A 57,671-nucleotide genomic window follows, 5' to 3' on the forward strand; every position below is an offset into this window, starting at 1 on the left:
CGCCAGGGAGGTGCTCGCCGAGCAGCATCCCCGGTTGTGGGAGCGGCTGCCACCGATGGCGCAGGACCTGCTGGTCAAGCACGTGCAGGCCGGTTCGCCCCGGCTGGTCGGCCAGGTGATGGCCGAACTGCGGGACAACATCGACGATCTCCTCGACGTCCGACAACTGAGCGTGCAGCGTCTGACCCGGGACAAGGCCCTGCTCGTGAAGCTGATCCGCGAGACGTCCCGCCCGGAATTGGCGTTCATCGCTCGATCGGGTATCTATTTCGGGTTTTTCCTCGGGATCGTTCAGTCGATCGTGTGGGCCTTGACGAAGAATCCTCTCGTCATGCCGATCTTCGGCGCCTGCATCGGGCTGTTCACCGACTGGCTCGCCATAAAACTGATCTTCGTTCCCCGCGACCCGATCCGGCTGCCGGGCGGATTCCTGTGGCAGGGCAAGTTCCAGCGCAGAAGGGCGGAGGTCGCCCGCGAGTACGGCGAGATGATCGCCAACGAACTGCTCACCGTCGACAACCTGCTGGACGCGATCCTGCGCGGCCCGAAGTCCGACCGCCTCGTGGCGATGGTGCGCAGGCTGGTGGCCGACACCGTCGACGAGCAGGTGAGTTCCGCGCGTCCGCTGGTACGCGCCACCATCGGGCAGCCCCGGCTCGACGCGATCAAGGACGCGGCTGCGCGCAGGGCGCTCGACCGGCTCCCTGGCACCCTCGCCCCGGCGCGGGGCTACCTGGCTCGGGCGATGGACGTCGCGACGGTCGTGGAGCAGCGGATGATGCGCATGACCTCCGTGGAGTACGAGGGACTGCTGCGGCCCGCGTTCCGGCAGGACGAGTGGAAACTCGTCGCCGTCGGCGGCGTCATCGGGTTCGTGGTGGGCGAGCTCCAGGTCCTGCTGATGCTGCACTGACCGGCTCGGGCTCCACCGCGCCGCTGTCGGTCACTCCGCTCGCCCTGCCCCGGACCAGCTCCACGAGCCTGCAACCGAGATAGATGGTGAACGAGATGGCGGTGACGAAGAAACTGACCGGCGCACCGGGCGCCAGCGACAGCACGATGCCGCCCAGCGCGGCGGTTTCGGCGAACATGACGGCGAGCACGGTGGCCCGCAGGGGGCTCGCCGTCACGCGCGCGGCGGCGGCGGCCGGGGTGACCATCAACGCCACGACGAGCAGGGCGCCCACGATCTGCACACCCAGCGCGGTGGCCACGCCGATCAGCACCGCGAACAGCGGCGCCAGCAGGCGGACCGGAACCCCCCGCGCGGCGGCCACGGCGGGATCGACGCTGGCGAACAGCAACGGCCGGTAGATCAACGCGAGCACCAGCAGCACCACGCCCGCGGCCACCAGCAGTGCGGTCAGATCCGTCGGCTCGATCGCCACGATCTGGCCGACCAGGATGCCGAACTTGTTGGAGGTGCGGCCCGGGTAGTACCAGAGCAGCAACACCCCGAGGCCCAGTCCGAACGCGAGGATCACGCCGATCACCGAGTCGCGGTCCGACTCGCGGCCACCGAGCAGGCCGAGCAGCAACGCGGCCACCACGGCGCCCACCAGCGCCCCGTAGCTCACACCGATCCCGAGCAGCAGCGCGGCGGCGGCACCGGTGAAGGCCAGCTCGGCGGTGCCGTGGACGGCGAACGACATGCGCCGCATGACGATCAGCGGCCCCAGCGTTCCCGCCACGAGGCCCAGCACGGCGGCCGCCAGCAGGGCCGTCTGCACGAAGTCGAAGCCGAGCAGCTCCATCGTGAGGTCGAAGTCGAACAACTGGTCCATGGGCAAGCCTTCGGAATCGGTGGTGGAAGCGTTCGGGGCCGCGCAAGCTCAGTGGTGAACCTCGTCCTCGCACAACGCACTCTGTGCGCCCGCGACGTGGATCTGGCCTCCCACCCGCAGGACCTCCACCCTCGACCGGTACAGCTCGGACAACGTCTCCGACGTCATCACCTCGTCGGGCGGGCCAATCCGGAACTGGCCATCCACGAGATAGAGCACCCGGTCCACGGCCGACAGGATCGGGTTGATCTCGTGGGTGACGAACAGGACGGCCGTGTTCGTCGCCCGCCTGCGCTCGTCGATGAGCCCCGCCACGATCCGCTGGTGGGTGAGGTCGAGCGAGGCGAGCGGTTCGTCGCAGAGCAGTACAGCGGGCTCACCGATGAGGGCCTGCGCCACCCGCAGCCGCTGCTGCTCGCCCCCGGAGAGCCTGCCGACGGGCGAATCGGCGTAGTCGGTGGCGCCGACGGCCTCGATCGCCGAGTCGATCAACCGCCCGCGACGCCGCAGGCCCCGCAGGCCGAACCCCCAGCTGTGCCCGTCGAGCCCGAGGCCCACGAGATCCCGGCCGCGCAGGGTCAGCCCGTCGTCCATCGCGCGCTGCTGCGGCACGTATCCGACCCGGTCATTGCCACGCCCCGGCGGGCGGCCCGCCACGGTGACCGTGCCCGCGCTCAGCGGCTGGAGTCCCAGCAGCACCCGCAGCAGGCTGGTCTTGCCCGACCCGTTGGGGCCGAGCACGGCCAGAAACTCACCGGGCGCGACGTCGAGATCGAGCCCCGACCACAGGGTGCGCTCGCCGAACCGCAGGGCCCCGCCCCTGACCTCGACGGCCGCACCGCGCGGGTCCGTCATGTCCACTCGGGTCATTCGCTCACTCGTCCAGGGCCTTCTCCAGCGCGTCGACCTGACGGCTCATCCAGGCAATGTAGTCGGTCTGTTCGTCGGGCAGTGTCTCGGTGACGTCGACGATCGGAGTGCCTGCCTCCCGTGCCGCGGCGATCACCTTCTCGGTGGCCGGTGTGGCCGTCTGCGTGTTGCGGACCACCGCGTCGACCTCACCGCCCACCAGCTCCAGCATCCGCTGCTGCGCGGCCACCGGCACGTCGGTCTCGTTCTCAACGGCGGCGGCGAACTCGCGGGGTGTCGCGTCGTCGACTCCTGCGGCCAGCAGCAGGTAGTGCGCGATGGGCTCGGTCGCGGCGACCCGCGTTCCCTCGTGGTCCGCCGCGAGGCTCTCGACCCGGTGGTGCAACTCGTCGACGCGCTCGGTGAACGCGGCCGCGTTGTCCTCGAACGTCGCGCGCTGTTCCGGACGCAGTTCGCCGAGATCGGCCGCCACCTGGTCCGCGACGGCGGCGACCACGGGCAGGTCGTACCAGACGTGCTCGTTGCCGTGGGCGTGGTCGTGGGCATGCCCGTGGCCCTCGTGGCCACCGTGGCCATCACCCTCGTGGCCCTCGCCGTGACCGTCGCCCTCGTCGCCGTGACCGTGCTCCCCGTGCTCGTCCGCGGACTCCTCCGCGTGGTCCCCGGCAGAGCCGCTGTCGGCACCGTCGGCCCCGTCCGCGCTGTCCACCGCCACGACGGCCGGAGCCTCGGCGTTCTCGGCGAGCTGGACGAAGAAGTCGTCGTAACCGCCCCCGTTGTAGACGAGCAGGTCGGCCGAGCGCACCTCGGCGGCGTCGACGGCTCCGGCCTGGTAAGAGTGCGGGTCGGCCGACGGGTCGTCGATGAGCGCGGTCGCCTCCACCTGGTCTCCCCCGACCGCGGACACGACGCCAGCCCACACGTTCGTGGAAGCGACCACCTGCACGCGGCCGTCCGCGTCCGACGAGTCGCCCGAACCGGCGGAGTCACCACCGCAGGCGGACGCGGTCACGGCCAGCGCGGCCGAGACCGAGACACCGGCCAGCACACGGCCCCGACGGGAGGTTGTGATCGACGATCGCACTCCGAGCCACCTCAGCATTTGGAAATGATTGTCGATATCACTGTACCTCATCGAGCGACTGTTAACCCACCGGTCGGGTGATCAGTGCAGCTACGGACCGCAACCATGTGACGCACGCTGGAGGCTGCTTCTGCTGCGGCTTCTGAACCGTTACGGTTTGTTCATGAACCGGCCGATGCGAACCAGGCGGGGAGCGACACTCGCGTCGCTCGCCGCCGAACTGGGCGTGTCCAGGACGACGGTGTCCAATGCGTACAACCGGCCGGACCAGCTCTCCCCCGAACTGCGGCAGCGCGTCCTCGACACCGCGCGCAGGCTCGGCTACCCCGGGCCCGACCCCGTCGCCCGGTCCCTGCGGACCCGCAAGGCGGGCGCGGTCGGGCTGCTGCTCACCGAGAACCTCTCCTACGCCTTCCGCGACCCCGCGGCCGTGGGCGTACTCGAAGGGCTCGCGCTCGCCTGCGAAGACGAGGGAGTCGGACTCCATCTCGTGCCCGCCAGCCCGGGCAGCGAGGAGGTCGCCGCCGTCCACCGCGCCGGTGTCGACGGCTTCGTCGTCTACTCGGTGCCCGACGACGACCCGCACCTCGCGGCCGTGCTGTCCCGCCCCGTTCCCACCGTGGTCGTCGACCAGCCACAACTCGACGGTGTCGATCGGGTCGGCCCCGACGACGAGACCGCCATCGTGCAGGTCGCCAACCACGTCGTGGGCCTCGGCCACCGGCAGGTCGGTGTGCTGTGCATGCGGCTGGGACGCGACCGCAACGACGGCTTCGTTCCCCTCGACCGGCAGCAGGAGGCGCACTACCACGTCCAGCGCACCCGGCTCGCCGCGCTCGCGAGGACCTTCGAGGCCGCGGGTGTCGCCTGGAACACGATTCCCGTCGTCGAGCGCTTCGATCACACCGTGGACGACGGCGCGACGGCCGCCCGGCAGCTGCTCGACGCCCACCCGCGCGTCACGGCCCTCATCTGCACCTCCGACATCCTCGCCCTCGGCGCTCTCGCCGAAGCGGGGCGGCGGGGGCTGCGCGTGCCGGCCGACCTGACGATCACCGGTTTCGACGGTATCGCCGAGGCGTCCCGCGCCGGGCTGACGACCGTCCACCAGCCCGTCCTGGAGAAGGGCAAGGCCGCGGGCAAACTGTTACTCGGTGCCGCGGACCGGGTCGCCCCGAAGGTGATCACGTTGCCCACCGAGCTCCGGGTCGGCACGACGTCGGCTCCGCCGCGCACCGCGGAGGAGCGCTGGTTCGGCCCGTGACCGTCCCGACGGCCTTCCCACCCGGCAGGAACGAAAGGCAGCCATGACCGCGATCGACGAACTGCTCCAGCGCAACGACCAGCTCGGTGCCGTCACACCCGGGGACCGGTCCTCCCCGAGGCCCTCCCTCCAGGTGGCCATCCTGACCTGCATGGACGCGCGGATCCGGGTGTTCGAGGTCTTCGGGCTGCGCCAGGGCGAGTCGCACGTGCTGCGCAACGCGGGCGGCGTCGTGACCGACGACATGATCCGCTCGCTGGCGCTGAGCCAGCGCAAGCTCGGCACCCGTGAGGTGCTGGTCGTGCAGCACACCGACTGCGGGCTGAACGCGGTCACCGAGGACGGGTTCAAGGACGAGCTGGAGGAGGCCAGCGGGATGCGGCCCCCGTGGGCGGTGGAGGCGTTCCGCGACATCGACGCCAACGTCCGGCAGTCGGTCAAGCGGGTGCGGACCAACCCCTACCTGCTGCACACCGACGCCGTGCGCGGATTCGTGTACGACGTCCACACCGGGGAGCTTCGGGAGGTTTCCTGATCGGGACGGGTTAGCCTCTCCGGCGATGCCCCAGAACGCTTCGATGTCCCCGGAAGTCGCGACAGCTCTCGACGCCACCACGCTGCTCGGCTGGTTCGACCGCCATGCCCGGGACCTGCCGTGGCGCGATCCCGAACGCACCCCGTGGGGGGTGCTGGTCAGCGAGATCATGTTGCAGCAGACCCCGGTGGCCAGGGTGCTGCCGGTGTGGCGGGAGTGGCTCGACCGCTGGCCCACGCCGCAGGACCTCGCGGCCGAGAGCCAGGGCGAGATCGTGCGCGCCTGGGGCAAGCTGGGCTACCCCCGGCGTGCGCTGCGGCTGCACGCCGCGGCCCGCGCGATCACGGAGCACCACGGCGGCGAGGTGCCGTCGGACGTCGAGACCCTGCTGGCGCTGCCGGGTATCGGCGCCTACACGGCGCGCGCGGTCGCCGCCTTCGCGTACGGCAGGCGCACACCGGTGGTGGACACCAACGTTCGTAGGGTGGTCGCGAGGGCGGTTCACGGCGCCGGTGACGCCGGTCCGCCGTCCACCCGGCGCGATCTCGACGACGTCGACGCACTGCTTCCGGAGGGCCCCGACGAGGCCCGCGCGGCACGGTTCTCGGCGGCGCTGATGGAGCTCGGTGCGTTGATCTGCACGGCGCGCTCGCCGCGGTGCGCCGACTGCCCTTTCTCCGCTTCCTGCGCATGGCAGAAGGCGGGCCGACCTGCGTATTCGGGGCCGGCCAAACCCACACAGCGCTACGGCGGCACCGATCGGCACGTGCGCGGTCTGCTGCTCGACGTGCTGCGCGCGACGACCGAGCCGGTGACGAAGGAACAGCTCGATGTGGCGTGGCCGAAAGCGGGTCAACGCGACGCCTGTCTGGACTCGCTGCTGACCGACGGGCTGGTGGAACAGACGGGAGACGGGCGTTTCGCGCTGCCGGGTGAGCATTGACACAAAAGGTGGGTTAGTTGGCAAGATCTTCACCACGTCGTTGCGAGGGAGAGATCATCATGGCCGACACACCCGCCATCAACCGCCGCACGCTGTTGCTCGGCGGCGGACTCGCCGTCAGTGCCGTCGGGGCCGCGCTCACCCTGCCCGCCCAGGCCACGGCAGCACCCCGCCCACAGGCTCCTCCGCTGGTCTACGGCACCGGCTACTGGGGCGCCAGGCCGCCGAGCGCGCCCATCACGATGCTGAACCACGCGCCGACCTACATCGTCGTGCACCACACGGTCAACCCGGGCAACACCACCGACTACTCACTCGAACGTGCCTTCGCCATCTCCCGCAGCATCCAGAACTTCCACATGGACTCCAACGGCTGGATCGACAGCGGCCAGCAGTTCACCATCAGCCGCGGTGGCCACATGACCGAAGGCAGGCACCGCAGTTACGAGGCGGTCGCCGGTGGCACCCAGCACGTCATGGGAGCCAACGTCGGCAACCACAACAGCGAGGTCATCGGCATCGAGAACGAGGGCCTCTACACGGACGTCGACGTCACCCCGGCGCTGTGGGACTCGCTCGTCGAACTCGTCGCCTTCATCGCGTCGCAGTACGGCATCAGCCCTGACCTGATCAGGGGCCACCGCGACTTCAACGCCACCGCCTGCCCCGGCGACGTGCTGTACGCGAGGCTGCCCGAGCTGCGGGATGCGGTGGCGGCCAGGCTCGGCGTCGCGACCGCCCGCCGGACCGAGCCGTCGCTGCTGCTGCGCCCCGGCGACCGGGGCGAGAACGTGCGGATCGCGCAGACCCGGCTGCGGGCACACGGTTACGCGGTGCCCACCGACGGCGAGTTCGACGAGCGGACGCGCGACGCCGTGGCGGAGTTCGCGGCGAGCCACGGGCTCGACAAGCCCACGTGCCTGGCAAGCGCCATGGCCGACGAACGCGGGTTCATCGGGCCCGACGTATGGAACCTGCTCGCGCCGCAGTGAAGCCGCGCCGATGTGCTCGGGCGTGCTCAGCGTCCGAGCACATCGGACAGAAACGCCTCCACCGCGCCCCGGTAGGTCTCGGGCCGGTCGTCGTGGACGACGTGGCCGGCGCCCCGCACCACCACGTGCCGCCCCTGCGGGACACGCCGGGCCAGCTCCGCCTGCTGCCCCTCGGGCATCGCCGTGTGCTCGGCCTCCACCACCAGCAGCGGGCAGCGCACCCGCTCGGCGTGGTCCCAGTAGGAGCGCTCACCCCACTCGCCCGCGATCGCGTACAGATCGTCGAGATCGGCGATGAGGTGGTAGCCGTCGTCGCGCTCCTCGACGCACTCGACGAAGTAGTCGCCGACGTCACCGAAGAAATCCCGGACGTGCGCCAGCGAGCGGAACGGCACGGGCCACGACGCGAAGTGGCCCCGCCACGGCCGCACGGTCCTGCCGCGCTGGTCGGGTGCCATGTCCTCGACCACCACCGCGGTCACCAGCTCGGGCGAGCGCGCGGCCGTCACCCAGGCGTGCAGTCCGCCCATCGAGTGCCCGATCAGCACGGCGGGCCCCTCGTCCAGCGTGCGGACGAGCGCGGCGACGTCGTCGGCGAACTCCTCGGTGGTCGCCGGGCCACGGCGCGGCGCCCGGCCGTGGCCCCGCGCGTCGAGCCCCACGACGTGACCGTACGCGGTGAGCCACCGCGCCGTCCGCCACCACGTCGTCGCGCGTCCCATCAGCCCGTGCAGCAGCACGACCGGACGCCCGGTCCCGCCGAAGTCGACCACACCGGCGCCCGGCGGACCCGAATCGGGCATTAGGCTTTCCTCCATGATCGACCGCCACCGGTGGGCGGTCTCGCTGTGCGGACTCGCCTGCATCGCGACCGCCTGCACCGCCCCGGAGCCCCCCGACGACACCGGCCCCGTCCGTACGGGAGACCGCCACGGGTCCGAGGGAATCGGCGATCCGTATTACCCCCGTGCTGGCAACGGCGGCTACGACGTCGAAGACTACGCGGTCACCGTGCGCTACGACCCGGAGCGGGACCGGCTCACCGGGGACACCACCGTCACCGCGACCGCCACGCGTGAGCTGACCCGGTTCAACCTGGACCTGCGCGGCTTCGCCGTGTCGTCGGTGGAGGTCGGCGGTGAACCGGCCGATTTCACGCGGGAGGGCGACGCGGAGCTGGTCATCACACCGGCCGACCCGCTCGCGGAGGGCGAGACGATCGAGACGCGCGTGCGCTACGACGGCGAACCGATCGCGGCGGACGCGGGGCAACTGGGCGGAAACGGCTGGTACCGCACGGACTCCGGCGGCGCCTTCGTCCTCGGCGAACCGGAATCGGCGTCGTACTGGTTCCCCGTGAACGAACACCCCAGGGACAAGGCCACGTTCAACCTCACCGCCTCAGTACCCGAAGGCTGGACGGCCGTCAGCATCGGCACCGGCGGCGAGCCGACCACCCGCGACGGCTGGACCACGAGCACCTGGACCGAACCCGACCCCGTCGCCAGCTACCTCACGGTGTTCGCCGTGGACCGGTTCACCGTCGAGACCGGCGAGCTGCCCGACGGCACCCCCGTCCGCAACGCCTTCGCCCCCGGAGCCGACGACGCGCGCGACGACGCCGCCAGGGTGCCGGAGATCGTCGACTTCCTGAGCGAGCACTTCGGGGACTATCCCGCGAGCACGGCGGGCGGCATCTACCTCGACCACGCGACCGGTTTCGCCCTGGAGACCCAGGGCACGCCCACCTACCCGGCGGGGCCCACGACCGACCTGGTCGTCCACGAACTCGCCCACCAGTGGTACGGCAATTCGGTGTCGGTGCATTCGTGGGCCGACATCTGCCTCAACGAGTGCTTCGCCAGCTACGCCACGTGGCTGTGGGCCGAGCGGCAGGGCGCCGACCTCGACGCCTTCTACCGGGACAGCATCGAGTCGAGCCGCGACAACTCGGCCTTCTGGCAGGCCGAGCTCTACGACATGGGCGCGGGCAACGAGTTCGGAGCCGTCTACAGCAAGGGTCCCCTGGCGCTGCACGCGCTGCGGTTGCGGATCGGCGACGAGGCGTTCGCCCGGGTCCTGCGCGAGTGGCCCGCCGAACACGCGGGCGGCAACGCGGCCTGGGAGGAGTTCGAACGCTTCACCGAGAAGATCGCGGGCGAGGACCTCGACGACTTCTTCTCGGCCTGGTTCCGCGAGTCCGGCCTGCCCGCCGACGAGCACCTCCATCCGAGGCCGCCCGGGGGTTGAGGCGGCACCGGCGGCCACAGCACCGCTACCGTGGCGGTATGGCTGTTGTGAAGATCAACGCGATCTCCGTGCCCGAGGGCGCGGGTCCGGAACTCGAGAAGCGTTTCGCCGCCCGGCTGCACGCCGTCGACGACCAGCCGGGTTTCCTCGGCTTCGAACTGCTGCGCCCGGTCTCCGGCGACGACCGCTACTTCGTGTACACGAAGTGGGAGTCCGAGGAGCACTACCAGGCATGGGCCGACGGCCCGGCGAGGCAGGCGCACTCGGGTGAGCGCGCCAAGCCGGTGGCCAGCGGCGCGAGCCTGCTGGAGTTCGAGGTCGTCCAGAGCACCGAACCCCGCTCGTAGTGCGGGACGAGTACCGGCGCGCGGCCGAGGTACTCCACTCGGCCGACGCGCTGCTGGTGTGTGCGGGTGCGGGCATGGGCGTGGACTCCGGGCTGCCCGACTTCCGCGGCGACGAGGGCTTCTGGCGTGCCTACCCGCCGTACGCCCGGCTGGGGTTGCGATTCGTCGAGCTGGCCGACCCGGACCACTTCGCGGACGACCCGGAGCTGGCCTGGGGTTTCTACGGCCACCGGCTCGCGCTGTACCGGACCACGCGCCCGCACGCCGGATTCGACATCCTCCGCGCGTGGGGCGAGACCAAGCCGGGCGGCGTCGCCGTGTTCACGTCGAACGTCGACGGCCAGTTTCAGCGCGCCGGGTTCGCTGACGTGGCAGAGGTCCACGGCTCGATCCACCACCTCCAGTGTCTCGCCCACTGCGGCGCGGGGGTCTGGCCTGCCGACGACGTCGTCGTGGACGTGGACACCACCACCATGCGGGCACGCCCGCCGCTGCCGTCGTGCCCGCACTGCGGCGGCCTCGCCCGACCGAACATTCTGATGTTCGGCGACGGTGACTGGCTCGGCGACCGCTCACAGGCCCAGCTCGACGCCTACACCGCCTGGCGGCGCGCGGCGCGGTCACTGGCCGTCGTGGAACTCGGGGCCGGGCTCGCCGTTCCCACCGTCCGCAGGCAGGCCGAGCTGGCCAGCGCGGCCGGGGGCACGCTCGTGCGGATCAACCCGCGAGAACCGCAGGTGCGCCACGGCCGGGGCGTGTCGCTTCCCGTCGGCGCGCTGGAGGCGCTCACGGCGCTCGACGCCCTGCTGAACTCCTGAGTCACTCCGGCAGACGCAGGTGCGCGACCACCGCACGGTGATCGCTTCCCTCGACCACGGGCGCGTCGAAGTGCAACACGGCCGCCTCGTCCGCCACGAGCACGTGATCGATCGGCACCGGCGGGCCGATCCTGCGCCGGGGCCACGTCGGCGTCAGCGCGGCACCGCGCTGTTCCGCGGCGTCGACGTAGCCGGTCTCCAGCAACGCCCGCAACGCCGCGTGGTCGAGAGTCGCGTTGAAGTCACCCGCCAGCACCCGCACGACGTCACCGGAGCCGGGTGCGGGCAGGGCCGCGAGGTCCGAGCGCCACCCGTCGGCATCGGTGACCGGGGGCACCGGATGGACGGCGACCACGTCCACCGGCGTGCTGTCGGGCAGCATGACGCGGGCACTGGGCTGGGAGAACGTCGACGGCCCCGTGGCCTCCAGTTCCTCCATCGGATACCGGGACAGGATCGCCGAGCCCACCCCGGCACCGGCGGGATAGGCGATCTCGTACGGCAACAGGCTCCGCAGGCCGGCCTCCCGGAGTGCGGTCCGTGCCGGGCCGTCGAGTTCGAGCAGCGAGAGGACGTCGACGCGGTGTGTCCGCACCAGGTCGACGACCGCCTGCGGATTCGCCTTCCCGAAGTACAGGTTCAGCGCCGCCACGCGCACCTCGGGGCCGGTCACGGCCGGCTGGGTGTCCGGGACGACACGAGGCACCAGCGGCGCCGCGAGCAGCAGCGCCAGTACCACCGAGACGCCACCCCGCCACCACCGCCTGCGCACCAGCAACGCCAACGCCCACAACGCCGCCGCGAGCGCCACGTAGGGCGTCAGAGCCAACGCGGCGGCCGTGACGCGACCGCCGTCGTGGCCGAACACCTCCGACACGACCAGGCGAAGCGCGGCGAAGACACCGAGTACGCCCCACACCACGACCGAGCCCGCGAACCACCACCCGCGACGCGCGCGTCGGGGCCCACCGCCCGGGGCACTCTCCACCGCCACCACACGAGCAGCCTGCCAGACGGCCGGACGGCGCCCGGATCGGTACTCCCTCGCCCACCGCGCAACCGCGCGACACGACGGGGACTGCGGACACGGCTACGCAGCCTGCGGACACGGCTACGCAGGCTGCGGACACGGCGCGACGACGGCGGGCCCCCCCGCGCTGATCGCACGAGGGCCCGCCGTCACGGTTCTTCTGTTGTGGTTACTCCTGCTCCGGCTCGCCGGACTCCTCGCTGCCCGCCGCGGCGATGCTCACCGGCGGCGCGTCGGGGACGTCCAGCGGCTTGGCCTCGCCGCGGAAGGTGAACCGGGCCTGGTCGTCGTTCACGTCGCCGACCTCCCAGTTCTCCACGTCCACGATGATGATCTGGCCGGGCTGAACCTCGCCGAACAGGATCTTCTCGGACAGCTGGTCCTCGATCTCCCGCTGGATGGTGCGACGCAGCGGCCGGGCACCGAGCACCGGGTCGAAGCCGCGCTTGGCCAGCAGAGCCTTGGCCCTGTCGGTGAGCTCCAGGGCCATGTCCTTGCCCCTGAGCGCCTCCTCGACCCGCGAGGACATCAGGTCCACCATCTCGATGATCTGATTCTGCGTGAGCTGGTGGAAGACGATGATGTCGTCGATCCGGTTGAGGAACTCGGGCCGGAAGTGCTTCTTCATCTCCTCGTTGACCTTTTGCTTCATCTTGTCGTAGCGGGTTTCCTCGTCGGAACCCGAAGAGAAGCCGAGGCTCACGGACTTGGAGATGTCCTGCGTGCCCAGGTTCGAGGTGAAGATCAGCACCGTGTTCTTGAAGTCGACCGTGCGACCCTGACCGTCGGTGAGCCGACCGTCCTCAAGGACCTGCAACAGCGTGTTGTAGATCTCCTGGTGGGCCTTCTCGATCTCGTCGAAGAGCACCACGGAGAACGGCTTGCGGCGCACCTTCTCGGTGAGCTGACCGCCCTCCTCGTAGCCGACGTAGCCCGGAGGGGCACCGAACAGCCGCGAGGCGGTGTAGCGGTCGTGGAACTCACCCATGTCGATCTGGATGAGCGCGTCGTCCTCACCGAACAGGAAGTTCGCCAGCGCCTTCGACAGCTCCGTCTTCCCGACACCGGACGGACCGGCGAAGATGAACGAGCCCGACGGGCGCTTCGGGTCCTTCAGGCCCGCCCGCGTACGGCGGATGGCCTGCGACACGGCCTTGACCGCGTCCTCCTGGCCGATGATCCGCTTGTGCAGCTCGTCCTCCATGCGGAGCAGCCGGGTGGTCTCCTCCTCGGTGAGCTTGAACACCGGGATACCGGTCCAGTTGGCGAGGACCTCGGCGATCTGCTCGTCGTCGACCTCCGCGACGACGTCCAGGTCACCGTCCTTCCACTGCTTCTCGCGCTCGGACTTCTGGCCGAGGAGGGTCTTCTCCTCGTCGCGCAGCCGTGCGGCCCGCTCGAAGTCCTGGGCGTCGATGGCCGACTCCTTCTCCCGGCGCACGTCGGCGATCTTCTCGTCGAACTCACGCAGGTCCGGCGGCGCGGTCATCCGGCGGATGCGCATGCGCGCACCGGCCTCGTCGATGAGGTCGATCGCCTTGTCCGGCAGGTACCGGTCGTTGATGTAGCGGTCGGCCAGCGTCGCGGCGGCCACCAGTGCCGAGTCGGTGATCGACACGCGGTGGTGGGCCTCGTAGCGGTCGCGCAGACCCTTGAGGATCTCGATGGTGTGCTCCAGCGACGGCTCGCCGACCTGGATCGGCTGGAACCGGCGCTCCAGCGCGGCGTCCTTCTCGATGTACTTGCGGTACTCCTCGAGCGTGGTCGCGCCGATGGTCTGCAGCTCACCCCGGGCCAGCATCGGCTTGAGGATGCTCGCCGCGTCGATCGCACCCTCGGCGGCACCCGCGCCGACGAGCGTGTGCAGCTCGTCGATGAACAGGATGATGTCGCCGCGAGTCTTGATCTCCTTGAGGACCTTCTTCAGCCGCTCCTCGAAGTCACCGCGATAGCGGGACCCGGCCACCAGCGACCCGAGGTCGAGGGTGTAGAGCTGCTTGTCCTTCAACGTCTCGGGCACCTCGCCCTTGACGATGTTCTGGGCCAGCCCCTCGACGACGGCGGTCTTGCCGACGCCGGGCTCACCGATCAGGACAGGGTTGTTCTTGGTGCGGCGGGACAGCACCTGCATGACCCGCTCGATCTCCTTGCTGCGCCCGATGACCGGGTCGAGCTTGCCCTCACGCGCCGAGGCGGTGAGGTTGCGCCCGAACTGGTCGAGCACGAGCGACGACGACGGGGTGCCCTCGCCACGGCCCGCACCGGCCTCCGCAGGCTCCTTGCCCTGGTAACCGGACAGCAACTGCAGCACCTGCTGCCGCACCCGGTTCAGGTCGGCGCCCAGCTTGACCAGCACCTGCGCGGCCACGCCCTCGCCCTCGCGGATCAGGCCCAGCAGGATGTGCTCGGTACCGATGTAGTTGTGCCCGAGCTGCAGCGCCTCGCGCAGCGACAGCTCCAACACCTTTTTGGCACGCGGCGTGAAGGGGATGTGCCCGCTGGGGGCCTGCTGGCCCTGGCCGATGATCTCCTCGACCTGCTGGCGGACACCCTCCAGCGCGATACCCAACGACTCGAGCGCCTTGGCGGCGACACCCTCACCCTCGTGGATCAAACCCAGGAGGATGTGCTCGGTGCCGATGTAGTTGTGGTTGAGCATCCGGGCCTCTTCTTGGGCCAGGACAACCACCCGCCTCGCGCGGTCGGTGAACCTTTCGAACATTCCCACTCCCTCGACTGCTGCGCCGGCGGCCCGATCTCGGTCCGGCTCGCTGGCCGGTGAGCTCGGCACCGTGTGACCACTGTAGTAGCCGAGCGCGTGTGTCGGCGTACCACTGGTGCGGATCGATGCCGTGGGGTGGAGCTCCACGGACCCGCTGGCACACGCGAGAGACGCGCTCACAGTCGACTCATTGCTGGCTGCTGACGTACGGAACAACGAACGGACCCGTGGCGGAATTCCGGTGAGCCGCCCTGTCCGCTCACCGCGAACAGGCGACTGCCAGGGCTCGCCCGTCCGGACGGTACCGCTGGGACCGCGGGGTCCGCAGGGGCCGCAGGGGCCGCAGGGTCGACGGCAGGTGTCTCGCGTCTTCCGGAAACCACGCGGGCTCCCCCCATCGGAGTAGCGGCGCCGAACACGTCATCACGGACGGCGTTCAGCGTGATACTCACCACAGCAGCACAACTGGCCGTGGGGCCCTGGATACGAGAGCCACCGCGTCACACGTCTGCCACGGCCGGGTCACGGCCGGCGAGCCCCAGTACCCGCGCGAGCGGCGGCGCGCCGACCTCCACAGCAACCTCGGGACCGAACACTCGATTCGCCCTGCCCTGTGGGCCGAGTACGCGCAGCGCACCCGCAACGGCGTCGACCGCGACCGGTTCACCGCGGTAGTCGAGCCCGGCGGCGACGGCCAGGTCCCACCCGTGGAGGACGAACTCGCACAGCGCCATCGCGCCGATCATGCGCGCGGGAAGTTCCTGCTGCTCGAACATGCGCGTGCCCACCCACGCTCCGGGCTCGGCCAGGACCGCCGCCAGCCTGCTCGCCTCCGTGAGCACCCGCTCCCGCGGGTCGGCGCCCGTCGGGACAGCCCACGATTCGGCGAGTTCCGACCCGCTCGCGGCGGCGCGCAGGCGCGGCAACCAGTGGCAGAGGTGCCCCAGCAACGCGGCCACGTCGAAGTCTTCACACGGGGTCGGCGCCCGGAGCGCATCAGCGGGCAGAGCGACGACGACGTCCGAGAACGCCGCCACGGCCGGACGGACGGCGGCGCTGGACTCCGGAAGGTCGATCATGGGTCTATTCCACTGCCCGCGGCAGGCTGCTGTCTTGCAGAAACGCGACAGCCCGGCCGTAGGCTCGCCACCATGGCACGCGCGCTGCAGGGGGTTCTCCACCGAAACGCCGCCGCGTCGAAGTTCACTCTCACCCAGCACGCACCCGCGCCCGCACTGCGAGAGCAGCTGGAGTACCACTGGATCGTGCGCTGGGGCCTGCCCGGTGCCACCGTCCACGAGCAGCGCGTCCTACCGAACCTGTCCACGCACGTCGTGTTCGGGACCGAGGCGGCAGGGGTCTGGGGGCCGGCCCGCTCGCTGTTCTCCATCACCCTGCGCGGGAGCGGGATGGCACTCGGTGCGCGCGTGCGGCCAGGCTGTTGCGCCGCGCTGCTCGGCAAGCCCGCCACGGCATTCGCCGGACACTCCGTCCCGCTGGTCGACGCACTCGGCCCTTCGGCAACACCCGCGACCACCGCCGCGAACGGGTCGGTGCCCGACGCGGAACTGGTGGGGCTGGTCAACGACGTGCTCGCCGCCGGTGCCCGACCGCTGTCCGCCGCCGAGCGGAACGCGCGCGACGCCGTGCGTCTTCTCGCGCACGATCCGAGCATCACCCGTGTCGGCCAGCTCGCAGCCGGAACGGGAATGACGGTGCGAACACTGCAGCGGTTGTTCGCCGCCCACGTCGGAACGAGCCCGAAGTGGGCCGTCCGCATCCATCGGTTGCACGACGCCGCCGCGCGACTGGCCTCCGATTTCGTACCCAGCCAGGCCGGACTCGCCGCCGAACTCGGCTACAGCGACCAGGCGCATTTCGTCCGGGATTTCACCACGGTGGTCGGCACGCCACCGGCGTCGTACGCACGGCAACAGAAAGTAACCGAACAGGTGCGGAACTGAATACGGCCTCCCGGGTGTGTCACCCGAGAGGCCGTAGTTCATGATGTCGTTCAGTTCCGCCTGTGGTAAGCATCGACGACCTCGGACGGGATGCGTCCACGATCCGAGACCTCGTAACCGTTCTTGCGCGCCCAGGCGCGAATTGCCTGGTTCTGCTCCCTGTCCACGCTGGCGGAGCGTGCGTTCGCTTTCGCGGCGCCCTTGCTGGACGGCCGCTTACGGCCACCGGCCCTGCGAGCGTGCTCGACGTACTGGGCGAGGGCGTCACGCAATTCTTCCGCATTTTCGGAGGAGAGATCGATCTCGTAGCTCACTCCGTCAAGACCGAACTCGACCGTCTCTTCCGCCTCCGACCCGTCCAGATCGTCCACGAGTGAGACGAGGACCTTCTGCGCCATCTTATTCCTCCTGCTGAAGCCATGCCGAGATCACGTGGTGTCCACGCCCGAGCCAGAAGTCTTGACCGAGCTTATTGTTACCCGCTCGCGCACAATAACGCAAATCAACTTCGTCGATTGTCTCGGGCACCCGACTCGTCGTTGACTCCGTCTTATGGGCCTTATGCGAGGCAACACAATCTCAGGCTCGCGCGTGTCGACCCGGCCCGGTGTTCCTCTCGAAAACCAGCCGCAACCCCAGCAAGGTGAGATGGGGCACGTGCTCACCGATGGTTTCCGACTCCTCCAGCACCAGCGGAGCGAGACCCCCGGTGGCGATCACATGGACCGGCGCTCCCGACGCCGCCGTCAACTCCCGTGAGATGCGTCTGACCAGCCCGTCGACCTGCCCGGCGAAACCGTACAGAATCCCCGATTGCAGGCACTCGACGGTGTTCTTGCCGATCACCGACCTGGGCGGGACGAGTTCCACCGTCCGGAGTGCGGCGGCTCGCGCGGCGAGGGCATCCACCGAAATGTCGATTCCCGGCGCGAACGCACCACCCAGGAACTCGCCCCTGGCCGAAATGGCGTCCACGTTGGTGGAGGTGCCGAAGTCGACCACGACGCAGGCCGTGTTGTGCAGGTGGTGGGCCGCGAGGGTGTTCACGAGCCGGTCGCCGCCCACTTCCTTCGGGTTGTCCACCAGCAGTGGAACCCCGGTACGCACTCCCGGCTCCACGATGACTTTCGGGGTGTCGGGATAGTAGCGGTCGAGCATCACCCGCAGTTCCCGCAGCACCGCGGGCACCGTGGACAGCGCGCTGATTCCGGTGACCTCGTCCGCGTGCTCACCGAGCAACCCGCGCATGGTCAGCGCGAGCTCGTCGGCCGTCATGTGCGGGTCCGTCCGCATCCGCCAGTCGCGCACCAGCCTGGCCTCGTCACCGCGACCGGCGTGCAGGCCGAGAACGATGTTCGAGTTCCCGACGTCGACGGTGAGCAGCACCTAGTTCTCCGCCTGCAACAGCGCGTCGAGGCGGGCCGCGTCGACGGTCTCCGCCCGCGCGGGCAGCGTGGTGCGCCGGGGGACCTCGACGCCGACGGCGGTGGCACCGCTGGCGAGCCCGTGGCCCTCGGGCACCTCGGCGGGATCGCCACCCCGGGTGACGATGCGGTTGTCGCTGTCCACGAACACGATGCTCGGCACGTAGGACGCCGCCTCCGCGGAGTCCATCTGCCCGTAGGCGATGAGGATGACGATGTCGCCGGGATGGACGAGATGGGCGGCTGCCCCGTTGATACCGATGACGCCGCTGTCGCGCTCGCCCTCGATCACGTAGGTCTCCAACCGGGCTCCGTTGGTGACGTCGACGATCGTCACCAGCTCGCCGGGCAGCAGGTCGGCCGCGTCCAGCAGCGTGCGGTCCACGGTCACCGAGCCGACGTAGTGCAGGTCGGCCTGTGTCACCGTCGCCCGGTGGATCTTCGACTTCAGCATGGTTCGGTACATCGCGGGACTCCCTCTCCTACCCCTGGGTCCTCACTGCTCGATGCCGTGTTGGGCCGCCGCGCCCACCAGCACTCCGACGTTGTCGATGAGCCGGGTGGTTCCGAGTTTCGCCGCGACGAGCAACCGGGCCTCGCCGTCGGTGGGGGGCGGTCCGAACTCGGGATCACGCAGTTCGAGGTACTCCACGGCCACCTCCGGCCTGGCGGCCAGCGTGGCGCGCGCGGCGTCGAGCACCGCCGCCGCACCGTGGCCGCCCGCATGGGCACCCGCGGTCAGAGCCGCCGACAGCACCACCGCCTGCTCACGCTGCTCGGCCGTCAGGTAGGCGTTGCGGGACGACAGCGCGAGGCCGTCCGGTTCCCTGAGCGTGGGAACGCCGAGCACCCGCACGTCCAGATCGAGGTCCCGCACCATGCGCCGCAGCAGGACGAGCTGCTGGTAGTCCTTCTCCCCGAACAGCGCGTGGTGCGGACGGACCAAGTTGAACAGCTTCGCGACGACGGTCAGCACGCCCGCGAAGTGGCCGGGGCGGGCGGCGCCCTCCAGCTCGTCCCCGAGTGGCCCGGGATGCACGGTCACGGCCGCGCCGGGCGCGTAGAGCGCCTCGGCGGACGGGGTGAACGCGATGTCGACACCCATCTCCTCCAGCACCGCGAGATCGTCGTCGAGCGGACGGGGATAGGCGTCGAAGTCCTCGTCGCGCCCGAACTGGAGCGGGTTCACGAAGACGGAGGCCACCACCACCGTGTTGGGCAGGCGCTTGGCCCGGCGCAACAGTTCGCGGTGACCGGCGTGCAGCGCGCCCATCGTCGGCACGAGCGCCACGTTGCGGCCCACGGCCCGCAGGGCGGCGCAGACCTGACGGAGGTCGGACGGCGCCCGGTAGGTGTTCAGCTGCCCCCGGCTGAACTTCGGTGTGGTCTTCGGTGTCACTGGCCCTCACGTCCGTCGTCGAGCAGTTCGGTGATCGCGGCGGCGTCGTCCTGCCCGAGCAGCCCGGCCCGGTGCGCCCGCGTGGCCGTGCGGCCAGCCAGCGCGGTGTAGGCGGGCAAGAGCTCGGGCGCGCGCTCGGCGAGCACCCGCAGATGCGTGTCGACGGTGCCCGTGTCGCCGCGCGCGACCGGACCGGTGAGCGCCCGGTCGCCGTGCCGCAGCGCGTTGTCCAGCGCGGCGGACAGCAGCGGGGCGAGCAACCGTTCCGGTTCGCCGACGCCACCACGGCGCAACAATTCCACACAGTCGGCGACCAACGTCGCGAGGTGGTTCGCACCGTGCGACAGCGCGGCGTGGTAGAGCGGGCGGGCGGCGGCGGGCAGCCGCACCGGCTCCGCCCCCATCTCCACGGTCAGCGCCTCGCCCACGTTCCACGCGGCGTCGTCGCCGTCGGCGGCGGTCACGCCGACGGTGCACGAGTCGAGGCGCTGGAGGTCCTCGGGCGCTCCCGTGAACGTCATCACCGGATGCAGCGCCAGGGGCAAAGCGCCCGCGTCGACAGCGGGACGCAACACGTCGATGCCGTGCGCGCCGCACGTGTGCACCACGATCTGGCCCTGGCGGAAGGCACCGGCTCGGGCGAGGCCAGCCACCATCGGAGCGAGGACGTCGTCCGGCAACGCGAGCAGCACCAGATCGGCGCTGGACACCACCTCGTCGGGCGGTCGCAGCGGCACCCCGGGCAGCAGCCGCTCCGCGCGGCGTACCGATGCGTCGGACACCCCGGACGCGGCCACGACGGTGTGCCCGGCGCGCGCCAGCGCCGCACCCAGCACACTGCCGACGCGGCCCGCCGACACCACACCGACGGCGAGTCTTGCGGGGCGGTTCACCGCCTGCCCCACTGGACGTTCATCGCACGACACTCCCGGACTCGTTCCAGTCCCGCTCGGTCGGCGCGGGTACCGGACGACGGCGCGAGACTAGTCCGGCGCGAACCACCGCGCGCCCGCGAGGTGATGAGCTTCACCCGTCGGTGCGGCGCGTGGCCAGCCGAACCGCCTCGCGCCGGGTGTGCCGCAACACGGCCAGCAACTCGGCCTGCCTGCCCTCGGGCGCGGCGTCGCCCGCCCAGCGGCGCGCGAACGCCAGCTCCGTGACGGCGGCCTGGTAGGCGGCCACGGCTCGGCCCGCGGCCCGGCCCGACTCCGCACGTGCCTGCCTGCGCCAGCGCGCCCGTTCCCGCAGCTCGCTCAGCAGGGGCACCTCGGACGGCGCGATCCAGCCCGCCTCGGCCATGCCGGGCAACGCGGCGGCGATGATGCGCTGCTCCCTGCGGCGCTGCCACAGCATCACCAGCACCACCGACACGAAGATCGGCATCATGATGAGGAAGTAGACGTCGAGGAACACGTCGGCGCCGCCCAGCGTGGCCGACGCGTTCCACAGCGCGTGCAGCAGGACGGCACCCACGTAGGCCGCCAGCGGGATCGCGATCTTCGCCGACCGGCGACGCGACCGCACCACCAGCCCGACACCGAGTCCGATCACGACAGAGAAGAGCGGATGCGCGAACGGGGACAGGACACCACGGAGGAGGAACGCCGCAAGGACCCCCGCGGACGACAGTCCATCGCCCAGTCCGTGTTCGACGAAGGCGCGGCCGAAGTAGTAGATGTTCTCCGTGAAGGCGAACCCCGCCGCGCTGAACCCGGCGTACACGATGCCGTCGACGACCCCGTCGAACTCGTGCGAGCGCCGCCACATGAGCGCCACCACGGGAACGGCCTTGGCCGCCTCCTCCACCAAGGGCGCCGACACGATCGCGCTCACCGTGCCACCGCTACCGGTGCCCAGCAGCAGGTCACCCACGGCCTCGGCGGTGTCGTTCACCAGCAACGCCGTCAGCGTGGCGACACAGGCGCCCCACCCGAAGGTGAACAGCAGCAGCCTCGCGGGCTCGGGCTCCCAGCGGTCGATCCACAGAAACGCCGCCACCACGACCAGCACCGGCAGTACCGCGGCGACCACCCCGATGAGCACGGCGAGCACGCCGACGCGCACGGTGGCCAGGCCCAGCACCAGCAGGCCGCACACGGCGAGACCGACGATCCCCGCCACCGGAAGCAGCACGGAGACCCGGCGCGGCGGGTGACGGCGAAGGTGGGCGGGTGACGGCGTGGGCTCGTCGGTGCGGGCCGACCCGGAATCACCGGGCGATCCGGGCTGGTCTGCGGTGGCTCCCCTCACGCGGGCACTCTAGCGACCCGCGCGGGGAGCTGGTCGTGGCAGTCAGTCCGCGGCGCGGCGGCGACGGCGCGGCGAGGCACCGCTCGCGCCGTACGCGGCGAGCAGGTCGCTGACGGACCGACCCTCCGCGTGCGACCCGGCGGGCTCCGCGTCGTCGAACTCCGGCTCCGGTGCCCTGCGCCTGCCCGCCCCCGGTTCGGCATCGCCCTCCGACGAGGTGCCCAGCCAGGAGGGCTGCTCGTCGTCGGCCCGGTAGCGCCTGCCCCGGCCGGACTGCGGTGTGGTCTCCGGCGCCGTGGTCGAGCCGTTCGCCCTCGACGCGGGCTCGTCGGCGGGCTCGGCACGCCGCCTGCGGCCACCGGAGGGCCGGGCGTCCCGGATCTCCGGTGGCAGAGTCGGGTTGGGTTCCGGTGCGACCGGCTCGGCCGGTTGGGCACGCGACACCACCGGAGCACCGGCCACCGTGGCCTCCGAACCGGACCCCGTGGATTCGGTGGCCCCTGCCGCCGCCGAGGGCTCGGCCGGCTGGGGCTGGGCCTGCTGGGCCGGTTTCGGGGCCTCGGCCGGTGGAGGCCGCCGGGTGACCGGCGCGCGCACCTCGGTGGGAGGTTGCGCATCCGCCGTCCTCGGCGGCACGGGACGGGCGGGCGGGCCGCCACGGCGCGGCGGGATGGGCGGCGTCACGGCGGTCCTGCCCTCCACCGGCGACTGTGTTCGGGTCGGGGCCTCCTCGACGGCGGGCTGCGGTCGACGAACAGCCGCGGGCCCCGAAGGGGCCGAGCCGCCCGCGGCAGCAGCGTCCACCGGGGCGACCGCGGGCCGGGAACGCTCGACGGGACGCTCGGCGGCCGGTTCCGGCGCGCGGCGCGGCGCGTACTGCGCGGGCGGTGGCGTGCCGGGAGGACCGGCGACGGGCCGCTGGTTGGAGCGCGACCGTTCGGACCTGGCACGGTTCGCGGCCTCGCTGGCACGCGCCATCGCCGCGCCCGGCTTCGGCTGCACCCGCCGCGTCGGGGGATCGACCGGCTGCTGGTTGGGCCTGCTGTCCTCGGCGGGACGCGACGGCCTCGGCACGAAGCGCGTGCGCGGCGGGCCCGGCTCCCGACGGCGGGGCTGCTCCGCCCTCGCGACCATCGGCTCGTCGGGCTCGGCGGGCTCGGGCGCGGGTTCCGCGTCCCGGTCGCGGACGCGGCCGATCAACTCGGTCGGCTGGTCCACGACCTCCGCGTCCGCTCCGACCGTGAGCTGGGCGGGCCGCCCGTTGCCCGGTTCCCCCGCCGCGACGAGCTTGGGTTCCTCGCCGAGCTTGCGCATGCGGGTCGACTGCGCCGTCAGCGCCACCCGCTCCCACAGCACCTCACCGCCGAAGAGGTTCTGGAGGTTCTCGCGCAGGGTGCGCATCTCCTCTCGCAACGCCTCCAACTCGTCGCGGCTCTCCGACTCGACCCGCCTGCGCGTCTCCGACTCGATCTCCAGCTCGTGCTCACGCCGCGCGGAGATCTCCTTCTGCAGTTCGAGTTCGTAGATCTGCTGGGCCTTCGAGGCGGATTTCTCGCTCGTCGCCGCCTGCCTGCGGTACTGGGCCGCCATCAGCGCGCCGATCAACGCGGCCCACAGCGCGGCGACGACCGCCAGCCTGATCCACCGCAGATCGTCGGTCAGTACCAGGGCGACGGTGGCGCCGAGGGCGAGCAGGAAGCCGACAGCCAGCCACGGTTTGGACGCCGAACGGGCCCGCGAGTCGTCACCCACGCCAGTCATGCCCCACACCGTACCTTCCGGTGATCTGACCGAGACCTTTCCGGTACTTCGAGCGGTGGCCCTCGTGCGCTAATCGGTCGGTGCTCGCCCGTTGTCCCGATCACTGTTGTCCGGTGCGCGGCAGGAGTGCTCCAGCCACAGCGCAGCGCCGATCAACGCGGCGGCGCAACAGGCGCCGATCACCGCGGCCGGAAGATCATTGGCGGCGGCGACGATTTCCCCCGATTGTGGGCCGAGGTAGGCGAGCGCGCCCAGCCATGCGCCCAGCATGAGCGACCCCAGCAACGACGACGCCTTCGCCAGCGCCACCGCCCGCGCGATCCCGACGCCGGTCACCACCCGCCGCGACGCGATCCGCGACCGGATCGCGAACGCCAGCGCCAGTTCCCCCGCCGCGAGCACCAGCAACGTCGCGCCCGCGAGCGTGGGAAGGGTTGGCAGGGAACCGAAGGCGACGCGGAACAGGGGGAACGTGACACCGAACCCGATCACTCCGGCGACGAGCAGATCCCGTGCCCGCGTGAAATGCATGGCCACCACCGTACCGAGGGTCGCGAATCCGTGTTTGACTCTCCACCGACTGGAGACACCACCATCGGTCCGGTGACGGGGGCGAGCATGTTCACCATCGGGGAGTTGTCCCGGAGGACCGGTCTGCCGGTCAAGACCATCCGGTTCTACTCCGACGAGGGTCTGCTGCCGCCCACCGACCGCACCCGCGCAGGGTACCGGCTCTATGACACGCGGGCGCTGGCCAGGCTCGAACTGGTCCGCACCCTGCGGGAACTGGGGATCGGGCTCGCGGAGATCCGCGCCGTGCTCGGGAGGGCGCGGCGGCTGCCCGAGCTGGCCGCCAAGCACGTCGAGGTGCTCGACGAGCAGATCCACGTCCTGCGGACGCGGCGGGCGGTGCTGCGCGCGGTGATGAAGCGGCAATCGGAACCGGACGAGGTGAGGCTGATGAACAAACTGGCGGCGATGTCCGACGAACAGCGCAAGCGACTCGTCGACGATTTCTGGCACGAGGTCACCGACGGGCTCGACGTGAACCCGGAGTTCTACGACCGGATGCGGCAGGCGAAGCCGGAACTGCCCGACGATCCGACGCCGGAACAGCTGGAGGCGTGGATCGAGTTCGCGGAGCTGGTGCGGGACCCGGACTTCCGGGCGCTGATCCGCGGGATGAGCGAGCAGCAGGCGGCGGGACGCGAGCGCGACGCCGACACCGGCGGTGACGGGTGGGCCGACGCCCTATCGCGGGCGCAGGCCCAGCGGTGGGGCGAGTGGAGCGGGCGGGCCCAGGCCGCGCTCGACGCGGGCACCCCGCCCGGCTCCGGCGAGGGCCGGGCACTGGCCGACGAGATCGCGCGGGAGGGCAGTGAGCCCGGCGAGTCCGACGGCCCGGCGCTGCGCCACTCGCTGGCCGACCGCATCGGGAGGGGAGCCGACGCCAGGGCCGAGCGTTACTGGCAGTTGCTCGCGACGATCAACGGGTGGCCGCCGATCCCGGCGCGGGTTCCCGCGGCGCTGTGGATCGTCGAGGCCCTGCGAGCCTCGGCGGACTGATCACCGGCGCCGTGCGAGCACCAGATCGTCGCGGCGGCGCACGGCGGCACGGTCGGCGGCGGGCAGCGCGGCCAGTAGGTCGGCCGCGCTGCCGCGCCCCGGTACCTCGGCCGCCGGATCGATCTCCAGCCAGGGGATCAGCACGGTCGCCCGTTCGGGAGTACCGGGATGCGGCAACAGCAACTCGGGGTCGTCGGATCGGACGCCGTCGACGGTCACCACGTCGACGTCCAGCGTGCGCGGTCCCCACCGCCGCTCGCGCACCCGCTCCGCCTCGCGCTCCAGCTCCTGCGCGGTGCGCAGCCACGCCCAGGCGTCCCGGCCCGGATCGTCGACGACACACACGGCGTTGAGGAAGTCCGGCTGGTCGGTCACGCCCCACGGCGCGGTCTCGTACACCGACGACACGGCCACCAGCGCGTCGCGCAGCCCGGTCACGGCGAGTCGCAGGTACTCCAGCCGGTCGCCCAGGTTCGATCCCAGCGACAGCACCGCACGGCTCACCGCGTCCCTCCCGTCACCGGTCGCGGCGCACGGTCACCGCCACGTCCGCGAACGTCAGCGGGATCGGCGCTGCGGGCTTGTGGACGGTGACCTCGGTGGCGGCGAGCCGGCGATCGCGCATCACCTCGTCGGCGATCCGGCCCGCGACCGTCTCGATCAGGTCGTACGGCGGGCCCGCGACGATGTCGGCGGCCACCCGGGCGAGTTCGCCGTAGTCGACGGTCTCGGCGAGGTCGTCGGATGCCGCCGCTGCCGACGTGTCGAGCCACACCACGAGGTCGACCACGAACTCCTGGCCGTCACGCTTCTCGTGGTCGAACACTCCGTGCCTGCCCGTCACCCGCAGGCCGGTCAGCGTGATGCGGTCACCCCCGGGCACGGCCACTCCGCCACGCCTCGGCGACCAGTACCGCGTCCAGCGACGCGCCGACGTCGTGGACGCGCACTCCCCACGCTCCCGCGGACGCCGCCAGGGCCGACACGGCCGCCGTCGCCACCTCGCGGCCCGACGGCGGCCTCGGCTCGCCCTCGGCGTCGGCCAGCAGCCGCCCGAGGAAACGTTTGCGGGACGCTCCCACCAGGACCGGGAACCCGAGCGAGCGCACCGCGTCGAGGCCGTGCAGCAGCGCCCAGTCGTGCTCGGCCAGCTTGGCGAAGCCCAGCCCGGGATCGAGCACCACGGCGTCCTCGCGCACACCCGCCGCCAGCGCCGCGTCCACCCGCGCGCTCAACTCGTCCCGGACCTCGGTCACCACGTCGTCGTAGGTCGCCAGTGCGGTCATGTCGCGGCTGTGACCGCGCCAGTGCATCAGAATCCACGGCACGCCCGCGTCGGCGGCCACCTTCGCCATGTCGGGATCGGCGAGTCCGCCGGAGACGTCGTTGATGACGCGCGCACCGGCCTCCACCGCAGCGGCGGCGACGGCGGCACGGGTGGTGTCGACCGACAGCACGATGCCCTCGGCGGCCAGCGTCCTGATCACCGGGAGCACCCTGGCGAGTTCGGTCTCGGCGTCCACGCGCTCCGACCCCGGCCGCGTCGACTCGCCACCGACGTCGATCACATCGGCGCCCCTGCGCCAGATCGCGTGCGCGTGGGCGAGCGCGTCCTCCCTGCTCAGGTACCGTCCGCCGTCGGAGAACGAGTCGGGCGTGACGTTGAGAACCCCCATCACCGCACACCGTCCCGGAGCGGGCAGCAGCGGCGCGCCGGTACCGGCGCTCATCGACGCCCCTTGATGAGGTCCAGTGCCTCGGCCCGCGACGACGCCGACGTCTGGAGCAGCCCGCGCACCGCCGAGGTCGTGGTGCGGGCACCGGGCTTGCGCACCCCACGCATGGCCATGCAGAGATGCTCAGCCTCGACCACGACGATCACACCCCTCGGCCGCAGCTTGCGGTTGAGTGCGTCCGCGACCTGCGAGGTGAGCCGCTCCTGGACCTGCGGGCGCTTGGCGTACAGGTCGACGAGCCGCGCCAGTTTCGACAGGCCGGTGACCTTGCCCTGCCCGTTCGGGATGTAGCCGACGTGGGCGACGCCGTGGAACGGGGTGAGGTGGTGTTCGCACAGGCTGTACATCGGGATGTCGGTCACGAGGACCAGTTCCTCGTGGCTCTCGTCGAACGTCCGGTCCAGCACGTGGTCCGGGTCGCTGTAGAGCCCGGCGAACATCTCCCGGTACGCGCGGGCGACCCGCCCCGGCGTCTCCCGCAGCCCGTCCCGCTCCGGGTCCTCGCCACAGGCGAGCAGCAACTCGCGGATCGCGTGCTCGGCCCTCGCCTGGTCGAACACGGCGTGACCGGTTCTCGGGAGTTCCGCGTCGACCTCGAGCGGGGAGTGGCCGTTGCCCGTCACGTCGCCCGTCACCTCACTGACCCCTTGCCGATCACGACGGCTCGCGGCCGTTGTCCTGATCGTTCTCGTCGTCCCGCGGTCGTGTCCGCTCGCCACCTGCCTGCCGGTCCGGCTGCCCCGCGGGCTGGTCGCGCCAGGGATAGCCGCGGTTGCCGCTCGGCTGCGTCGCCGGCGTCCACCCCGGAGGGGCACCGTAGTGGGGCGGGCCGTTGCTGGTGCCGCCTGAGTCCGGCCCGCCACGGTCCGGTGTCCAGGACTTCGCGCCGCCGTTGGTCCGGGGACTGCCGTTGGACGGCCGGTCGCCGGAGGGCCCGGAAGGCGGGGCGTACGGGTTGTACGTCGAGGAGGTGGCCGGGGGCTCCGGTGACGTGTGCGGTGGGCCGCCGGGCAGATCGTTGCCACCCGGCGCCGTGCCGACCGGGGTCGGCTCCGGCTCGGGCGCGTCCGACGGCTCCGGGGATTCCGGGGACTCCGGCGACTCCGGCGACGTGGTCGCCTCGTCCTCGTCCTCGGCGTCCGGGGGCCACGGCTCGCCACGCTCTAACGCCAGCTCCCGCGGCGTCTTGATGGGCGGCTTGCTCGACGGCAACCGTTCCCCGAACTCGTTGAACGTGGTGATGCGCGGGCGCTTCTCGACGGACTCGAAGACCCGTTCCAGGTCCCGGCGCTGGAGGGTCTCCTTCTCCAGCACCTCCATCACGAGGTCGTCGAGCACGTCGCGGTAGGCGGTGAGTACCTCCCACGCCTCGGTGTGCGCGGTCTCGATGAGCTTGCGCACCTCTTCGTCGATCTCGTGCGCGACCTCGAGCGAGTAGTCCGGCTGCCTGCCCGCCGAGCGGCCCAGGAACGGGTCGCCGTGCTCCTGGCCGTACTTGACCGCACCCAGGCGCGGGGACATGCCGTACTCGGTCACCATCGCCTTGGCGATCTTGGTGGCCTGCTCGATGTCGGACGACGCGCCCGTGGTGGGCTCGTGGAAGACGAGTTCCTCCGCCGCGCGGCCACCCATCGCGAACACGAGCCTGCCGATCATCTCGGAGCGCGTCATGAGCTGCTTGTCGTCCTCGGGAACGACCAGCGCGTGACCGCCCGTCCTGCCGCGCGGCAGGATCGTGAGCTTGTAGACGGGCTCGATGTCGGGCATCGCCCACGCGGCGAGCGCGTGCCCGCCCTCGTGGTACGCGGTGATCTTGCGTTCGTGCTCGGAGATGATCCGGCTCTTGCGGGCGGGACCGCCGATCACGCGGTCGACCGACTCCTCCAGCGCCGCGTCGGTGATGACCGACCCGTGCTGCCGCGCCGTCAACAGCGCGGCCTCGTTGATCACGTTGGCGAGGTCGGCACCCGACATCCCCACCGTGCGCTTGGCCAGCGCGTCCAGGTCGCTGTTCTCGGCCAGCGGCTTGCCCTTGGAGTGCACCTCCAGGATCGCCTTGCGGCCACGCAGGTCCGGCGCGGACACCGGGATCTGGCGGTCGAACCGGCCGGGCCGCAGCAGCGCCGGGTCCAGGATGTCGGGCCGGTTGGTGGCCGCGATCAGGATGATGCCGCCGCGCGAGTCGAAGCCGTCCATCTCGACGAGCAGCTGGTTCAGCGTCTGCTCGCGCTCGTCGTGCCCGCCACCGAGTCCCGCGCCGCGCTGCCGCCCCACCGCGTCGATCTCGTCGACGAAGATGATGCACGGCGCGTTCTGCTTCGCCTGCTCGAACAGGTCGCGCACACGCGACGCGCCGACACCGACGAACATCTCCACGAAGTCGGACCCGGAGATCGTGTAGAACGGCACCCCGGCCTCACCGGCGACGGCGCGCGCCAGCAGCGTCTTACCGGTACCGGGCGGGCCGTAGAGCAGGACGCCCTTGGGGATCTTCGCGCCCAGCGCCTGGTACCGCGCCGGGCTCTGCAGGAAGTCCTTGATCTCGTGCAGTTCCTCGACGGCCTCGTTGGCGCCGGCGACGTCGGTGAAGGTCGTGGTCGGCATGTCCTTGTTGAGCTGCTTGGCCTTGGACTTGCCGAAGTTCAGGACGCGGTTGCCGCCGCCCTGCGCGCTGTTCATCATCCACATCAGGAGCAGGACCAGCAGCCCCAGCGGGATCATGTAGATCAGCAGCTGGCTGAAGAAGCTCTCCTGCGTGACCGTGGTGTTGAACCGGACGTCCTGCTGCTCCGTACCCGCGTTGAGTAGCTGGTTGTACAGCTGGTCGGAGGCACCGGCGGGGAACTTGGTGATGACCTGCTCGACCTGCTGCCCCTCGACGCCGATGGAGTCGCCCAGCTGCAGCTTGAGCTGTTGTTCCCGGTCCTCGAGGGTCGCCTCGGAGACGTTGCCGGAGCGGATCTGCTCGATGGCCTGCGACGTGGGTATCTCGGTGAAACCGCGGTCGCTGTCGGCGAGGGTGCTGATACCGAAGTAGAGCAGCAGAGCCACGAGTATCCACAGCAGTGGGTTCTTGAGCAGGCGCTTGCGGTCCATGCGATCCGGCCGTGGTGGCCTCGACCCTCCCTGGCTAGGCGGTGGGTGGTGACGTCCGCCGTCGCGGTGTCGACACGTGCACAGGTGCTACGGAGTTCCCGGCGTTCCCAAAGTTCACCGTCCCACCAGCGTACCGCCCGGCTTCCGTGAGCTGCCCGGCGATCCTGACATGCTGTCACTGTCAACGGCCGAGGTCGTCACCGTGTTCCCCACCTGCGGTGACCGCTCAGCGCGTGACCTCGGAGAGTAACTCCCCGAGCCGGTTCCGGAGCGTCTTCGCGTCCGCCGGGGCGACCGTCACCCACTCGCGGCCGTCGGGTCCCGTGCGGGACAGGCTGAGATAGCGGCCCGAGGCGGTGTCGAACCAGGCCAGCACCGCGGAACGGCGCTTGCTTCCCAGCTCGTCGCGGCTGTTCGCGGCCAGCTGACCACCCCGCAGCCGGGGCTGGGCGATCAACTGCGCGTACGCCTCGGCCGGGTCGTGCGCACGGTCGGCCAGGCCACCACGCTTGCGCGGCGACTCCGCCGCCCCGCTGCGCGCGGGCGCGATGCGCAGAGCCGAGTCCAGCGGCAACGTGATGGACGCCTCGGTACCGCGCGCGGCCGACGGCAGCAGATCGACGATCGCCGAGGCGAGCCCGTCCGCGTACGCGGAGCGCAGCCAGATCCCGTCCGCGTTCTGCACCGCGAGCACGGCCTGCGCGCCGTCGGCGGCGGCCAGCGCCGACACCGGCTGCTGCCGGAACTCAGGTATGTGGAGCGCATCGATGCTGACCGAGGGCCGGGCCAGCACCCGCAGCCAGTCCCCCACGGGCGAGGCGTCGATGTTCCGCGCGGCCAGTTCGGTGTGAACCCTGCGGCGCAACGCGGCCCGCTCGTCCTCGGACGCCCCGTGCGACGGGACGGACAACGGGTACGGCAGCTCACCGACGCCCGCTTCCTCCCACAGGAGGTCGAAGGCGACGGGTGTGAAGAACTCCTGCGCGGACACGATCTCCCCCAGGTTGCTGTCGCGGTGGTTCCAGGCGGTGGGCCACCGCAGGATAGCCGTCACAACGTCACAGCCGTGCGGTCGTGGCCTCGGCGGCCGAGGACACCATCTCCGAGAGCCGGTGTCGCAGGGTGGGCGCGTCGGCCGGGGCGATCACGATCCAGTCGCGGCCGTCGGAGCCCCGGCTGGCCTGCGTGAGGTAGCGACCGGTCTCGGTGTCGAACCAGCTCAGCACCGGCGACCGGCCCTTGGCCCCCGAGCGATTCCGCGCGTTGGCGCCGAGCTGCCCACCGCGTTCGCGGTTCTGCGCGTGCAGGCGGGCCAGTGCCTTGCGGTCGGAGTCGGCCCGCGCCGTGCTGCCGTCGGACGTGGCGGGCCGCCGCTGCATGAAGTCGGCCCCTGGCCCGGCCAGCAACTGCTCCAGGGGCACGGTGATGGACTGCTCGCGGCCTCGCTCCGCAGGAGGGAGCTGGCCCACGATGGCGCTCACCAGGCCGTCCGCGGGGACCCGTTCCAGCCACACCGTGCCGGCCTCCTGCACCAACAGCACCCCGTGCTCGCCCACGGCCGCGGCCACCGCCATCCTCGGCTGGGCACCCGGCGCCCCGATGAACACGGAATCCAGGCTCAGCTCTGCGGCGGCGAGCACCCCGAGCGTGTCCTCGACGTGGGGTTGCGGCCTGCCGTCACCGTCCACGAGTCCGCGCGAGGCCAGTTCGGTGAGCACCCGGGCCCGGAGCGCCGCACGTTCCTCCAGCGTGTCGCCGTGAGAGCGCACCGTGATCGGGTACGGCAGCTCACCGAGGTTGCCCGACTCCCAGAGGAAGTCGAGCTCCACCTCGGTGAGCCGTTCGCGCACCTGTTAACGCCCTTCGTCGTCGGGGCCCCACGCGCCCAGCACCGGCGGCGCGGCGGACTCGGTGGCTCCGAAGGTGGCGTCGGGGTCGGGCTCGATCAGGAAGGACGCGTGCGTGTGCTCCTTCTCCTCCTCCTGCTGCCTGCCCGCGGCGGCCCCGGCACCCATTCCCATGGGCCCGCCGGCCGGAGCGGGCTGGCCTCCGCCGACGACACCGCCGGGGGACGAGACCGGCGCCTGGTTCTGCACGGGAGCCGCGTTGGTGGGCGCTGCCGCGGCACTGCCGGTCTCGTTGGCCGAGGCCACGGTCTCGGCGCCCTCGGTGGACTTCTTCGAGCCACTGCGCTTACCCGACGACAGCGACCGGGCGCCCGCGTAGCCGAGCGCACCGCCTGCCGCGGCGGCGCCGAGCGACTGGCCCACGTTGAGGCCACCCCCGCCGCCGGCGGCGGGGGCAGGCGCGGACCCCGAACCGGCACCCGCGGCGGTTCCCGCAGCGGCGGACACACTGTGCGGACGGGCACCCTGAGCACCGTCGGTGCCTCCCGCGACGGCGTCGGTGCCGCCCGCCACGACGGCGGGCGCCCCGGCTCCGGGAGCGACACTGCCCATGCCGGTGCCGGAGACGCCGAAGGTGCCCATGGCCCCGAGCCTGCCCGCCTCCACGGAGGCGCCCCCGTCCAGCGGCTTGAGCCCCAGCGACTCGGGACCGAAGCTCGGGGTCGTGCCGTCGATCTGCGACAGCTCCTCGGTGTAGGCCTCAAGGAACGCGATCTGCTGGGCCTTCACCTCCTGGGAGGCGTCGTGCTGCTCCTTGAGGTCCTTGATCATGGCGGCGGGTCCGCCCGACAGCATCGCCGCGGTCTCGGCGCCGGGGTCGAACTCCTTCGGCTCCGGCATCGACTTGAGCTTCGACGCGGCGGCGGCCTGCTGCGCGAGCCGGTCCTGCATCGTGCGCGCCGCCTCCGACGCCTGCGCGCTGGAGTTGGCGATTCCCACGAGCGATCCCTGCGCCGCGCCCGCGCCCTCACCGATCCACGCCGAACCGAGTTCGGAGATCGCGTTGTAGAGGTCGTCGGCGAGGCGCGTCAGCTCGCCACCGTGGCGTCCCCAGGTCTGCCCGAGCTCCTCGGCGGTGCCGGGCTCGTTGTTGACCGTGCCGAAGGCGTAGAGCCGTTCGCTCTCGTTGGCCGCCCAGTTCGGGCGCGACCCGATCGCCCGGTCGACGCCGTAGTCGAAGCCGTCCGCGCGGCCCCTTGCGCGCGCCACGATGTCGGCGACCTCGGCGCCCTCCCGCCGCATGACCGCGTCGGTGTTCACCGGCGCCGACCCCATGTCGTAGCCACCGCCGGGTCCCGCGGCGCCGGTGGCACCGGTGGTCGCCGTCGACTCGGTGGTTCCGCTGTCGCCGCTTCTGTCCGAGTACATTCCGTATCCCCCTCCTGGCTCAGAGCTGCCCGGTGAACGACTCGGCGCTCGACGCGTCGAAGTCCTCGTAGCGGCTCATCGCCGTGAGGATCGCGTGCTCGGCCTGGTCGTACTGCGTGTACAGGTTGCGCAGTGCCTGCGCGTACGAGTCGCCCATCCCGGCGGCGCGATCCGCGAACTTGGTCGCGATGGCCTCCCCGACCGGATTGGCCCCCAGCTTCGGTGAGACCGCGAGGAAACCGGTGTTGTCCAGCAGAGCCGCGACCGCGTCCTTACCGGTACGGATCTTGGCCAGCACGGCCTGCGCGGCGTCCGGCTCGATTCCGACCTGTCCCTGCGCCGCTGCGGCGCGGAAGGCGGCGGCGTCCGCATAGCTGCTGTTCGGCATGTGTTCGCTCTCCTGTCCCCAGCACAACCCGATTCGGCTCAGCGCCCTGCGATCTTCGCTAAGGTTAACGCACCCGAGGTACCGCTACGACGGCTTCTCGCCGGTTCGGGTTCCGTTTTCGCGGAAAGTCTTCGCGGGCGACGCCGGACCGTTACGAGGAGTAGACCCGGGGGTCCAGCGTTCCGATGAACGGCAGGTCGCGGTAACGCTCCGCGTAGTCGAGGCCGTAGCCCACGACGAACTCGTTCGGGATGTCGAAGCCGACGTAGCGGACCGGGACCTCCACCTTCACGGCCTCGCGCTTGCGCAACAACGACACCACGTTGAGCGACGCCGGGTTGCGGCTGGCGAGATTCTTCAGCAGCCAGGACAGCGTCAGGCCGGAGTCCACGATGTCCTCGACGATGAGCACGTCACGGCCCGCGATGTCGCGGTCGAGGTCCTTGAGGATGCGCACGACGCCCGAGGACGAGGTGGACGAGCCGTAGGAGGACACGGCCATGAACTCCAGCTGTGCCGGAATCGGGAGGGCACGCGCGAAGTCCGTCACGAACATGATCGCGCCCTTGAGGACGCAGACGAGGACGAGATCGGACGACACCCGCTCTGCGGGGTAGTCGGCGGCGACCTTCTCGGCCAGCTCGGCGACCTTGTCCTTGATCTGCTCCTCGCTGATCAGCTCGGAGGCGATGTCGCCGTCGTACACGGGTCAGCTCCCTCGGGTGGTGGGTTGGCGTCGGTTCAACGTGAGCTTGTCATGCGCCCGCGACACCTCGGCACCGCCGGGTAGGAAAACTCCGCCCTGGCCGCGCCACCGGCCCACGAGCGCGTCCACCGACCGCAGATGCGCGTCGGACAGGTCGCCGACGCCCGCCCCGAGCAGCCACGTCCGCAGCACTCGCCTGCGCACGGCGGGGGGCACCCCGGCGAGCGCCGCGACGCTCAGGTCACGCCCCGCCTCGGCGCGCCGCGCGACGTCGGCGGCCACGGCGTCGAGCGCGTCGCAGTCCTCCCGCAGCTGCCGCGCCGTGCGTGCCAGCGCGGCGGACACCCCACCGGCCAGCACGTCCTCCAGCAGCGGAAGCACCTCGTGCCGTACCCGCACCCGCCGGAACCGGGGGTCGGCGTTGTGCGGGTCGTCCCAGGGCGACACGCCCAGCTCCACGCAGGCCGCACTGGTGACCGACCTTGGCACGTCCAGCAGCGGGCGCGCCCAGGGCGGATCCAGCGGCCGCATCCCCGCCAGCGAGCGCGAACCCGAGCCACGTCCGAGCCCCAGCAGCACGGTCTCGGCCTGGTCGTCCCGGGTGTGGCCGAGCAGCACGAGTGAGCCAGGACCCGCGTGGTCGCGCAACGCGGCGTAGCGAGCCCGGCGCGCCGCCGCCTCGGGCCCACCGGGCCCGGCCACGGCCACCGGCAGCACCGTCGCGGTGGCCACGCCCAGGTTCCGCGCCCGCTCCGCGGCCCGTGCGGCCACCTCGGCCGAGCCGGGTTGCAGACCGTGGTCCACCACGAGCGCGCCCACCGTGAGGTCACGCCGCCGCCCGACGTGGGCCGCCGCCTCGGCGAGCGCCAGCGAGTCGGCTCCGCCCGACACCGCGACGTACACGCGACCCGACCGCAGCGGCGCCGCACACGCGCTGTCGGCGAGCAATGTCCGTACCGCCCTGCGCACTTCGAGGACCGCGTCGAGCGGCCTGCGGGAGAGCCGCTCTACTGCACCCGGCGCAGCCATGCCTTCGGGTCCTTGATCTCCGACCGGCTCGGCAGCGTGTTCGGCGAGGTCCACACCGCGTTGAAGCCCGCCATGCCGACGGTGTCGATGACCTCGCGGGTGAAGGCCGAGCCGAGGGCGTACTGGCGCACCTTGGCATCGACACCCAGCACCGACCGCAACACGCGGTCGAGCAGGCTGCCTCCGGAGCGCCGCGCGGTGACCCGCCGCCGGATGGTCGCCACGCTGGGCACGACGGCGGGCCCGACCGCGTCCATCACGTAGTCGGCGTGGCCCTCCAGCAGCGTGGACAACGCGATCAGCCGATCGAACACCGCGCGCTGGGACGGCGACTGCACCAGTTCGGCCACGCCCAGAGCCCCGTCCCGGCGCGCTCGGCGCAGGTTGTCCGGCAGTTGGGAGAGCACGGTGGTGAGCCCGTCGGACTCGGCGAAGCCGGTGATCAGGCGCCCCACCTCGTCGGCGAAGTACTCGCGCAGCCACTCGACGGCGGTGAACTGCAGGCGGTGGGTGCATTCGTGCAGGCACACCCACATGCGGAAGTCCCTGCCCGGCACGCGCATGGCCCGCTGGGCGGTCACCACGTTCGGCGCCACCAGCAGCAGAGTGCCCTCGTGGTCGTCGCCGCCGAAGGGGTCGTACTGCCCCAGCACCCGGCTCCCGAGGAAGGCCAGCACCGCCCCGGTCTGCACCCCGGCGCTTCCGGCCAGCACCGGCGCCAGTGCCCTCCCGGGACCACCGGGCCGCTCCGCCGACGGCATCGCCCTGCTGGTCAGCCGGTCGAGTCCGGCGGCAGCGGCCCGCACCCAGCCGGGCCGGTCCACGACCTCGCCCGGCCGCAGCGGCAGGCCCGCGCCCAGTCCCGTCAGGTCTCTGACGTGCCGCTCGGCCTCCGCCGTCAGTTCCCGGAGGTCCGTCACCACACGGTCGGCGTCGGAGCGCTCCATCGCGGGGCCACCCCGGGCGAGGTAGGCGCCGGTGGACGCCGCGACCGACCAGTCGACCAGCGCGCCACGCCCGTCGCGTTCGCGCACTGCCGCGCTCATGCCCGCCGCTCCGGAGCGGCGGGGGTCACCGTGCCGGGGCTGCGAGTCGTCACCAGTCATCCTTTCGCCGCCTGCGCCGGTCGCATCACCGGCCCGCTCTCGACGCTACCCGTCCTCAGCGGCAACCACAGGCGTGCAGAGCGGCCGGGAACCGGTCGAGCGCCGCGCGCACGGCGTCGGTGTCGGAGCCGACCCCCATGAGCGCGAACACCAGGAGCCTGCCGTCGGCCGTCTGCACCTGCCCCGCCAGGGTGTGGACGCCGTTCTCGCCCGGCAGCGAGCCCGTTTTGGCCCGCACCCAGCCGCGCCCGTCGTGGGTCGGTCCCTCGCCGTAACGGCCGGCGAGGGTGCCGCTGCCGCCCGCCACCGGCATCCCGCCCAGCATCGGGCGCAGCCTCGGCTCACCGTCGCCGGACGCGGCCATGGTCAGCAACCGGGTGAGTGCCACCGCGGACACCGCGCTCTGCGGCGAGAGCCCGCTGTTGTCGCGCAGGTCGACGTCGCCGACGTCCAGTCCGTTGCGCGACAGCACGTCCAGGGTCGCCTCGGCCGCGCCCTCGAACGAGGGTTCCTTCCCCTCGGCGATGGCCACCTGCCGCCCCAGTGCCTCGGCGAGCAGGTTGTCCGACTCCACGAGCGACGTGCGCACGAGTTGCGACACCGGCGCGGAACGCACCTCGCCCAGCACCGCCGCGCCCTCCGGGGCCGTGGTAGCCCCGCCCGCCTGCGCCCCGAGTTCGCTCGCGAGGACCCCGGCGAGGTGCTCCGCGGGATCCGGGCGCCCCGGGGAATGCCCGTTCAGCGGATCGGTGCGGCCACCGTCGAGCATGGCGGGCTCGACGGCCACCATGTAGGTCGAGGGCACGTCCTCGGGCGCCCAGCCCGGCCCCTCCGTGGGGCCCGTGAAGGCCGAGGTGTCCAGCTCCACACGGGAGACGTCGCCCCCGGTGGCGTCGCGAACCTGCTCGACGAGGTCGTCGAGGTGCGCCGCACCCGGAAAGATCGACTCCTGACCCGGCGGCAGGGACGACAGCGTGACGTCGCCCCCGGCGACGAGCACCACCGTGCCCGGTTCCGCGCCCTCGACCACCGTCGTCGGGATGCGCATGTCGTGATCCAGCGCGAGCAACGCCGCCGCGGCCGTGAAGAGTTTCGTGGTGGAACCGGGAACCCGGGCCTGGCCCGGATCCCGTTCCCAGAGGGCGGTACCCGAGGCCGGGTCCACCACGCTGCCGGTCAGCACGGTGAACGCGGGGTCCGACACCAGCGGGTCCAGCGCGGCGGCCACTCCGTCCGCCGTCGGCTGTGAGCCCGCTCCCGACGCGGCGCGGAGCGCGAGCGCCACCTCGCGAGGCGCGGGCGGGTCCGACTGGGGCAGGTTGGGCGCCCAGGGAAGGCCGAGCCGGTTGGACACGTCCGGCAGGGCCAGCACCCCTCCTGTCGCCAGCAGCACCACGGCGAGCACCACCGCGAGCACGATCGTCCGGCGGCGGCGTGGCCTGCCCGTGGACTCGCCCTGCGGGGTGTCACCGGGCGGCGGCTCGGACGGTGCCTGCTCCTCGCCCGCCCGATCCGGGTCGCCGGGCGCGGCACGTTCCCCGGCAGGCGTCCCGGCCGGGCGGGTGGCGGGGCGCGCGGGCTGTGCTGGTTCGGCGAGTTCGGCGGGTTCCGGCGCGACCGCGCGTTGCTGTTCCGTCCCGCCCGCGCGCGGCTCGATGCGGGTCGGCCATGCCTGGCGGCCCGCCGGTGGGGCGGCGGCGTCCGGGGGCACGGGCGGAGGTGACAGTGGGGGCGCCTGCTGGGCGGGCCGGAACGCCTGGAACGGCTCGGGCCGCGAGGAAGGCGGGGCCGACCGCGGTGGGTGGGCCTGCCCTGACTCGTCGCGTTCACGCGGGCCTGGCCGGGGCGCCGGTCGTGGCACCCGCAGTGTGGAATGATCGTCAGGGTTGTCCGCCGGATTGGCGGGAATGCTCATCCTGTCGGTCTTCTGCTGTTCCGGAGGCTCGGTCTTGTCAGGCGCACGGTCCGGATCATGGTCGCTGGACGGCCATCTCGGCCCCTGACCGTCTCCCGTGCCAGACAAAACCCCTCCTCGCGGTCAAGGGGGCAGACATCACATTTGCACACCATCAGTGGTCCGCCTGCCCTGTGCGTGGTCCACACTAGTCATGCCCGAAGTGATCACGTGTGAGCCGCCCGGTTGAGCAGCGGCGCGAGACGAAGCAGCGAGGACGGCGTGGAGTTCGACGTCACCATCGAGATCCCCAAGGGGGAGCGCAACAAGTACGAGGTGGACCACAAGACGGGGCGCATCAAACTCGACCGCACCCTGTTCACGGCCACGCAGTACCCGGCCGACTACGGCTTCATCGACGACACGCTGGGGCAGGACGGCGACCCGCTCGACGTGCTCGTGCTCGTGCAGGAGCCCACGTTCCCCGGCTGCCTGATCCGCTGCCGGGCCATCGGCATGTTCCGCATGACCGACGAGAAGGGCCCCGACGACAAGGTGCTGGCCGTCCCGTCGGACGACCCGCGCATGGAGCACCTGCGCGACATCCACCACCTCAACGAGTTCCACAAGCTGGAAATCGAGCACTTCTTCCAGGTCTACAAGGACCTCGAACCCGCCAAGAGCGTGGAGGGCTCGACCTGGGCGAGCCGCGCCGAGGCGGAGGCGGAGATCCAGCGCTCGTACGAGCGCCAGGCCGCCCACGAGGAGCAGGGCGCCGAGCACTGAGCTGAACAAGCACTGACACGCTCGGCTGGGGCGACCGTCCCAGCCGAGCGTGTCAGTGCTCATGCCGACGTGGTCGCGAATCCGTACTCACGCAGAATCCTGCCGTTGTGAATATCGTTCCACGCTACGCCGAGGAACTCGAGGGCGTCGGAGGGTAACTGGGCCGGATCCGCCCAGACGAGTTCGGTGCATTTCCGCGGCTCATGGATCTTCGGTGTTCCGTGCCAGGTGGCGGCGGTGAAAAAGATGTCCACGCGAGGTTCTTGGCTCATCCGGAACCAGGTGGTACCTGGCATCAGATCGGCGTGCTGTAGTGAAATGCCGAGCTCCTCCTCGGCTTCGCGGACGGCGCACGCCGTCGGGGTCTCTCCAAGATCGACGTGCCCTGCCGGCAGACCGAGCTGACCGTCCGCGTACCCGGACCCGGCACGCCGCATGAGAAGCGTTCTCTCTCGCCGGACGAGGAAGATGTGGACGGCGAGCGGGTAGCGGTCGTGCTTGGTGTCGAACACGTACGTCGACATGCGACTCCTTCGCTGTCCGATCGTGGGCGGGCTCGTACGACAAGAGCACCGGACGCGGGGTAGGTGCTTACGCTTCGTCAACCTATCCGTTGGTGGGCGCCACAGCCAGCGCTTTCGGCTGGACCGTGCGGGATCCGTCCACGTACGCGGTGATTCCTTTGCAGCCCTGCTGGAACGCGCTGACGTAGGTGTCGTAGACGTCGATTGATTGTGCCGTGCCGGGCAAGTTCACCGTTTTCGACACAGCTTCATCGACGCAAGCTTGGACCGCTGCGGCCATCGCCAGGTGTCCAGACGGGCTGATTTGGGTCGCGGTCGCCAGCACCCCACGCAACCGTTCTGGCAGTGTCGGGTCGGCTGGCAGGCGACCGTGAGTACGAACGAACTCAAGCACGTCGGTACGACCCGCGTCTTTCAGCGCGGCGAAAACCCCAGGATGCTGGTGTCCTGGCTGTTCGGACAACCGAAACAGTGGCTCGATTCCGGTCGAGGCATCCACTACCGGCGCCGAGCGCCCGGTCGGCGGCACGGCGATCGTGGAGGAGTTGCGTAGCTGCCCGGTCGCGGCGATCTTGTCAGCGAGTACAGCCCAGTCGCTACGGTTGACGCTGTCCACCTCTAATGCCGCGAATCGCCCTAGAAACCGCGGATCGGCATATCGCGACCGGCCGCTCAGCACTGCCGGGGCGCCACCCCGGGTGTGCGCGAGTTCGACCGACGCAAGCTTGGAGGTGTAATTGACGAGCGCCAAGACTTCTTGGGTCAGCCGCCGCCCCTCGGTGCTGTCGTAGGGGAGCCCGGCCGCAAGCAGTAGATCGGCCAGACCGCAGAAGCCAATGCCGATTTTGCGTTTGGCGCCCATAACTCGTGCCGACACTGGCGAGGGGTAATGGGCGAGACTCGCCTCGACGGCATCGTCCAGCGCTCGCACCAGCGTCCGCGTGGTGTCGGAGAGCGCGTCGGCGTCGACAGGAAACGCTCCCGTGCCGCTGAAGAACCGACCGAGGTTCAAGTATCCGAACTGGCAGGTTTCACCGGCCGCCAGCCCCACTTCGGCGCAGGGAGCGGTGGAGACGTATGTGCCGACTTCGGGAGTCGGATTGCCCTCGTTCATCCGATCGGCGAACAGCAACCCCGGATCGGCGCAGAGGTGGGCAGCCTCTGCTGCGGCGAGCAGCAGGTTTCGCTCCCGTCCGGGGTAGGAAAGTGCAGCACTCATCTGCTTGTCGGTCACGTTCAGGGAAATGTTGAACTTCCAAACTTCGTCCCGAGAGTCGGCACCCACCTTGCAGGTAATGAATTCTTGAGCGCGCGGGTGTTCCAGGGACAGGACGGCCATGTTCCCGACCGGCCTATTCTCCAGTCCAGAAGCCGCTCCCTCAACGGCGATCTCGTTGAGATAGCGCAGTACGCCGACCGGGTCGTTTAACTCGTCGAGCGCAAAACCCGTACCCATCCCCGCCCGGTGGTAGCCATCGACGATCGTTTTGACCTGCGCAAGGTCGCCGCGCAGGTCCACGGGCGGAACCGCGCACGCCGCTAGCGGCCGCTCGTTGTACCGGCCGGCGTTGGTCATGATCGGCGTGGAGAAAACAATACGTTCGCTATCCAGAGCATGGCCGAGACGCTCGCCGAACACAGCTGCACCCGTCGCGTCGAAGCGGGCGTCAGCGGTTTCAAGCGCGGCGACAATACGAGTCACCATATCCGGTGCGGTCTCATGCCTAGAGATCATCTGACCATCGCGCAGATATGCTTCACGGCGAGGGCTGCTGGGGAAGTTCGAACGATACACCACGGTTACTCGTCTCCCTGTGCTCGTCTGCCCCCGGCCTGGGGGCGTTGGAGATCAAGACCATCGTGGTGCCCGGGTGTGCCGCTAGGATGAAAGACCACTCACGGTAAGTTCACGCACACTCACGGATTTATACCGAATCGGAGATGTAGACGATGCCCACGGGCACGACCGGCCCGGCAGACGCCGAGGTGAACGTGTTCGCCGTCGAACTCAAACGCTGGCGCGATGTTCGCGGCCACTCCCGCGCCACCCTCGCCAAGGCCATGGGATACGACCGCTCGTATGTGTCCAAGGTCGAGTCCGGAGCCGAAAGGCCGTCCGAAGCTTTCGCCGCACACGCGGAGAAGGCGCTGCGTGCTGGCGGGGCGCTGCGCACTGCGTTTCGGGACTTCGAAACCTCGCGCCCGACGAAGTTGCGTCCCCCCGCGGCTCCACTGCCCGAACCGCACGCGGGAAACGCAAACCTCATTGTGAACCACGACGACGCGACCCTGCGTTACGAGAACGGCGGCTACCGGCTCACCCAACGCCGTCATCTGGTAAACCAGAGCAACGAGCCGATCACCCGATACCTGGTCCGCATCTCCGTGGACCGGTATCCAGGGGACCCGGAACGGTCGAACCAGCTGTACAGCGAGAATCCGCTCACCTGGGATGAGATCGGTCTACGCGCCTGGCATGGCCGCAACCGATCCAACCCGATGAACTGGACCGCCCACCACGACCGAGACGCGTTCAAGGAGGTCTGGCTACTCTTCGCTGGCGAACACGGGCACTTCCCCCTGTATCCAGGGGAAAGCTGCTGGATCGAGTATGAGTACACCGTGAGTGAGAAGCATTGGGGGAACTGGTTCCAGCGTGCCGTCCGGCTGCCGACCCGCACGCTGTCAGTGTGCCTCGATTTCCCGGCCGAACTCGCCGCACAAGTCTGGGGCCTCCACACTTCGATGACCGCGCAAGCGATGCCGTTCGCCACCGCGATCGGCCGGGATGACACCGGAGACAGGCACGTCTTCTCCTGGTCATGCGAAGACCCGCCGTTGCATGCGCGGTATCGCCTCGAATGGCATTTCCGTGGCTGCGCAGCCACGTCGGGCGGGGCTGGGCCCCGCCCGAGCGAGGTCATGGCCGCTCTGGGCATAGTGCAGGACAGCAACCCTGCACTGCGCCGCGTCGCCCGGTCCTTCGAACTCCCAGTCGAAGCCGAGGACGCTCACCGCGTCCTGACCGCTCTCAACTCGGCAGCCGAACGTGTCAGCCAGGTCCATACCTTCGGGAAGGGCATGGGTATTGCCGCACCGCAAATCGGTATCGACCGCGCCGCCGCGATAGTCCATACCCCGGACGGCGAGTTCATCAGCCTATTCAACCCGGTCGTCATCGAAGAGGCTGGCGACGTCGACGAGCAGTATGAGGGTTGCCTGAGCTTCTTCGACGTTCGCGGACAGGTTCCGAGAACTCAGGTGATTCACGTCGAGCACACCACCCTCGACGGACGGAAGAAGATCACGATGTTCGAGCGCGGTATCGCCCGTCTGGTGGCGCACGAGGTCGACCACCTCCACGGTCACCTTTACACCGACCGCATGAGGGAAGGCGTCGCACCCATTCCTGTCGAGCAGTACCGAGGCACAGGAACCAACTGGTCGTACTGACTCACAAAGAGCACCGCCACCTGAGCAGCCGGTGGCGGCCGAGTACCCACGAAGGCGACCTACGGGCCGATATTCACATCACGGGACTTCAGGCAATCGCGGCTCCAAGATACCCGAGATTATCTCGGCGATCTCGCACGAATTATTCACTTCACTTCCACCGAGTACCGTCACATCAACTCGAGAGGAATCGTCCAACCTCAACGCCATCACACAGTCCCCAGACGCCGGGTCCTGTGTCGATACAGCAGCGCGTTGATTGACTTCCCTTTGCTTCACACCATTACCGATATCATTTACTGTGTCAATGCCTTGCGAATCGCGGACACCGACAGTAAAGGTAAATCCACCCGAACCTGACTCAAAGTCCGCCTGCCAGAAGCACGATCGCGCGCCTCCTCCTTCTTTGTACTCTGAGTCGAACTCGCCTACATCGGCTAGGTCTACTACCGAAATAAGCTCACAAGGATCGATCGACGCGCTCTCTAAAACAGAAGACGGAACCGTTGCAGGGAGCTCACTCAGCGACGTGCCTGCCGACGCATGTGGCTCTGCGTAACCACACTCCCCGTTTGAACAACCAGAAATCGTAATCAGAATCAGGAACGTAGCCGCCAAAGTTGCAGGCGATACCAGCTTAGTACCTATCAATCTTCGCCCAACCTTTGAACCGGCTCGTCTGTGCCATCGAATCGACCCCCACAACCGAAACGGAGCGACATGACCGAACGCCGGGGACCGGCCCCGCCGACGTTCTCCGGCGGGGCCACCCGTGTCACGTACCGGGGATGATCTCCTTGATTCCCTCGGCGTGCCTGCGCGCGAGCGAACGGTAGATCTCCGCGTTGTGGTCCACCCACGCCCGGGTGCTGTCGGTGAGCGGAGTGAAGCTCTTGGCCGGGCTGCCCTTGGCGACGGTCTCGTCGGGAACCCGAGTGTTCGGGGTGACGGTGGCTCCGGCGGCGATCAGGCATCGGGTGCCGACCACCGCCCTGTCGAGCACGATGGCGCCGTTGCCGACCAGCGCCTGCTCTCCGATGGTGCAGTCGTGGACCAGGCAGGAGTGGCCGATCGTGGCGTTGCGGCCGATCTCGCACACACCGTCGTTCACATGCACCACCGTGTTGTCCTGCACGTTGGCGCCCTCGCGCACGACGATGCGTCCGAAGTCGCCTCTGAGCACGGTGCCGTACCAGATCGACGCGTGCTTCTCGACGACCACATCGCCGACCAGCGTGGCGGTGGGGGCGATCCAGGCTTCCGGGTGGACGGTGGGGCTCACGCCCTCGAAGGCGAACATCGGCATGGGGCCACCCTACGACCGGGACAAGCCGACGCGGCTGTCGTCCCCGCCACGAAAAACGGCCCCCTCGACTGGGAGGGGGCCGTTCTCGGCGGAGCCGCCTAGGGGAATCGAACCCCTGACCTGCTCATTACGAGTGAGCCGCTCTGGCCGTCTGAGCTAAGGCGGCGCGCGGGCGTACCCGGCTGCCCACAAGTATAGCGATCCCGTTCGCGGCGTCACCCACGGGGGCCGACGTCGTTGGACCGGGCACGACACCGGCGCCGTCGCCGGGGCCCGTCCACTGGGAGGACTTCTCGCATGCGCCGATCGCGCCGGACACGCACGACAATCCGGACACGGGAAACACTGCCCCGGCTGCTCGCCCTTCCGTTGTCCGCCGCGCTGCTCGTGCTGTGTGGCGCTCCAGCGGCGGGGCAGACGGTGCCGACGACGCCGGAGCCCGACCCCGCCGAGGAGGGTCAGCCTCCGATCTCGGACGAGCAGCGCCCGGCGGGCCGGGTGATGGCCGAGGCGGGCACCGCGCTCGGCGTGCTGCGACTGCTGCCGGAGGCCATGCCCGCCGAGGCGATCCTGCCCGGCATGGACGAACAGCTGCCGAAGCAGTCCGCACTGGAGGGCGGCTTCGGCCTGTCGTACGCGCGGGCCGACTCCGAGTCCTACCTGTCCTACGAGCGGTCTCTTGCCGAGGCGGCCCCGTTCGGAGCGTCCGTCGCGGGCCACACCCCGCAGGTCCCCGGCTCGGCGCTCCAGGCCGCGCTGCCCGACAACGAGAAGGCACTGTCCACCGGGTTGGAAGCTCCGGACAACCCCCTCGTGCGCCTCGGTGCGCTCCAGGGGCGGGTCCACGCGCGGTGGAGCGAGGACCGGGGCCCGTGCGTCGGCACCATCGCCGACGCCGGAACCACGGCGGCGGACGTGTCGCTGGTCTCCGGCCGGGACGCGCTTCCGACGATGCCGGAGGCCGACCCGGACGCGGTCGGCGGAGAGCTGGGCGCCGCGCTGGCGGAGCTGCCCGGGGCGCTGGCCGACCTCGGCGGGCTGCTCTCGGGCGGCGACTCCGGCGGAGCACTCGTCGGCGTCGACAAGGCACTGTCGACCCGTTCGGTGGTGCGGCTCGTGGATCTGCCCGGCTCCGACGGCGGCTCCGACGACTCGCGCCGGGCCGTCGAAGCCGTCTCCACGCTCCAGGCCGGGCGCATCACACTGCTGGAGGGCACGCCGCTCGCGCTCAGCGTCGGGGTGGCGAGCCAGCCCACGTTGCGGGTGGTCTCCACGGGCGAGGCCGAGACCTCCTCGATCGACTACACGGCTCCGGTCCTCACCGTGCGGCGCGACGGCGAGACGCTGTTCCAGCTCGACGCGGCCAACCCCACCGCCGACATCCCGGTCGGCGTGCCCCTGCCTGGGCTGCGGGCCCTGCCGGGTTACGAGGACGTCAGGGACGCGCCCGTGGTCGGCGACGTGGCCGAGCAACTGGACGGCAGCCTGACCACGCTGTCGGACGCGGCGGCCTCCCGCGTGCTGGACATCGGCGTCCTGCGCCTGAGCATCGCCGAACTCGACGAGGCCGCCAGGACGGTCACCGAGCCGTTCGCCGGTCACCAGGTGTCGGCGGTGGCGCGGATGCTCGACGTGCGGGTGCTGCCCACCGATCGCCTGCGGGACCTGCTTGGTGAGGACGTCGCGGACACCCTGCCCTCGGCTCTGGCGCAGGTGTCGCTCGGCGAGCAGAGCGCGAACGCGTACGCGCCCGAAGGCGGCGTGGACTGCACCGAGCCGGCGCCACCCGCCGCGCCGGAGGACCCCGCCGTCCCGCCGGCCGGAGGGGAACAGCCCGGTGTCCCGGATCGGCTCGCCCACACCAATGCCGCGTACTCGACCGTTCCGATCTTCTGGACCGGAACGGCGCTGTTGCTGGTGGGAGTCGTTCTGGTGGCGAGCCTGCCGCACCGCAGGCCGGGGCGAGCGCGGTGAGGGCGCTCAGCCCTCGCGCAGGGTGGTGAGCATCGCCTCGACCGCGATGCGCGGCTTGACGTTCCAGCCGATCGCGTCCCGGCACGCCAGGACGGCTTCGAGCCGCCGCAGCGTCGACGCCGGCGTCCAGTGCCGGGCGGCCTCGGCGGCGCGCTCGGCGACATCGGGGTGGACCAGCGCCGCGCCCGCACCGCTGTGACACACCAGCACGTCGCGGTAGAACCCGGCGAGGTCCACGAGCGCGAGGTCCAACGTGTCCCGCTGGGTCCTCGTGGCGCGGGACTTCTGCCGCTTCTCCAGCGCGCGGACGGCGGCGTCGGCCGCCCGGCGCGCCGACGCGACCCCCTTACCGGTGCCGCCGGAGCCCATCGCGGTGCGCAGCGCGTCCTGCTCGGCCTCGTCGCGGGACTTGCTCTCGTCGCTCGCGTCGGCCTCCGCCGTCGCGATGAGGTCGTCGGCGCAGCGGAACACGTCCTCGGCCCGGCGCAGGCCCAGCGGAATCCGCAGCACCGCCGCACGCCGGGCCCGAGCGTTCTCGTCGGTGGCGAGCCTGCGGGCGCGGCCCACGTGACCGCCGCACACCGCCGCCGCCCAGCGCGCGCGCTCGGGGTCGATGCCGTCCCGCTCGGCGAGCACCGTGGCGATCGCCTGCGGCGCCGGGGTGCGCAGCGTGACGAGGCGGCATCGCGAGCGGATGGTCACGCTCACGTCCTCGGGGTGGTCCGACGGCGCGCAGAGCAGGAAGACCGTCCGCTCGGGCGGCTCCTCCACCGCCTTCAGCAGCGCGTTCGCCGCTCCTTCGGTGAGCCGGTCGGCGTCCTCGATGATCACGACCTGCCACTGCCCCGTGGTGGGCCTGCGCGCGGCGGCCTGCACCAGCGACCGCATTTCCGCGACCGAGATCGACAACCCTTCCGGCACCACGAGTTTCACGTCGGCGTGGGTACCGGCCAGCGCCGTGCGGCAGCCGGGGCACCCACCGCACCCGCTGCCCACGGTGCACTCCAACGCCGCCGCGAACGTGCGGGCCGCCACCGACCGGCCCGAACCGGGCGGGCCCGTGAACAACCAGGCATGGGTCATCGACCCCACGTCGGTGGTGCGCCCCTCCACGAGCGCGTCCGCTGCCTCGGCCGCCGCCGCGAGGACCTCGATGGCGGCTTCCTGCCCCACCAGCTCCGACCAGACCCGGCCTGCCGGTGCGCTCACCTCGGACGCGGTCGTCACGACCGGGTCACCTCCTCACTCACCGACGGCAGCGCGGCACGGCCGCCCAGCGCGCCCCGCACCGAAGCCCGGACCCGATCCGCCACCTCGTCCTCGGCTCCGTCGGCGTCCACGACGACGTAGCGGTCGGGTGCCGAGGCCGCCATCTCGGCCAGCATCTCCTGCACCCGCCAATGGTGCTCGGCCGCGTTGGTGCCGGTGCCGTCGGCCTGGTCACCGGGGTCGGTGTCCAGCAACACCGTCAGATCGGGCCGCAGTTTCGCCGTGGCCCAGTCGGTGAGTCCCTCCAGTTCGGCGGCATCGAGTCCGGCTGTGGCCGACAGGTGAGCCAGCGGGCTGTCGACGTAGCGCTCCATCACCACGATCGCGCCCGCGTCGAGCGCGGGGCGCACGTTCCGTTCCACGATGTCGGCCCGGACAGCCGCCGCGGCCAGCGCCCTCGCCCGGGTGCCCGTGAGCGAGGCACCGGACAGCAGCGAGGTCAGCCGGTCGTCGTCGAGCGCGGGGTCGGCGGCGAGAACGACGGGGCGCGGACCACTACCCAGCCATTCCGCGAGCCGGGCCGCGTGAGCCGCGGTGTCGGCGGCCGTGGTGCCCTCCAACGCGATCAGCAACCCACTCGACCGGCGCGGACGGCGGATGACCTTGCGGAGGTCGGCGAACAGCGGTTCGGTGCGCCGCGAGTCCATCTGCCGGTACGCGATCAACCCGACCAGCGTCGCCAGCACACCACCCGCGAGCAGGACCGGCCGGGTCCCGTCGATGATCAGCGGGTTGCCCCACACGGTGACCTTGCGTGGCCGCAGCAGGCCGATCAGGCCGGGCACCGCCGAGGTCGTACCGAAGACGATGAGCTTCAGCAGCGACTGGTAGATGGCGTTGATACGGCCCCGGATGCTGTCGTCGACCTGCGTTCCGATGATCGTCACGCCAGTGAGGAAGGCCGCGCCGGCACAGGCTCCGACCAGCGCGACGGCCACGAGCGAGATCGCGAGATGCGGCGACAGCGCCACCACGACGAGCGCGAGCCCCGCCGACACGATGCCGACGCCGAACAGTCGCTCGTGTGGCAGTCTGCGCGCCAGTTTGGGTGCACCCGTCAGGCCCACGGCCGCGCCCACGAACACGGCGACGAACAGCAGCCCGAATGCCGCGTCACCACCGCCGAGGCTCGACGAGTACGGCTTCGCCGACCCGATCACCGCGCCACCGGCGGCGAACGCCCCCGCCATGCCGATGAGCAGCCCTCGGATCAGCGGCGTGCTCTTGACGAACTTGATGCCGTCGCTCACGAGACCGCGCACCCCACCCTGGTCGGGCTGCGGCTCGGGCTTGCGCTCGGCGGGCACCGGGTGAACGCCCCGCAGCGACAGCTCCGGGATCCGCATGATCAGCAGTGCGCTGACCAGGTAGAGCAGCCCGTTCAGGATGACGACGACCTTGGCGATGCCGAACTCGCCGAGCAGATCCGGTGGCAGGTTGAACGTCGTGTGGATACCGGTGAGGATCGCGTAGAGTCCGGCGCCGGTGACCACCGCGACGCCGTAGGTCATCACCATGCCCAGCTGGTTGGCCGTTTCCACCTGGTCGCGTCTGCGAAGCAGGTTCGGCACCGCGGCGTCCTTCGACGGAATCCACATCATGGCCGCCGAACCGACCAGGAAGTTGCCGATGAACAGCCACAGCGGACTACCGACGATCGCGATCGAAATGAGCAACCCGAAACGCGCCAGATCGGCGACCATCATGATCTTGCGGCGGTCGAAACGGTCGGCGAGCATTCCCCCCAGCGGGGCGAACAGCAGACCGGGAAGCAGCTGCGTCAGGACAATTCCGGCGAAGGCGAAGTTCTGCGCGGTGTAGTTGTCGGTGAACTTCGTGACGAGACCGGTCAACGCGAGCAGCGACAGCCAGTCGGCGACGCTGCACAGGTACGTGACGCCCCACAGCCGCCGGAACGGCCGGATCGCCAGCACACGGCGCACCCGCGCGAGCGTCGACGCCTCCTGGAACGCGTGCGACGTCGCGTCGGCGTCCCGTCCCCCCTGCTGTGACTCGCTGATGGACCCCACCCCATAACACTCGGCACCGCCGTGCGCTCAGGGTAGCGCCGACCGGTTCCCCTTCGCCGGTCAGGCGATTGCATCACCCAGCGTGTGTCTTTCGACACGAAATGTGTCGAAACGTCAGCCGAAAAGGCCGGTGACGCTTTCCACGAAACTGACCACGAACTGGATCGCGACCAGAATGAAGATCACGAGGAGGACGAGCGCCACGGCCAGCCCCGTCGATCCCGACGACGGTTTGCGCACGTGCGGCCCCGGCCTCGACCGGGCACCCGACTGCTTGCGCAGGCGCAGGATCGGCGACAACGCCGACGGGCGGGAGGCCCGCACGGTCGCGGGCTGCTGCGGTGGGATCTCGGCCGTCGGTTCGTCGTCGTCGGTGTCCACCGGTGCGGGCTCCCCGCTCGCGGCGGCCTCGGCCTGCTCGGCCTGCTCGGCTTCGAGGAGTTGCCGGACAGCCTCGCGGTTCACCTCCACGGGCCGCGCGACACCGAGGTGGCCGGAGCCCGCCGTCCCCGAGGGCGTGGGCGACGAGCGACCGTCCGCCGTGTTGCCGCCCAGCGGATCGCTGAACGGCTTCGGCGGTTCGGGAGCCTGGGTACCGTCCGAGTCCACCACCACGTCCTCCCTGTCCGCACCCGGCGCGGGCGAGAGACCTCACCCTGCGTGCCGTTCCGCACGCCGTGCGTTTCCAGGGTAGCGGTCACGGACGTGATCGAGCACCCGTCCGAGGGGAGAAGAATCAGCTCTTGGACTTCGTGCCCGACGCGGCCTTCTTCCGGGGTGCGCTCTTCTTCTTCGCCGGTCCCTTGGCGCGCTTCTCGGCGAGCAGTTCGGCCGCCCGCTCCTGAGTGAGGTCATCCACGCTGTCCGACCTGCGCAGCGAGGCGTTGTACTCCCCATCGGTGACATAGGGCCCGAACCGGCCGTCCTTCACCACGATCGGCTTGCCCGACACCGGGTCGTCCCCCAGCTCCTTGAGCGGGGGCTTGGCCGCCGCCTGCCTACCCCTCCGCTTCGGCTCGGCGTAGATCTTGAGCGCCTCCTCGACGGTGATCTCGAAGATCTGCTCCTCGGTGGACAACGACCGCGAGTCCTTGCCCCGCTTGAGGTAGGGCCCGTAACGGCCGTTCTGCGCCGTGATCTCCTCACCGCTGTCGGGGTCGGTGCCCACCACGCGGGGCAGTGACAGCAACCGCAGCGCGTCGTCGAGGGTGACGTCCTGCACCGACATCGACTTGAACAGCGACGCCGTGCGGGGCTTGCCCTTCTTGGCCTTGCTCTTCTTGCCGTCCGCGGGCTCCTCCGGCTCGGGCAGCACCTCCGTGACGTACGGCCCGAACCGCCCCTCCTTGGCCACTATCTCGTGGCCGGTGGCCGGGTCGGTGCCGAGCACCCTGCCTTCCTGCGGGGTCGCGAAGAGCTTCTCCGCGATCTCCACGGTCAGCTCGTCGGGCGGCAGGTCCTCCGGCAGGTTGGCGCGTTGCGACTGGCCGTCGACCTCGCGTTCCAGGTACGGCCCGTAGCGGCCCACCCGCACGTACACCTGGCGGCCCTCGCCGTCGGTGAACATCGGGATCGAGTTGATCTCACGGGCGTCGATGTCCTCCACACCCGAGCCGACCAGCTTCTTCAGCCCGCCCTGCCTGCCGACCGACCCGTCCACGCCCATCTCGCCGCCGAAGTAGAACCGCGACAGCCACGCGGTGCGCTGCTCGTCACCCGCGGCGATGCGGTCGAGTTCGTCCTCCATCGCGGCGGTGAAGTCGTAGTCCACCAGCCGCTCGAAGTGCTGCTCCATGAGCCCGACCACCGAGAACGCCACCCACGAGGGCACGAGGGCCGAGCCCTTCTTCCAGACGTAACCGCGGTCCTGGATGGTGTTGATGATCGAGGCGTAGGTGGAGGGCCTGCCGATGCCCAGCTCCTCCAGCTTGCTCACGAGGCTCGGCTCGCTGTAGCGCGCGGGCGGAGACGTCGCGTGGGAGTCCGGGGAGAGTTCGGTCGCCGTCAGTGCCTGGTCGCGCTCCAGCCTCGGCAGCCTGCTCTGCTTGTCGTCGGCCTCACCGCCCGCCTCGGCGTCCACCGACTCGACGTACGCCTTGAGGAACCCGGGGAACGTGATCGTGCGCCCGGACGCCGAGAACACGCACTCCTCGCCGCTGCCGGCCGTGCCGGTGATCTTGACCGACATCGTGGTGCCCTTGGCGTCGGCCATCTGCGAGGCGATGGTGCGCTGCCAGATCAGCTCGTAGAGCCGGAACTCGTCGGTCTCCAGCTCCCCCGCCACCGCGCCGGGAGTCCGGAACACCTCGCCCGCGGGGCGGATCGCCTCGTGGGCCTCCTGCGCGTTCTTGACCTTGCGGGTGTACTGGCGCGGCTTGTCGGCCACGTACTCCGAGCCGTACAGCTCCGTGGCCTGGCTCCGCGACGCCGACAGCGCGGACTCCGACAGCGTCGTGGAGTCCGTCCGCATGTAGGTGATGTAGCCGTTCTCGTAGAGCCGCTGCGCGATGCGCATCGTGCGCTCCGACGAGAACCGCAGCTTGCGACCCGCCTCCTGTTGCAGAGTCGAGGTCATGAACGGCGCGTAGGGCCTGCGTGTGTAGGGCTTCTCCTCGACGCTGCTCACGCGGAACTCACGGTCGGCCAGCGCCTCGGCCAGGCGGTTCGCGTCCACCTCGCCCAGCACCCGCACGTCCCGCGACTGCTCCTTGAGCCTGCCGTCGGGCCCGAAGTCACGGCCCGTGGCGAGCCGTGCCCCGTCCACGGCGGTCAGCCGCGCCGGGAACGACCGGGGCGCCGCCGCGTCACCGGAACCACCCGTGTCCATCGTCGCGGAGATGTCCCAGTACGACGCGGAGGTGAACCGCATCCGCTCACGTTCCCGCTGGACGATGACCCTGGTCGCGACCGACTGCACCCGCCCTGCCGACAGCTTCGGCATGACCTTCTTCCACAGCACGGGGGAGACCTCGTAGCCGTAGAGACGGTCGAGGATTCGCCGGGTCTCCTGCGCGTCCACCAGATCGGGATCGAGGTCCCTGGTGGCGTCGGCCGCCGCGCGGATGGCCTGCTCGGTCACCTCGTGGAACACCATGCGCCGCACCGGGACCTTCGGCTTGAGCGCCTCCAGCAGGTGCCACGCGATCGCCTCGCCCTCGCGGTCGGGGTCGGTGGCGAGGTACAGCTCGTCGACGTCCTTGAGCAGGCTCTTCAACTCGGTGACCGTCGACTTCTTGTCGGCGGAGACGACGTAGAGCGGCTCGAAGTCGTTGTCCACGTCCACGCCGAGCCGCGCCCACGGCTGGCCCTTGTACTTCGCGGGCACGTCGGCGGCCCCCCTCGGCAGGTCACGAATGTGACCGCGAGAGGACTCGACGACGTAGTCGCCGCCGAGGTACGGAGCGATCTTACGGGCCTTGGTCGGTGACTCGACGATCACCAGTCTCCGGCGACCGTCACCGTTCGTGCCCGCTTTCTTCGTCCGTGTCGATCCAGCCACGCTGTCCCGCTCTTTCGCTCATGAATTCACTCGTTCGACCAGCCAGTGTGCACGCCGTGCGGTCTCGCTGTCCGCTCAGGTGCTGCAACACACCGGCGCACGCGCGCATTTCCCCGACACGGGCAGAGGTCGTCAGAACCTCCCCTCCACACCTAGCACGGTGCGCCGCCACCCCGTCGGCCGGGGCACTGCGTGACCGGTCGAACACCATCGGTAGGCCCGAGCGGAACTCACCGGACGCCGCGCATCGAGACGGGTTCCCCGGGCGGGTCCGGGGAAACGACCGGATTCACGACCCCGGGGTCGCGAACCGCGGTGTCCCTCCTGTCTCCGGCCCGGTGAGCCGCAGGCAGGAGGGCGCCTCGCCGCTCGCGCGGTCGAGCGCGGGAACCGTGTCGAACCCCTCCAGCAGGTTGAGCCCGCCGATGTCGTCCAGCGGCGCGCTCACCGCGCTCACGGCGTCCAGTCTCGCCTCGGGTCCCTCGGCCGCCGCGAGTTCGTCGAGCACATTCTGCGCACGGTCGCGAATGTCGGAGTAGCGCTCGACCGCGTCCCGGCGGAGCCGCTCGGCCTCCGCCACCGGTGGTGCGCCGAGGCCGCCCAGCCGGTCGAGTGTGCGCTCCAACCCGGTGACCATGACGTCCAGCAGCTCCCCCGACGTCTCCGACGCCCGCCGGGGACTGCTCGCGTCCACGCTCGGCATCGACGACACCGAGCGCACCAGCTCCGACATCGCGCCGCAGTAGTCGTCCGCCCAGGCCACGGCGTCGCCGGACTCGGGAGGGGCCGCCGAGGCCGGGGGTGACGGGACGACGTCGGAGCGCGGCGCGGGTGAGGACGCTGCGCACCCCGCGACGACCACCACCGCGACAGCCGCCACCGTCGCCACACCGACGCCACTGCCCAACCGGCGCACACCGACCTCCGCACCACGAGAACGAGCAACACGGAAACGAACCAACCGCACTGTAGAGCCGGACACGACCGGGCCGGGCCGGGGCTCGGGCCCGATGGCCCGTGATCACCCCGGCCCGGCCCGGTGGCCTGCCCGGTCAGGCGTTGGCGGTGTTGCTCTCGGTCGTCGGCGTATCGGTCATCGCCGAGCCCCGGCGCTTCGACACCACGATCGACACCACGATGACCAGCACCGAGGCGAGCGCGATACCCAGCCGGATCGGGGTCGAGGCGCTCTCCCCGACCGACAGCGTCACGACGGCGGGCGCGATCAACAGCGACACGAGGTTCATAACCTTGAGCAGCGGGTTGATCGCCGGACCTGCCGTGTCCTTGAACGGGTCACCCACGGTGTCACCGATCACCGTGGCCGAGTGGGCCTCGGAGTTCTTGCCACCGTGGTGACCGTCCTCGACCAGCTTCTTGGCGTTGTCCCACGCACCGCCGGAGTTCGCCAGGAACACCGCCATCAACATGCCCGTCGCGATGGCACCACCCAGGTAGCCGGCCAGCGCCCCGGTCCCGAGACCGAAGCCCACCGCGATCGGCGCGAACACCGCCAGCAGACCCGGAGTGGCCAGCTCCCGCAGCGAGTCGCGGGTCACGATGTCGACCACCTTGCCGTACTCCGGCCGCGTGGTGCCTTCCATGATCCCCGGGATCGTCCTGAACTGGCGCCGTACCTCGTACACCACGGCGCCGGCCGCGCGCGACACCGCGTTGATGGCCAGCCCCGAGAACAGGAACACCACCGCGGCACCGATCACGACACCGACCAGCGTGTTCGGCGCGATGATGTTGCTGACGAACGCGTCGCCCACGTCGTCGATGGTGGCCCGCGCGTCCGTCAGAGCCCGCCCGATCGCGTCGGAGTACGACCCGAACAGCGCCGTGGCCGCGAGCACCGCCGTCGAGATGGCGATGCCCTTGGTGATCGCCTTGGTGGTGTTGCCGACCGCGTCCAGCTCGGTCAGGATCTGCACGCCCTCACCCTCGGTGAGATCACCCGACATCTCCGCGATGCCCTGCGCGTTGTCGGACACCGGGCCGAAGGTGTCCATCGCGACGATGACACCCACCGTGGTCAGCAGCCCGGTACCGGCCAGCGCCACCGCGAACAGCGCCACGGAGCCACCCAGCAGGTAGGCACCGAACACCGCCGCACCGACGACGAGCGCCGTGAACACGGCCGACTCGAACCCGAGAGCCAGACCGGAGAGGATCACCGTCGCCGGGCCCGTCTCCGAGGTCTTGCCGACGTCCTTCACCGGCTTGTGCTCGGTGCCGGTGTAGTAGCCGGTGAGCCACAGGATGACCCCGGCCAGCACGATTCCGATCAGCACCGAGAGCGTGGCGATCACCGCGGGATTGCCGTCGGCGCCCTCGAACGAGTCGGGCAGGAACACGAAGGACGCGACCGCCGACAGCACCGCCGAGATCGCTGCCGAGATGTAGAACGAGCGGTTGATCGTCGTCAGTCCGCTCTCGCCCGCCCTGGCCCGCGTGATGTAGATGCCGATGACCGCCGTGATGACGCCGATCGCCGGGATGATCAGCGGGAACACCAGACCGTGGCCGGTGGTCGCGAAGGCCGCGCTGCCGAGGATCAACGCGGCGACCAGCGTCACCGCGTACGACTCGAACAGGTCGGCCGCCATCCCGGCGCAGTCGCCCACGTTGTCCCCGACGTTGTCGGCGATCGTCGCCGCGTTGCGCGGGTCGTCCTCCGGGATGTTCTGCTCGACCTTGCCGACCAGGTCGGCGCCGACGTCCGCCGCCTTCGTGAAGATGCCGCCGCCGACCCGCATGAACATCGCGATGAGCGCGGCACCAAATCCGAAGCCCTCCAGCACCTTCGGGGCCTGTCCGGTGTAGACGAGCACGACCACCGAGGCGCCGAACAGCCCGAGCCCCACCGTGAACATGCCGACGACGCCACCGGTGCGGAAGGCGATCCGCATGGCCTTCTCCCGGCCCTCGGGTTCCCTCGCCGCGGCGGCGACGCGCAGGTTGGCTCTCGTGGACAACCACATCCCGAGATAGCCGATGAAGAACGAGAACGCCGCGCCGACGAGGAAGAACACCGACCGCCCTATGCGCTCGCCGAGGTTCTCCGCCGGTAGGACGAGCAAGAGAAGGAACACCGCCACACCGAAGATGGCGAGTGTGTTCCGCTGTCGGTTGAGATAGGCAGCCGCGCCTTCCTGCACCGCCTTGGCGATCTCCTGCATCTTCTCGGTGCCCTGGCCTGCGGCCAGCACCTCTTTGAGTAGGAGATAACCGATGACCAGTGCTGCAAGGGCGACCGCGGCGACCACGGCGACGATGCCGTAGTCACCTCCGGAGAGCTCCAGCGAGCTCTCCGCGAGGAGTTGCCGGGACATTCGTTGTCCTCCTGAGACGTCGCCTGTTGCCTGCGCCGATTCCCTGCCGGGGATGCCGACCGAGTGTGCCGACGCTGACAGTGGGATCTACACCACTAATGGTGTGGTTCGGCGGAGTCTATTGGTAGTGCGGCCCCGGCGGGCAACAGTGACCCCGGCCGCAGACGGGTTAACGCGGTGTGAAACCGATCACTCACGCCGTGTGTCCACAGTCACATCACCGGAATGTGCGAAGCTCAGAAGGTGACGCATGTAGTGACAAGTCGACAAATTCACCTCCGGGGCGGGCGGCCGTGACCACCACCCCGGCGGGACAGGCCACCCGGGCGCGGCAGCTGCTGGACCGCGCGACCGCGGGCGTGCCGCAGGACCGCTACCCCGTCACGCATGTCGCCGACCTTCCCGCGCGGGAACCGCGCCACGCCACCTGGCCGGACTGGGTCCCGGCCACGATCCGGGACGCGCTCGCTGCCTCCGGCGCCGACCGCCCGTGGACTCACCAGATCGACGCCGCATCCCTCGCCTGGTCGGGTCGCAACGTCGTCGTCGCCACCGGAACGGCCTCGGGGAAGTCGCTCGCGTACCAGCTTCCCGTGCTCTCCAGACTCGCGACGGACGACAGGGCCACCGCGCTGTACCTGTCACCCACCAAGGCGTTGGCCGCCGACCAGCTACGCTCGGTGTCCGATATGGACGTCGACGGTGTCCGGCCCGCGGCCTACGACGGCGACACCCCGCAGAGTGAACGTGGCTGGGTACGCGACCACGCGCGCTGGGTGTTCTCCAACCCCGACATGCTGCATCGCGGGATCCTGCCGTCGCACTCCCGCTGGGCTCGCTTCTTCCGGGGCCTTGAGTACGTGGTCGTCGACGAGTGCCACGGCTACCGGGGTGTCTTCGGCTCCCATGTGGCCCTGCTGTTGCGCAGGCTGCGGCGCATCGCCCGGCACTACGGCGCCGATCCGGTGTTCGTGCTCGCCTCGGCGACCACGGCCGAGCCCGAGCGGTTCGCGACGCGACTGCTCGGCGACGACTGCGTGGCCGTCACCGACGACGCCTCACCGCGCGGTGCGCGCACGATGGCGCTCTGGGAACCGCCGCTGCTGCACGAGCTGGCCGGCGAGAACGACGCTCCGGTACGACGTTCGGCCGGGGCCGAGGCGGCGCGCATCCTCGCCGAACTCGTCATCGAGGGTGCCCGCACGCTGGCGTTCGTCCGGTCCCGTCGCGGTGCCGAGCTGACCGCGCTGGGAGCGAAA

General features: G+C 70.6%; 52 protein-coding genes and 1 tRNA gene (2 of these 53 running past the window's edge). 14 read left to right on the forward strand and 39 right to left on the reverse strand.

The window, feature by feature from the left end:
• Window positions 1–913 carry the 3' portion of a DUF445 domain-containing protein gene (locus FFT09_RS05760; protein WP_081191822.1) on the forward strand. 317 nt of this gene lie to the left of the window's left edge, so only the last 913 of its 1,230 coding nucleotides appear in the window; its start codon lies off the left edge, out of view; it ends in the stop codon at window positions 911–913.
• On the opposite strand, the gene FFT09_RS05765 is transcribed toward FFT09_RS05760, so the two are convergent.
• From FFT09_RS05765 to FFT09_RS05775, 3 genes are read right to left on the reverse strand one after another with little or no spacing between them, the layout of a single operon-like run.
• On the reverse strand, window positions 864–1,784 hold the full coding sequence (locus tag FFT09_RS05765) for a metal ABC transporter permease (protein ID WP_138382082.1): 921 nt from the start codon (window positions 1,782–1,784) through the stop codon (window positions 864–866). The genes FFT09_RS05760 and FFT09_RS05765 overlap by 50 nt on opposite strands.
• A gap of 48 nt (window positions 1,785–1,832) precedes the next feature.
• The gene (locus tag FFT09_RS05770; protein ID WP_138382083.1) at window positions 1,833–2,654 is read right to left on the reverse strand and encodes a metal ABC transporter ATP-binding protein; all 822 of its coding nucleotides are present in this window, start codon (window positions 2,652–2,654) and stop codon (window positions 1,833–1,835) included.
• A gap of 4 nt (window positions 2,655–2,658) precedes the next feature.
• Window positions 2,659–3,726 (reverse strand): metal ABC transporter solute-binding protein, Zn/Mn family, encoded by a 1,068-nt coding sequence (locus FFT09_RS05775; RefSeq protein WP_244231307.1) that lies wholly within the window; start codon window positions 3,724–3,726, stop codon window positions 2,659–2,661.
• Window positions 3,727–3,901: 175 nt separating this feature from the next.
• Between FFT09_RS05775 and FFT09_RS05780 the strand changes: the two genes are divergently transcribed.
• The 4 genes from FFT09_RS05780 to FFT09_RS05795 are packed head-to-tail and all read left to right on the forward strand — an operon-like array spanning window position 3,902 to window position 7,472.
• A complete protein-coding gene (locus FFT09_RS05780; RefSeq protein WP_138382085.1) occupies window positions 3,902–5,002 on the forward strand; it encodes a LacI family DNA-binding transcriptional regulator in 1,101 nt (366 codons plus the stop codon).
• Window positions 5,003–5,045: 43 nt separating this feature from the next.
• The gene (locus tag FFT09_RS05785; protein WP_024875382.1) at window positions 5,046–5,537 is read left to right on the forward strand and encodes a beta-class carbonic anhydrase; all 492 of its coding nucleotides are present in this window, start codon (window positions 5,046–5,048) and stop codon (window positions 5,535–5,537) included.
• A gap of 25 nt (window positions 5,538–5,562) precedes the next feature.
• The gene (locus tag FFT09_RS05790) at window positions 5,563–6,480 is read left to right on the forward strand and encodes an HhH-GPD family protein (RefSeq protein WP_244231251.1); all 918 of its coding nucleotides are present in this window, start codon (window positions 5,563–5,565) and stop codon (window positions 6,478–6,480) included.
• Between the two features lie 59 nt (window positions 6,481–6,539).
• Window positions 6,540–7,472: a peptidoglycan recognition protein family protein gene (locus tag FFT09_RS05795; RefSeq protein WP_138382086.1), complete on the forward strand. Its 933-nt coding sequence runs from the start codon at window positions 6,540–6,542 to the stop codon at window positions 7,470–7,472.
• Between the two features lie 26 nt (window positions 7,473–7,498).
• Here FFT09_RS05795 and FFT09_RS05800 read toward each other — a convergent pair whose 3' ends face one another.
• A complete protein-coding gene (locus tag FFT09_RS05800) occupies window positions 7,499–8,275 on the reverse strand; it encodes an alpha/beta fold hydrolase (protein ID WP_138382087.1) in 777 nt (258 codons plus the stop codon).
• Window positions 8,276–8,288: 13 nt separating this feature from the next.
• On the opposite strand from FFT09_RS05800, the gene FFT09_RS05805 reads away from it, so the two are divergent.
• The 3 genes from FFT09_RS05805 to FFT09_RS05815 are packed head-to-tail and all read left to right on the forward strand — an operon-like array spanning window position 8,289 to window position 10,887.
• On the forward strand, window positions 8,289–9,722 hold the full coding sequence (locus FFT09_RS05805; protein ID WP_081191828.1) for a M1 family metallopeptidase: 1,434 nt from the start codon (window positions 8,289–8,291) through the stop codon (window positions 9,720–9,722).
• 38 nt (window positions 9,723–9,760) lie between these two features.
• Window positions 9,761–10,069, forward strand: a complete 309-nt coding sequence (locus tag FFT09_RS05810) for an antibiotic biosynthesis monooxygenase family protein (RefSeq protein ID WP_024875387.1) — start codon at window positions 9,761–9,763, stop codon at window positions 10,067–10,069.
• Window positions 10,069–10,887 (forward strand): SIR2 family NAD-dependent protein deacylase, encoded by an 819-nt coding sequence (locus FFT09_RS05815; protein ID WP_138382088.1) that lies wholly within the window; start codon window positions 10,069–10,071, stop codon window positions 10,885–10,887. The genes FFT09_RS05810 and FFT09_RS05815 overlap by 1 nt, the downstream gene beginning before the upstream one ends.
• Before the next feature lies 1 nt (window position 10,888).
• Here the strand turns inward: FFT09_RS05815 and FFT09_RS05820 are convergent, their stop codons facing one another.
• The 3 genes from FFT09_RS05820 to FFT09_RS05830 all read right to left on the reverse strand — a co-directional run bounded on the left by FFT09_RS05820 (window position 10,889) and on the right by FFT09_RS05830 (window position 15,718).
• Entirely contained in the window at window positions 10,889–11,884 is a 996-nt protein-coding gene (locus FFT09_RS05820; protein ID WP_208544370.1) for an endonuclease/exonuclease/phosphatase family protein, read from the reverse strand.
• Between the two features lie 202 nt (window positions 11,885–12,086).
• Window positions 12,087–14,639, reverse strand: coding sequence for an ATP-dependent Clp protease ATP-binding subunit (locus FFT09_RS05825; RefSeq protein ID WP_081191830.1), 2,553 nt, complete (start codon window positions 14,637–14,639; stop codon window positions 12,087–12,089).
• Window positions 14,640–15,139: 500 nt separating this feature from the next.
• Window positions 15,140–15,718, reverse strand: a complete 579-nt coding sequence (locus FFT09_RS05830; RefSeq protein WP_081191831.1) for a TIGR03086 family metal-binding protein — start codon at window positions 15,716–15,718, stop codon at window positions 15,140–15,142.
• Between the two features lie 72 nt (window positions 15,719–15,790).
• On the opposite strand from FFT09_RS05830, the gene FFT09_RS05835 reads away from it, so the two are divergent.
• Window positions 15,791–16,603, forward strand: coding sequence for an AraC family transcriptional regulator (locus FFT09_RS05835; protein WP_138382089.1), 813 nt, complete (start codon window positions 15,791–15,793; stop codon window positions 16,601–16,603).
• A gap of 50 nt (window positions 16,604–16,653) precedes the next feature.
• On the opposite strand, the gene FFT09_RS05840 is transcribed toward FFT09_RS05835, so the two are convergent.
• From FFT09_RS05840 to FFT09_RS05875, 8 genes are all read right to left on the reverse strand, one after another.
• Entirely contained in the window at window positions 16,654–17,001 is a 348-nt protein-coding gene (locus FFT09_RS05840; protein ID WP_024875392.1) for a histone-like nucleoid-structuring protein Lsr2, read from the reverse strand.
• 181 nt (window positions 17,002–17,182) lie between these two features.
• A complete protein-coding gene (locus FFT09_RS05845) occupies window positions 17,183–17,989 on the reverse strand; it encodes a type III pantothenate kinase (protein WP_024875393.1) in 807 nt (268 codons plus the stop codon).
• On the reverse strand, window positions 17,990–18,493 hold the full coding sequence (gene panD, locus FFT09_RS05850) for an aspartate 1-decarboxylase (RefSeq protein WP_081191833.1): 504 nt from the start codon (window positions 18,491–18,493) through the stop codon (window positions 17,990–17,992).
• A gap of 30 nt (window positions 18,494–18,523) precedes the next feature.
• Complete coding sequence (panC, locus tag FFT09_RS05855; protein ID WP_081191834.1) at window positions 18,524–19,426, reverse strand: pantoate--beta-alanine ligase; 903 nt, start codon at window positions 19,424–19,426, stop codon at window positions 18,524–18,526.
• Entirely contained in the window at window positions 19,423–20,319 is an 897-nt protein-coding gene (locus tag FFT09_RS05860; protein ID WP_176218267.1) for a Rossmann-like and DUF2520 domain-containing protein, read from the reverse strand. The genes panC and FFT09_RS05860 overlap by 4 nt, the downstream gene beginning before the upstream one ends.
• Before the next feature lie 133 nt (window positions 20,320–20,452).
• The gene (locus FFT09_RS05865; protein WP_176218292.1) at window positions 20,453–21,559 is read right to left on the reverse strand and encodes a PrsW family intramembrane metalloprotease; all 1,107 of its coding nucleotides are present in this window, start codon (window positions 21,557–21,559) and stop codon (window positions 20,453–20,455) included.
• 159 nt (window positions 21,560–21,718) lie between these two features.
• Window positions 21,719–23,437, reverse strand: a complete 1,719-nt coding sequence (locus tag FFT09_RS05870) for a DUF6779 domain-containing protein (protein WP_138382090.1) — start codon at window positions 23,435–23,437, stop codon at window positions 21,719–21,721.
• Window positions 23,438–23,506: 69 nt separating this feature from the next.
• Window positions 23,507–23,968 (reverse strand): DUF3180 domain-containing protein, encoded by a 462-nt coding sequence (locus tag FFT09_RS05875; protein WP_081192405.1) that lies wholly within the window; start codon window positions 23,966–23,968, stop codon window positions 23,507–23,509.
• Window positions 23,969–24,055: 87 nt separating this feature from the next.
• Between FFT09_RS05875 and FFT09_RS05880 the strand changes: the two genes are divergently transcribed.
• The gene (locus FFT09_RS05880) at window positions 24,056–25,003 is read left to right on the forward strand and encodes a MerR family transcriptional regulator (RefSeq protein WP_138382578.1); all 948 of its coding nucleotides are present in this window, start codon (window positions 24,056–24,058) and stop codon (window positions 25,001–25,003) included.
• Here the strand turns inward: FFT09_RS05880 and folK are convergent, their stop codons facing one another.
• The 13 genes from folK to dacB form a co-directional block, all read right to left on the reverse strand.
• Complete coding sequence (folK, locus tag FFT09_RS05885; RefSeq protein ID WP_138382091.1) at window positions 25,004–25,507, reverse strand: 2-amino-4-hydroxy-6-hydroxymethyldihydropteridine diphosphokinase; 504 nt, start codon at window positions 25,505–25,507, stop codon at window positions 25,004–25,006. It lies immediately after the preceding gene.
• A gap of 13 nt (window positions 25,508–25,520) precedes the next feature.
• Window positions 25,521–25,886 carry a dihydroneopterin aldolase gene (gene folB / locus FFT09_RS05890; RefSeq protein WP_081192407.1) on the reverse strand — a complete coding sequence of 122 codons (366 nt, stop codon included), beginning with the start codon at window positions 25,884–25,886 and terminating at the stop codon, window positions 25,521–25,523.
• Complete coding sequence (gene folP, locus FFT09_RS05895; protein ID WP_476748598.1) at window positions 25,873–26,733, reverse strand: dihydropteroate synthase; 861 nt, start codon at window positions 26,731–26,733, stop codon at window positions 25,873–25,875. Before folP ends, folB begins: the two co-directional genes overlap by 14 nt.
• Window positions 26,730–27,374 (reverse strand): GTP cyclohydrolase I FolE, encoded by a 645-nt coding sequence (folE, locus tag FFT09_RS05900; RefSeq protein WP_081191840.1) that lies wholly within the window; start codon window positions 27,372–27,374, stop codon window positions 26,730–26,732. The genes folP and folE overlap by 4 nt, the downstream gene beginning before the upstream one ends.
• Before the next feature lie 19 nt (window positions 27,375–27,393).
• Window positions 27,394–29,835, reverse strand: a complete 2,442-nt coding sequence (gene ftsH, locus FFT09_RS05905) for an ATP-dependent zinc metalloprotease FtsH (RefSeq protein WP_081191841.1) — start codon at window positions 29,833–29,835, stop codon at window positions 27,394–27,396.
• A gap of 226 nt (window positions 29,836–30,061) precedes the next feature.
• A complete protein-coding gene (locus FFT09_RS05910; RefSeq protein WP_024875406.1) occupies window positions 30,062–30,826 on the reverse strand; it encodes an ESX secretion-associated protein EspG in 765 nt (254 codons plus the stop codon).
• Window positions 30,827–30,893: 67 nt separating this feature from the next.
• On the reverse strand, window positions 30,894–31,685 hold the full coding sequence (locus tag FFT09_RS05915) for an ESX secretion-associated protein EspG (protein WP_081191842.1): 792 nt from the start codon (window positions 31,683–31,685) through the stop codon (window positions 30,894–30,896).
• Window positions 31,686–31,688: 3 nt separating this feature from the next.
• Window positions 31,689–33,110: a WXG100 family type VII secretion target gene (locus tag FFT09_RS05920; protein WP_425273043.1), complete on the reverse strand. Its 1,422-nt coding sequence runs from the start codon at window positions 33,108–33,110 to the stop codon at window positions 31,689–31,691.
• Window positions 33,111–33,129: 19 nt separating this feature from the next.
• Entirely contained in the window at window positions 33,130–33,498 is a 369-nt protein-coding gene (locus FFT09_RS05925) for a hypothetical protein (RefSeq protein ID WP_024875409.1), read from the reverse strand.
• Between the two features lie 151 nt (window positions 33,499–33,649).
• Window positions 33,650–34,204 carry a hypoxanthine phosphoribosyltransferase gene (gene hpt / locus FFT09_RS05930; protein WP_024875410.1) on the reverse strand — a complete coding sequence of 185 codons (555 nt, stop codon included), beginning with the start codon at window positions 34,202–34,204 and terminating at the stop codon, window positions 33,650–33,652.
• A 3-nt stretch (window positions 34,205–34,207) separates the two neighbouring features.
• Window positions 34,208–35,233, reverse strand: coding sequence for a tRNA lysidine(34) synthetase TilS (gene tilS, locus FFT09_RS05935; RefSeq protein ID WP_138382092.1), 1,026 nt, complete (start codon window positions 35,231–35,233; stop codon window positions 34,208–34,210).
• Entirely contained in the window at window positions 35,212–36,279 is a 1,068-nt protein-coding gene (locus FFT09_RS05940) for a zinc-dependent metalloprotease (protein ID WP_138382580.1), read from the reverse strand. The genes tilS and FFT09_RS05940 overlap by 22 nt, the downstream gene beginning before the upstream one ends.
• 115 nt (window positions 36,280–36,394) lie before the next feature.
• Window positions 36,395–38,050 carry a D-alanyl-D-alanine carboxypeptidase/D-alanyl-D-alanine endopeptidase gene (dacB, locus tag FFT09_RS05945; RefSeq protein ID WP_244231252.1) on the reverse strand — a complete coding sequence of 552 codons (1,656 nt, stop codon included), beginning with the start codon at window positions 38,048–38,050 and terminating at the stop codon, window positions 36,395–36,397.
• A gap of 465 nt (window positions 38,051–38,515) precedes the next feature.
• Here dacB and FFT09_RS05950 point away from each other — a divergent pair, with 465 nt between their 5' ends.
• Window positions 38,516–39,019 (forward strand): inorganic diphosphatase, encoded by a 504-nt coding sequence (locus FFT09_RS05950; RefSeq protein WP_024875414.1) that lies wholly within the window; start codon window positions 38,516–38,518, stop codon window positions 39,017–39,019.
• A gap of 59 nt (window positions 39,020–39,078) precedes the next feature.
• On the opposite strand, the gene FFT09_RS05955 is transcribed toward FFT09_RS05950, so the two are convergent.
• Both FFT09_RS05955 and FFT09_RS05960 read right to left on the reverse strand, forming a co-directional pair.
• Window positions 39,079–39,543, reverse strand: coding sequence for an NUDIX domain-containing protein (locus FFT09_RS05955; protein ID WP_081191847.1), 465 nt, complete (start codon window positions 39,541–39,543; stop codon window positions 39,079–39,081).
• A gap of 82 nt (window positions 39,544–39,625) precedes the next feature.
• Complete coding sequence (locus FFT09_RS05960) at window positions 39,626–41,341, reverse strand: hypothetical protein (protein WP_244231253.1); 1,716 nt, start codon at window positions 41,339–41,341, stop codon at window positions 39,626–39,628.
• A 152-nt stretch (window positions 41,342–41,493) separates the two neighbouring features.
• Between FFT09_RS05960 and FFT09_RS05965 the strand changes: the two genes are divergently transcribed.
• Window positions 41,494–42,996 (forward strand): peptide deformylase, encoded by a 1,503-nt coding sequence (locus tag FFT09_RS05965; protein ID WP_081191848.1) that lies wholly within the window; start codon window positions 41,494–41,496, stop codon window positions 42,994–42,996.
• A 78-nt stretch (window positions 42,997–43,074) separates the two neighbouring features.
• Here the strand turns inward: FFT09_RS05965 and FFT09_RS05970 are convergent, their stop codons facing one another.
• The 3 genes from FFT09_RS05970 to FFT09_RS05980 all read right to left on the reverse strand — a co-directional run bounded on the left by FFT09_RS05970 (window position 43,075) and on the right by FFT09_RS05980 (window position 44,468).
• A complete protein-coding gene (locus FFT09_RS05970) occupies window positions 43,075–43,701 on the reverse strand; it encodes a DUF3558 family protein (protein WP_338066650.1) in 627 nt (208 codons plus the stop codon).
• A 70-nt stretch (window positions 43,702–43,771) separates the two neighbouring features.
• Window positions 43,772–44,302, reverse strand: a complete 531-nt coding sequence (locus tag FFT09_RS05975) for a gamma carbonic anhydrase family protein (RefSeq protein ID WP_081191849.1) — start codon at window positions 44,300–44,302, stop codon at window positions 43,772–43,774.
• Window positions 44,303–44,394: 92 nt separating this feature from the next.
• Window positions 44,395–44,468, reverse strand: a tRNA-Thr gene (locus tag FFT09_RS05980).
• A gap of 131 nt (window positions 44,469–44,599) precedes the next feature.
• Here FFT09_RS05980 and FFT09_RS05985 point away from each other — a divergent pair.
• A complete protein-coding gene (locus tag FFT09_RS05985; RefSeq protein WP_138382094.1) occupies window positions 44,600–46,276 on the forward strand; it encodes a hypothetical protein in 1,677 nt (558 codons plus the stop codon).
• Window positions 46,277–46,282: 6 nt separating this feature from the next.
• Here FFT09_RS05985 and FFT09_RS05990 read toward each other — a convergent pair whose 3' ends face one another.
• From FFT09_RS05990 to FFT09_RS06015, 6 genes are all read right to left on the reverse strand, one after another.
• Window positions 46,283–47,503, reverse strand: coding sequence for a DNA polymerase III subunit delta' (locus FFT09_RS05990; RefSeq protein WP_138382095.1), 1,221 nt, complete (start codon window positions 47,501–47,503; stop codon window positions 46,283–46,285).
• A complete protein-coding gene (locus tag FFT09_RS05995; protein ID WP_138382096.1) occupies window positions 47,500–49,575 on the reverse strand; it encodes a bifunctional MFS transporter/dTMP kinase in 2,076 nt (691 codons plus the stop codon). Before FFT09_RS05995 ends, FFT09_RS05990 begins: the two co-directional genes overlap by 4 nt.
• Before the next feature lie 114 nt (window positions 49,576–49,689).
• A complete protein-coding gene (locus tag FFT09_RS06000; RefSeq protein WP_138382097.1) occupies window positions 49,690–50,187 on the reverse strand; it encodes a hypothetical protein in 498 nt (165 codons plus the stop codon).
• A 124-nt stretch (window positions 50,188–50,311) separates the two neighbouring features.
• Window positions 50,312–53,074 (reverse strand): type I DNA topoisomerase, encoded by a 2,763-nt coding sequence (gene topA / locus FFT09_RS06005; protein WP_138382098.1) that lies wholly within the window; start codon window positions 53,072–53,074, stop codon window positions 50,312–50,314.
• A 289-nt stretch (window positions 53,075–53,363) separates the two neighbouring features.
• Window positions 53,364–53,990: a hypothetical protein gene (locus FFT09_RS06010; protein ID WP_138382099.1), complete on the reverse strand. Its 627-nt coding sequence runs from the start codon at window positions 53,988–53,990 to the stop codon at window positions 53,364–53,366.
• Between the two features lie 136 nt (window positions 53,991–54,126).
• Window positions 54,127–56,412, reverse strand: a complete 2,286-nt coding sequence (locus tag FFT09_RS06015) for a sodium-translocating pyrophosphatase (protein ID WP_024875423.1) — start codon at window positions 56,410–56,412, stop codon at window positions 54,127–54,129.
• A 293-nt stretch (window positions 56,413–56,705) separates the two neighbouring features.
• Between FFT09_RS06015 and FFT09_RS06020 the strand changes: the two genes are divergently transcribed.
• Window positions 56,706–57,671, forward strand: partial view of a DEAD/DEAH box helicase gene (locus tag FFT09_RS06020; protein ID WP_138382100.1) — the 5' end (the start) only. Its footprint extends 1,440 nt past the window's final position; the window shows 966 of its 2,406 coding nt (coding positions 1–966); the start codon lies at window positions 56,706–56,708; its stop codon lies beyond the right edge, outside the window.

Source organism: Saccharomonospora piscinae (genome assembly GCF_005862235.1).
Classification (GTDB): domain Bacteria; phylum Actinomycetota; class Actinomycetes; order Mycobacteriales; family Pseudonocardiaceae; genus Saccharomonospora; species Saccharomonospora piscinae.

Coding starts and splice junctions, on each gene's coding strand:
- FFT09_RS05920 (WP_425273043.1), bottom strand. CDS start 33,110: ATGTACTCGGACAGAAGCGGCGACAGCGGAACCACCGAGTCGACGGCG.
- tilS (WP_138382092.1), bottom strand. CDS start 35,233: ATGGCTGCGCCGGGTGCAGTAGAGCGGCTCTCCCGCAGGCCGCTCGAC.
- FFT09_RS05805 (WP_081191828.1), top strand. CDS start 8,289: ATGATCGACCGCCACCGGTGGGCGGTCTCGCTGTGCGGACTCGCCTGC.
- folP (WP_476748598.1), bottom strand. CDS start 26,733: ATGAGCGCCGGTACCGGCGCGCCGCTGCTGCCCGCTCCGGGACGGTGT.
- FFT09_RS05940 (WP_138382580.1), bottom strand. CDS start 36,279: ATGAGCGCGGCAGTGCGCGAACGCGACGGGCGTGGCGCGCTGGTCGAC.
- FFT09_RS05835 (WP_138382089.1), top strand. CDS start 15,791: ATGGCACGCGCGCTGCAGGGGGTTCTCCACCGAAACGCCGCCGCGTCG.
- FFT09_RS05770 (WP_138382083.1), bottom strand. CDS start 2,654: ATGACCCGAGTGGACATGACGGACCCGCGCGGTGCGGCCGTCGAGGTC.
- FFT09_RS05985 (WP_138382094.1), top strand. CDS start 44,600: ATGCGCCGATCGCGCCGGACACGCACGACAATCCGGACACGGGAAACA.
- FFT09_RS05800 (WP_138382087.1), bottom strand. CDS start 8,275: ATGCCCGATTCGGGTCCGCCGGGCGCCGGTGTGGTCGACTTCGGCGGG.
- FFT09_RS06015 (WP_024875423.1), bottom strand. CDS start 56,412: ATGTCCCGGCAACTCCTCGCGGAGAGCTCGCTGGAGCTCTCCGGAGGT.
- FFT09_RS05975 (WP_081191849.1), bottom strand. CDS start 44,302: ATGCCGATGTTCGCCTTCGAGGGCGTGAGCCCCACCGTCCACCCGGAA.
- panD (WP_081191833.1), bottom strand. CDS start 18,493: ATGTACCGAACCATGCTGAAGTCGAAGATCCACCGGGCGACGGTGACA.
- FFT09_RS05790 (WP_244231251.1), top strand. CDS start 5,563: ATGCCCCAGAACGCTTCGATGTCCCCGGAAGTCGCGACAGCTCTCGAC.
- FFT09_RS05795 (WP_138382086.1), top strand. CDS start 6,540: ATGGCCGACACACCCGCCATCAACCGCCGCACGCTGTTGCTCGGCGGC.
- FFT09_RS05965 (WP_081191848.1), top strand. CDS start 41,494: ATGCCCACGGGCACGACCGGCCCGGCAGACGCCGAGGTGAACGTGTTC.
- FFT09_RS05780 (WP_138382085.1), top strand. CDS start 3,902: ATGAACCGGCCGATGCGAACCAGGCGGGGAGCGACACTCGCGTCGCTC.
- FFT09_RS05830 (WP_081191831.1), bottom strand. CDS start 15,718: ATGATCGACCTTCCGGAGTCCAGCGCCGCCGTCCGTCCGGCCGTGGCG.
- FFT09_RS05810 (WP_024875387.1), top strand. CDS start 9,761: ATGGCTGTTGTGAAGATCAACGCGATCTCCGTGCCCGAGGGCGCGGGT.
- FFT09_RS05840 (WP_024875392.1), bottom strand. CDS start 17,001: ATGGCGCAGAAGGTCCTCGTCTCACTCGTGGACGATCTGGACGGGTCG.
- FFT09_RS05870 (WP_138382090.1), bottom strand. CDS start 23,437: ATGACTGGCGTGGGTGACGACTCGCGGGCCCGTTCGGCGTCCAAACCG.
- FFT09_RS05875 (WP_081192405.1), bottom strand. CDS start 23,968: ATGCATTTCACGCGGGCACGGGATCTGCTCGTCGCCGGAGTGATCGGG.
- FFT09_RS05785 (WP_024875382.1), top strand. CDS start 5,046: ATGACCGCGATCGACGAACTGCTCCAGCGCAACGACCAGCTCGGTGCC.
- FFT09_RS05955 (WP_081191847.1), bottom strand. CDS start 39,543: ATGTCGACGTACGTGTTCGACACCAAGCACGACCGCTACCCGCTCGCC.
- FFT09_RS05825 (WP_081191830.1), bottom strand. CDS start 14,639: ATGTTCGAAAGGTTCACCGACCGCGCGAGGCGGGTGGTTGTCCTGGCC.
- FFT09_RS05765 (WP_138382082.1), bottom strand. CDS start 1,784: ATGGACCAGTTGTTCGACTTCGACCTCACGATGGAGCTGCTCGGCTTC.
- FFT09_RS05880 (WP_138382578.1), top strand. CDS start 24,056: ATGTTCACCATCGGGGAGTTGTCCCGGAGGACCGGTCTGCCGGTCAAG.
- ftsH (WP_081191841.1), bottom strand. CDS start 29,835: ATGGACCGCAAGCGCCTGCTCAAGAACCCACTGCTGTGGATACTCGTG.
- FFT09_RS05925 (WP_024875409.1), bottom strand. CDS start 33,498: ATGCCGAACAGCAGCTATGCGGACGCCGCCGCCTTCCGCGCCGCAGCG.